This is a genomic window from Candidatus Firestonebacteria bacterium RIFOXYD2_FULL_39_29 (genome assembly GCA_001778375.1).
Classification (GTDB): domain Bacteria; phylum Oederibacteriota; class D2-FULL-39-29; order D2-FULL-39-29; family D2-FULL-39-29; genus D2-FULL-39-29.
In genome coordinates this window covers 1-57,671 of the sequence record MFGV01000034.1, presented here as the reverse complement: position 1 = coordinate 57,671, position 57,671 = coordinate 1, and the positions used below count along the sequence as shown (strand labels likewise).

The 57,671-nt window shown below is 40.4% G+C and carries 39 protein-coding genes, 1 tRNA gene and 1 other annotated feature; of the genes, 38 read left to right on the top strand and 2 right to left on the bottom strand.

The annotated features are described in order from the left end of the window. Window positions 1-92: 92 nt before the first annotated feature. From A2536_04875 to A2536_04780, 20 genes are all read left to right on the top strand, one after another. Window positions 93-521 carry a 50S ribosomal protein L19 gene (locus tag A2536_04875; GenBank protein ID OGF46936.1) on the top strand — a complete coding sequence of 143 codons (429 nt, stop codon included), beginning with the start codon at window positions 93-95 and terminating at the stop codon, window positions 519-521. Beyond that, a complete protein-coding gene (locus tag A2536_04870; GenBank protein OGF46935.1) occupies window positions 436-1,143 on the top strand; it encodes a ribonuclease HII in 708 nt (235 codons plus the stop codon). The genes A2536_04875 and A2536_04870 overlap by 86 nt, the downstream gene beginning before the upstream one ends. Continuing rightward, window positions 1,122-1,475, top strand: a complete 354-nt coding sequence (locus A2536_04865) for a hypothetical protein (protein OGF46934.1) — start codon at window positions 1,122-1,124, stop codon at window positions 1,473-1,475. Before A2536_04870 ends, A2536_04865 begins: the two co-directional genes overlap by 22 nt. Then, the gene (locus tag A2536_04860; GenBank protein OGF46933.1) at window positions 1,472-2,251 is read left to right on the top strand and encodes a hypothetical protein; all 780 of its coding nucleotides are present in this window, start codon (window positions 1,472-1,474) and stop codon (window positions 2,249-2,251) included. Before A2536_04865 ends, A2536_04860 begins: the two co-directional genes overlap by 4 nt. Window positions 2,252-2,256: 5 nt before the next feature. After that, window positions 2,257-3,006: an ABC transporter ATP-binding protein gene (locus tag A2536_04855; GenBank protein OGF46932.1), complete on the top strand. Its 750-nt coding sequence runs from the start codon at window positions 2,257-2,259 to the stop codon at window positions 3,004-3,006. Between the two features lie 155 nt (window positions 3,007-3,161). Continuing rightward, a complete protein-coding gene (locus A2536_04850; GenBank protein OGF46931.1) occupies window positions 3,162-4,064 on the top strand; it encodes a hypothetical protein in 903 nt (300 codons plus the stop codon). A 179-nt stretch (window positions 4,065-4,243) separates the two neighbouring features. Beyond that, on the top strand, window positions 4,244-5,602 hold the full coding sequence (locus A2536_04845; GenBank protein ID OGF46930.1) for a DNA repair protein RadA: 1,359 nt from the start codon (window positions 4,244-4,246) through the stop codon (window positions 5,600-5,602). 295 nt (window positions 5,603-5,897) lie between these two features. Further along, a complete protein-coding gene (locus tag A2536_04840; protein OGF46929.1) occupies window positions 5,898-7,133 on the top strand; it encodes a hypothetical protein in 1,236 nt (411 codons plus the stop codon). A gap of 317 nt (window positions 7,134-7,450) precedes the next feature. Continuing rightward, window positions 7,451-8,563 (top strand): alanine dehydrogenase, encoded by a 1,113-nt coding sequence (locus tag A2536_04835; GenBank protein OGF46928.1) that lies wholly within the window; start codon window positions 7,451-7,453, stop codon window positions 8,561-8,563. A 140-nt stretch (window positions 8,564-8,703) separates the two neighbouring features. Next, window positions 8,704-8,777 (top strand) — tRNA-Gln (locus A2536_04830). 212 nt (window positions 8,778-8,989) lie between these two features. Next, a complete protein-coding gene (locus A2536_04825) occupies window positions 8,990-9,574 on the top strand; it encodes a hypothetical protein (GenBank protein ID OGF46927.1) in 585 nt (194 codons plus the stop codon). Between the two features lie 61 nt (window positions 9,575-9,635). Then, window positions 9,636-10,358: a hypothetical protein gene (locus A2536_04820; GenBank protein ID OGF46926.1), complete on the top strand. Its 723-nt coding sequence runs from the start codon at window positions 9,636-9,638 to the stop codon at window positions 10,356-10,358. Window positions 10,359-10,552: 194 nt separating this feature from the next. Next, window positions 10,553-11,512 (top strand): ABC transporter ATP-binding protein, encoded by a 960-nt coding sequence (locus A2536_04815; GenBank protein ID OGF46938.1) that lies wholly within the window; start codon window positions 10,553-10,555, stop codon window positions 11,510-11,512. Continuing rightward, entirely contained in the window at window positions 11,512-12,270 is a 759-nt protein-coding gene (locus A2536_04810) for a hypothetical protein (protein OGF46925.1), read from the top strand. The genes A2536_04815 and A2536_04810 overlap by 1 nt, the downstream gene beginning before the upstream one ends. 229 nt (window positions 12,271-12,499) lie before the next feature. Then, window positions 12,500-12,895, top strand: a complete 396-nt coding sequence (locus tag A2536_04805) for a hypothetical protein (GenBank protein OGF46924.1) — start codon at window positions 12,500-12,502, stop codon at window positions 12,893-12,895. A gap of 215 nt (window positions 12,896-13,110) precedes the next feature. Beyond that, window positions 13,111-14,115 carry a hypothetical protein gene (locus A2536_04800; GenBank protein ID OGF46923.1) on the top strand — a complete coding sequence of 335 codons (1,005 nt, stop codon included), beginning with the start codon at window positions 13,111-13,113 and terminating at the stop codon, window positions 14,113-14,115. Between the two features lie 10 nt (window positions 14,116-14,125). Beyond that, window positions 14,126-15,019 (top strand): zinc metalloprotease HtpX, encoded by an 894-nt coding sequence (locus A2536_04795; protein ID OGF46922.1) that lies wholly within the window; start codon window positions 14,126-14,128, stop codon window positions 15,017-15,019. After that, the gene (locus A2536_04790; GenBank protein OGF46921.1) at window positions 15,019-15,837 is read left to right on the top strand and encodes a hypothetical protein; all 819 of its coding nucleotides are present in this window, start codon (window positions 15,019-15,021) and stop codon (window positions 15,835-15,837) included. Before A2536_04795 ends, A2536_04790 begins: the two co-directional genes overlap by 1 nt. 2 nt (window positions 15,838-15,839) lie before the next feature. Beyond that, window positions 15,840-16,388, top strand: coding sequence for a hypothetical protein (locus tag A2536_04785; GenBank protein OGF46920.1), 549 nt, complete (start codon window positions 15,840-15,842; stop codon window positions 16,386-16,388). After that, a complete protein-coding gene (locus A2536_04780; GenBank protein OGF46919.1) occupies window positions 16,389-19,481 on the top strand; it encodes a transcription-repair coupling factor in 3,093 nt (1,030 codons plus the stop codon). It abuts the gene before it with no gap. Window positions 19,482-19,572: 91 nt separating this feature from the next. On the opposite strand, the gene A2536_04775 is transcribed toward A2536_04780, so the two are convergent. Both A2536_04775 and A2536_04770 read right to left on the bottom strand, forming a co-directional pair. Continuing rightward, window positions 19,573-20,751: a hypothetical protein gene (locus tag A2536_04775; protein OGF46918.1), complete on the bottom strand. Its 1,179-nt coding sequence runs from the start codon at window positions 20,749-20,751 to the stop codon at window positions 19,573-19,575. A 137-nt stretch (window positions 20,752-20,888) separates the two neighbouring features. Further along, window positions 20,889-22,409, bottom strand: coding sequence for a hypothetical protein (locus A2536_04770; GenBank protein ID OGF46917.1), 1,521 nt, complete (start codon window positions 22,407-22,409; stop codon window positions 20,889-20,891). A gap of 177 nt (window positions 22,410-22,586) precedes the next feature. On the opposite strand from A2536_04770, the gene A2536_04765 reads away from it, so the two are divergent. The 18 genes from A2536_04765 (at window position 22,587) to A2536_04680 (ending at window position 57,209) form a co-directional block, all read left to right on the top strand. Next, entirely contained in the window at window positions 22,587-24,773 is a 2,187-nt protein-coding gene (locus tag A2536_04765) for a hypothetical protein (GenBank protein OGF46916.1), read from the top strand. A gap of 104 nt (window positions 24,774-24,877) precedes the next feature. Beyond that, window positions 24,878-25,042 (top strand) — a binding site (cyclic di-GMP riboswitch class I). A gap of 60 nt (window positions 25,043-25,102) precedes the next feature. Continuing rightward, complete coding sequence (locus tag A2536_04760; GenBank protein OGF46915.1) at window positions 25,103-26,212, top strand: hypothetical protein; 1,110 nt, start codon at window positions 25,103-25,105, stop codon at window positions 26,210-26,212. Between the two features lie 97 nt (window positions 26,213-26,309). Next, entirely contained in the window at window positions 26,310-38,720 is a 12,411-nt protein-coding gene (locus A2536_04755; protein OGF46914.1) for a hypothetical protein, read from the top strand. A 340-nt stretch (window positions 38,721-39,060) separates the two neighbouring features. Then, on the top strand, window positions 39,061-42,957 hold the full coding sequence (locus A2536_04750; protein OGF46913.1) for a hypothetical protein: 3,897 nt from the start codon (window positions 39,061-39,063) through the stop codon (window positions 42,955-42,957). Between the two features lie 352 nt (window positions 42,958-43,309). Continuing rightward, window positions 43,310-45,454, top strand: a complete 2,145-nt coding sequence (locus A2536_04745; GenBank protein ID OGF46912.1) for a hypothetical protein — start codon at window positions 43,310-43,312, stop codon at window positions 45,452-45,454. A gap of 8 nt (window positions 45,455-45,462) precedes the next feature. After that, window positions 45,463-45,654, top strand: a complete 192-nt coding sequence (locus A2536_04740; protein ID OGF46911.1) for a hypothetical protein — start codon at window positions 45,463-45,465, stop codon at window positions 45,652-45,654. A gap of 106 nt (window positions 45,655-45,760) precedes the next feature. Next, the gene (locus tag A2536_04735; GenBank protein ID OGF46910.1) at window positions 45,761-46,750 is read left to right on the top strand and encodes a hypothetical protein; all 990 of its coding nucleotides are present in this window, start codon (window positions 45,761-45,763) and stop codon (window positions 46,748-46,750) included. After that, window positions 46,750-47,409 carry an endonuclease III gene (locus A2536_04730; GenBank protein OGF46909.1) on the top strand — a complete coding sequence of 220 codons (660 nt, stop codon included), beginning with the start codon at window positions 46,750-46,752 and terminating at the stop codon, window positions 47,407-47,409. Before A2536_04735 ends, A2536_04730 begins: the two co-directional genes overlap by 1 nt. A gap of 195 nt (window positions 47,410-47,604) precedes the next feature. Next, complete coding sequence (locus A2536_04725) at window positions 47,605-48,138, top strand: hypothetical protein (protein ID OGF46908.1); 534 nt, start codon at window positions 47,605-47,607, stop codon at window positions 48,136-48,138. Between the two features lie 225 nt (window positions 48,139-48,363). Next, window positions 48,364-49,173 (top strand): TIGR00268 family protein, encoded by an 810-nt coding sequence (locus A2536_04720; protein ID OGF46907.1) that lies wholly within the window; start codon window positions 48,364-48,366, stop codon window positions 49,171-49,173. Continuing rightward, the gene (locus A2536_04715) at window positions 49,170-49,952 is read left to right on the top strand and encodes a hypothetical protein (GenBank protein ID OGF46906.1); all 783 of its coding nucleotides are present in this window, start codon (window positions 49,170-49,172) and stop codon (window positions 49,950-49,952) included. Before A2536_04720 ends, A2536_04715 begins: the two co-directional genes overlap by 4 nt. 38 nt (window positions 49,953-49,990) lie before the next feature. Further along, on the top strand, window positions 49,991-50,473 hold the full coding sequence (locus A2536_04710) for a hypothetical protein (GenBank protein OGF46905.1): 483 nt from the start codon (window positions 49,991-49,993) through the stop codon (window positions 50,471-50,473). A gap of 13 nt (window positions 50,474-50,486) precedes the next feature. Beyond that, window positions 50,487-51,557, top strand: a complete 1,071-nt coding sequence (locus tag A2536_04705) for a type IV pili twitching motility protein PilT (GenBank protein ID OGF46904.1) — start codon at window positions 50,487-50,489, stop codon at window positions 51,555-51,557. 132 nt (window positions 51,558-51,689) lie between these two features. Beyond that, window positions 51,690-52,052: a hypothetical protein gene (locus tag A2536_04700; GenBank protein OGF46903.1), complete on the top strand. Its 363-nt coding sequence runs from the start codon at window positions 51,690-51,692 to the stop codon at window positions 52,050-52,052. Window positions 52,053-52,190: 138 nt separating this feature from the next. Continuing rightward, on the top strand, window positions 52,191-53,156 hold the full coding sequence (locus A2536_04695; GenBank protein ID OGF46937.1) for a 6-phosphofructokinase: 966 nt from the start codon (window positions 52,191-52,193) through the stop codon (window positions 53,154-53,156). A 23-nt stretch (window positions 53,157-53,179) separates the two neighbouring features. Next, window positions 53,180-55,381: a copper-translocating P-type ATPase gene (locus A2536_04690; protein OGF46902.1), complete on the top strand. Its 2,202-nt coding sequence runs from the start codon at window positions 53,180-53,182 to the stop codon at window positions 55,379-55,381. Window positions 55,382-55,552: 171 nt separating this feature from the next. Beyond that, window positions 55,553-55,753, top strand: a complete 201-nt coding sequence (locus A2536_04685) for a hypothetical protein (protein ID OGF46901.1) — start codon at window positions 55,553-55,555, stop codon at window positions 55,751-55,753. Between the two features lie 118 nt (window positions 55,754-55,871). After that, window positions 55,872-57,209: a hypothetical protein gene (locus A2536_04680; protein OGF46900.1), complete on the top strand. Its 1,338-nt coding sequence runs from the start codon at window positions 55,872-55,874 to the stop codon at window positions 57,207-57,209. Window positions 57,210-57,671 lie beyond the last annotated feature (462 nt).

The window sequence follows — 57,671 nt, the reverse complement described above, 5'->3', positions numbered from 1 at the left end:
TGTCCGTAAGCCCTTTGCGAAATCCGCCTAGGCGGAAAAAAAGACCGGATTTACTCAGAGCTAAGAAAAATATTTGAAGGGGGAAGTGTAAAATGAATTGGCAGGAAAAATATAAAAGAAAAGATCATCTGGAATTCAGGGTCGGTGACGAGATAAAACTTGGTGTACGCATTAAAGAAGGCGACAAGGAAAGAATACAGTCCTTTGAAGGTTTAGTCCTCAGTATCAGAGGAGAAGGGCTTAATAAAACTTTTAAAGTGAGAAAGATATCCGGCGGTTTCGGCGTTGAAAGGACCTTCTTATTTCACTCGCATGCGGTTGCAACCGTAAAAGTATTAAAGAGCGGCAGAACCAGAAGGGCAAAGCTTTTTTATCTCAGGGAGAAAGTAGGTAAGGGTTCAAGACTTAAAGAAGATCTTACTCTGACGGCGCTTCCTGCGGAAGAACCTAAGGCAGCTGCTCCTGTTCCTGCTGCGGCAGTGCCTTCTGAAGTTGCTGCGACTGCAGATGCTCCAAAGTGAACAGGATCGTTTAAAACAATTACTAAAAATTGAAAACTCCCTCTTTGAATCGGGAATTCGGATTCTGGCGGGAGTTGATGAAGTAGGCAGGGGGCCGCTGTCCGGTCCCGTAATAGCCGCTGCGGTATCTTTTAGCCGGGAAAGACTGGCAGATCTTTCAATATTTGCCGGTGTAAATGATTCAAAAAAAGTAAAACCAGCCTTAAGGGAAAAGCTTTCCGATATCATAATGTCCAAAGCAGACAGCTATGCTTTTGGAATTGTGGATGAAAAAGAAATTGATAAGATTAATATTTTGCGCGCTTCCTTAAAAGCCATGGAAATGGCCGCAGCTTCCTTGAAAATACTTCCCGAAATACTTTTAATTGACGGACCGTATGAGATAAAATCAAAGCTCCCGCAAAAAGCAATAATAGGCGGGGACGCAAAATCTTTTGTAATTGCCGCCGCTTCCATTATTGCAAAAGTCAAAAGAGATGCTATAATGGTACAATACGACAAGGAATTCCCTATGTACGGGTTTGCCAGACACAAGGGGTATGGAACGGCTGAACATATTGCCGCGATAAGAAAATACGGAAGATGCAGGATACACAGACAATGTTTTGGAAAAAACTTTTAGGAGACAGCGGCGAAACTTTAGCCGCGATATATTTACAAAAAAACGGCTATAAGATAATAGCCCGTAACTATAAATGCTGTTACGGCGAGATAGATATCATCGCAAAAGAAAAAGACATCTGGTGTTTTATAGAGGTAAAAGCGATAGCAAAACCCGTGGCAGAATCGCCCTTTGACACAATAGGCAAGAAAAAGATGGAACATATCGAAAATTCCGCGGCGCAGTATGTGGCGGAGAACAAACTGGGAAATGAAAAGATCAGATTTGATGCGGTCGGCATCCGTGTTGGTTCCGGAAATTATGACATAGAGCTGGTAAAGGGTATATTTTGATAAGGAATATTTTTGAATACATAGGATCCAGAGTTATGGCGTTTCTTTCCGAAGCAGGGAAGATAACCCGGCTTTTCGGACAGGTATTATTTTGGACTTTTAAGAAACCTTCTGAAATAAAAAGTATATTTGAACAGATGGTGATCATCGGTAATAAGTCCCTGGCTGTTGTGACCATTACCTCTCTTTCTACGGGGATGATACTGGCGCTTCAGACAGGAACCGCCATTGAAAGAAAGATCTCCGGAGCGGCAAATATGCTCGGGGGCATTGTTTCGCTCGCGCTTACCAGAGAACTGGCGCCGGTCCTTATCGGCCTTGTTATGGCAGGAAAGATCGGCTCGGCCATAGCGGCAGAGATAGGCACTATGAATGTGACTGAACAGATTGATGCTTTAAAAACCATGGCCACCAATCCTGTAAAATATCTGGCTGTCCCGCGGTTCCTTGCTGCGCTTTTTATGCTGCCGCTTCTTACTATATATGCTGACTTACTGGGAACACTCGGCGGGCTTTTTATAAGTTTAAATATTTTTGACGGAACGACCGGCGGCTATTTTGAAAGCTTGAATATGTATATGCGTCTTGATGATGTTTTTAAAGGTTTATTTAAAACGGTGTTCTTTGGCGGTATTATCGCGGTGGTTGGCTGTCAAAGGGGTTTTGAAACAGAAGGCGGAGCCGAAGGTGTGGGTAAGTCTACAACTTCCTCCGTTGTTATTTCTTCAATGCTGATACTGGTCACTGACTATATATTGACCGCATTCCTCTGGTAGAAAAAATGATAAAGATAAGTAATGTTACAAAATATTTCGGCGCGCAAATGGTCATGAACGGACTTTCTCTGGATATTCCGGATAAAAAAACTATTGTTATTATCGGTAGAAGCGGCTGCGGGAAGAGCGTGCTGCTTAAACATATGATCGGACTCCTTAAACCGGATTCGGGAAAGATCCTTGTCAAAGGCAGGGATATTGCTAAAATGGATAACAAAGAACTGGATGATATCAGGAAAGATTACGGGATGCTTTTTCAGAGTTCGGCTCTCTTTGACTCGCTTACGGTTGCCGAAAATGTCGGCTTTTCTCTTACCCGCTTCTCCAAAAAAAGCTCTTCGGAGATAAGAAAACTGGTAAAGGAAAAATTGGCGCTTGTAGGACTTGAAAATGTAGAAGATAAAAAGCCTGCTGAACTTTCCGGGGGTATGAAAAAAAGGGTAGGGCTTGCCAGAGCTATTGCAATGGATCCGGAAATCATGCTTTATGATGAACCAACGACAGGGCTTGATCCTATTATGTCTGATATTATTAATGAACTTATAGTGGATCTCCAGAAAAAACTTAAGATGACGAGTGTGGTCGTTACGCATGATATGAAGAGTGCATATAATATAGGGGATAAAATAGCCATGATGTATGAAGGTAAAATAATAGAGGTGGGTACCCCGAAAGAGATCCAGCACACAAAAAACGCGGTAGTTAAACAGTTTATTAAGGGGAGTTCGGTCGGACCGATAGAAGTTTTAGGCTGACAACCGGAAGGTTGGAGGCTCAGATGCGCAGAGGCGCGGCAAGAGCAAGCACGATGTACAAAGTACGAAGTTTTACACCAAGGAGCTTTTGATATATTAAATACCACATTAAGGTAGAACGTGATAACGTGGAACGTTTTAACGGAGGTTAGTCTATGTCATTATCAAATGAAGTAAAGGTGGGAATATTTACTGTCGTTGCGGCAGCGATACTTCTTGCCGGTACGGTTTTCATCGGCGGGTTCACGATTTTTGAGAAGGGGTATAAGGTCAATGTCGTTTTCGATTCGGCTCCGGACTTGAAAGCCCGCTCCAAAGTGAAATATGGCGGAGGAGTTAACATCGGCCGGGTTAATAACCTTTCCTTAACCAATGACGGTAAAATAAATGTAGAACTCTTTATTTTTAAAAATACTAAAGGTTTTAAATTCCGGAAGGACTGTTATATCTCCGTCTCTTCAACCGGAGTGATGGGCGAAAAATTTATAAATGTCTCCGGCGGATCAAAAGCGTCGGCTCTTGTTGTTCCGGGTGATGTCCTTTCGGGCCGGAGTTCCTATGGTATTGATGCGGCGCTCGAAAGTATGTCGCAGGCCTCGGCAGAATTAAAAGATGTTCTCGGAGCTTTAAATAAAATCGTAGGAGGGGTTCAAAGTTCTCTTGTCGGGTCTTTGCAGAACGTAAATGATCTTACCAGAGTGACAAAAAGTATTGTGGAAAAGAGCGGACCTGCAATAACAAGATCAGTGGAAAATTTTGAAAAAACCTCGCAAGAACTGGCTCTTGCCACAAAAAATTTACAGGAACTTACCGGGCAGTTAAATATATTAATAAAAGATATTAATAAAGGAGATCTGCCCAAGACCATGGACAATCTAAATAAAGTCTCGCTCAAACTTGATGAGACGGTTTCCAATTTGGATTCTGCCGCAAAAAAGATAGATAAAGGCGACGGAACGCTTTCAGTTCTCATAAATGACAAAAAAATGGCAGAAGACCTTAAAGGTTTCATAAAGGATGTTAAAGATAACCCCTGGAAGATATTGTGGAAAAAATAAGAAAGGCAATGACTAAGTACTAGTGACTAATGACTATTTAAGGAAGGCGGAATGAAGCGTTCCGCCGAATTGAAAACAAATATTTATCAGCGGAATCAGCTTTTGAATCAGCGATATCAACTGCCGGGAATGAAGGTAAACGTAGGCAGGAAAGATAATTCTTATGTCTAAGGAAGAGTATGAAAGCTAAAGTGAAGTTCGTTTGTCAGAATTGCGGGTATGAGTCGGCCAGGTGGCTGGGGAAGTGTTCGGAGTGTAACAGCTGGAACTCTTTTGTGGAAGAGAAGACTGTTACGGAGAAAAGTCAAAAGTATACGTTTGAAGCGGGAAAGACCAGTAAAGTATCAGCTATAACGGATATAGAAGGGCGCGAAGAAGACAGGTATAATACAGGGATTAATGAATTAAATAAAGTTCTGGGCGGCGGGCTGGTGATCGGCTCTCTGGTTCTTATCGGGGGAGAGCCGGGTATCGGAAAGTCCACTTTGGTACTTCAAATGTGTAATGAGTTAAGCAAAAAGTACGGGTCGGTGCTTTATATTTCCGGGGAAGAGTCAATTTCTCAGATTAAGATGAGGGCAAACCGCTTGAAAGCGGTATCCAAAGATATTTTTCTGGTCTCGGAAACAAATATTAAAGTTATCGAAAAACATATATATGAGGCAAAACCTAAAGTTGTAATAATTGACTCGATCCAGACAATATTTAATGAAGATATTCCTTCTGCGCCGGGGAGTGTTTCTCAGGTCCGGGAAAATGCCACAAAGTTGATGTATATCAGTAAAGGCAGCGGAGTTTCTATTTTTCTGGTCGGTCACGTTACCAAGGACGGTTCAATCGCCGGACCGAGAGTTCTCGAACATCTTGTGGATACAGTACTATATTTTGAGGGAGATAAAAACCATAATTTTAGAATTCTCCGTTCTTATAAAAATAGATTTGGGCCTGCTAATGAGATAGCTGTCTTTGAAATGGCAGAAGGCGGACTTAAAGAAGTTGAAAATCCTTCTGCATTATTTCTGGCGGAACGCACCGCTGATGCTTCAGGATCTGTTATAATTTCTGCAATGGAAGGTACCAGACCGTTTCTGGTAGAAATTCAGGCGCTTGTATCTCCTTCATATTTTGGGATGCCTCAAAGAAGAGCAAGCGGCGTGGATTATAACAGGTTCACCCTTTTGGCGGCGGTTTTGGAGAAACGGGGCGGATTTAATCTGGCAAATCAGGATATTTTTGTAAATGTAGCGGGAGGAGTTTCAGTAGATGAACCCGCGGCGGATTTGGGAGTAGTTGTTGCCATAGCTTCAAGCATCAGAGATATTCCTACCGATGCAAAAACAGTATGTTTCGGGGAAGTAGGCCTCGGAGGTGAAATTCGCGCAGTATCCCAGGTGACGGAAAGAATAAAAGAAGCAGCCCGTCTCGGATTTACTAAATGTATTGTACCCCAGTCCAATATGAACGGGCTTGTTATAAAAGACAAGATACAGGTGCAGGGGGCGAGATACATTAGAGACGTTTTGAATACCATATTTTAGAAGTTGACGTCTCTGAGGGTTTGACGATTAGAAGGTTAGAGGGTTGGCAAAAACGGAAGACGGAAGCCGGAGGACAGAAGGCAGTTGAGCAAAGTCTAAATAAACGGACCATAATGCTTTGCGAAATCCGCCTAGGCGGAAGGGCGGCAGGAAAAGTACAAATGACTAACGACAAATGACAATTTAATGTGGGCGGAAAGAAACACTCCGCCAAGATTAAATTAAATGCCACATTAATTTAGAATGTGAGTAACGTGGAACGTTCTAACGGAATTGTTGTAGTAAAGGAGAATCCATGTTAAAAACCATTAATCAAGCAGTCATAAATGACAGACCGTATCTCATAACTTTACTCGGCAAGCTCGTGGAGATTCCTACTATATCCGAGCCGGGGGTGAATTATGGGCGGTTTGTTAAGGTACTGGAAAAAGAGTGCAAAAAAATAGGTTTAAAAACAAAGATCATTAAGGTTACGGATAAGAAATTTATCAACAGCTTAAAAGAGGAGTGCAGGAAGAACCCCAGATATATACTGATGGCCTATTGGAATACGGGGGCTAAGAAAACTCTGCATTTTAACGGGCATTATGATGTGGTTCCTGCATCGCTGGGTTTCTCAAAAAATCCGTTTAAACTTAATATAAAAGGTGATAAGATAATAGCTCGCGGCGCTGCTGATATGAAGTCAGGAATAGTTGCGATGCTTTCCGCTGTACGAGCTTTGAAAATACTTAAAATTAAACCGGCGTGGAATCTTGAATTCTCTTTTGTTCCGGATGAAGAGATAGGCGGTTACTGCGGGTCCGGCTATATCTGCCATAAGAAAATACCCAAGGCGGATGTAGTTATCGAAGGTGATGGCGGCGGAGGCAATAGTTTAACCGTAGCTCACAGAGGTATTGTGGGCTTTCGTGTGACCGTTATCGGTAAAGCAGTGCATGCGGCGTTGCATACTAAAGGAGTTAATGCTTTTCTTAAAGCTGTAAAGATAGTTAATGAACTGGAAATTTTTAGAAATAAAATAGAAAAAAGAAAGTCAAAATATTATGCTAAAGCTCCTATATCTAAAATTGCAACGATGATGATCGGCGGTCTTTCCAGCGGCGGACTAAAGAGTAATTCGGTACCTGACAAATTTACGTTTACCATAGACAGAAGAGTAATACCCGAAGAAAGCATGAAGAAGGCAAGAAAAGAGATAGTCGACCTTATAAATTCTGTTGTGAAAAAAGACGGTACTTTTAAAGTTAAAATAGAGGTTTCAGAAGCAACGCATTCAAGCATAGAAAAAGATGCTCCAATATGTAAATTGCTCGGAAGTATTCTGGAAGAATATTACGGAAGAAAACCTCTGATGCTCATTACCGGAGGAAGACTTGATTCCGCGTTTTTTTCTCAAGTGCTGAAAAAACCGACTCTGGCTTTCGGGGTAAACGGAACAAACTATCATGCGGATGATGAGTACACGACGGGAAAAGATATTATTACGGCGGCGGCTATATACGCCCGATTAATGTGTAAAGGATATTGAAGTCAGAGCTAAGCAAGAACAGTAATGGAAGAAAGTGAAGTAGGTGAAGTAAGAACAGAAAGTTGAGCATCTAAGGAGTAAGAGCACTACCTTAATGTAGAACGTGAGCAACGTGCTAACGTGTAACGTTTTAACGGAATTACTTGTATCAGTGTCCACCTACGGTGAGATCTCGTCCGCTACAATGCTGTGCGAGACCTCGCCAATAGGAGGGCCAAGGACGGAGAATCCTGTAGAAGTTTTGCATGCTCTCCGCCAAAAAGATCGGCGGACAAACATATATTTAAATTAAAGTTGTTTGAAAAGGAGGAAATATTATGATCGTAGGAGTGCCAAAAGAGGTAAAAGAAAATGAGTTTAGGGTGGGAATGGTTCCCTCCGGAGTGGAAGCTCTTGTCAGAGCGGGACATAAAGTAATTGTTGAGAAAAACGCCGGATTTGGAAGCGGCATACTGGATGCTGAATACAAAAAAGCGGGAGCGCAAATAAAAGGTACAAATAAAGAAGTTTACAAGCAGGCGGATATGATCGTTAAAGTGAAAGAACCGATCCGCATGGAATATTCCTTACTTCGAGAAAATCAGATTGTGTTCACATATTTTCATTTTGCAGCGGATTTGGTTCTTACCAAAGCAGTTGTAAAGAGCAAATGTATTGCAATAGCTTACGAGACTGTTGAAGAAGGCGGAACGCTTCCTCTTTTGACTCCTATGAGTGAGATTGCCGGAAGAATGGCGGTGCAGGAAGGCGCAAAATATCTGGAAAAACCGATGATGGGACGCGGTGTACTGCTTGGCGGCGTGCCCGGTGTCGCTCCTTGTGAAGTCGTTGTGATCGGCGGCGGTATAGTCGGGACAAATGCAGCTAAGATGGCGGCGGGACTTGGCGCGAAAGTAACTCTTCTTGATGTTAATTTGGACAGGCTGAGATATCTTGATGATATAATGCCAAAGAATGTAACCTTCCTTATGTCAAACGGCTACAACATAAGAGAACAGGCAAAAAAAGCGGATCTTTTAATCGGCGCAGTTCTTGTGAAAGGTGCAAAAGCCCCGACTCTGGTATCGAAAGAAACTATCAAAGCAATGAAGCACGGCGCAGTTGTGGTGGATGTGGCTATTGATCAGGGCGGCTGTATTGAAACAGTGCGTCCGACATCACACGCCCATCCGACTTTTATCTACGGCGGAGTTGTCCATTATTGCGTGACGAATATGCCCGGTGCTGTGGGAAGAACCTCAACATTCGCGTTAACCAATGCAACCTTCCCGTATGCTCTGAAAATTGCAAACCTCGGTGCCGAAGAATCCATAAAGAAAATGCCCGGACTTGCAAAAGGCTTGAATATGTACAAAGGAAAGATAACCTACAAAGCCGTTGCGGACACGTTCAAGATGCCCTACGTTCCGGTAGAAAACGCGCTAAATTAGAGAGAATAAAAAAAAGGCGGAGCAGAAAAAAGGCTCCGCCTTTTTTGTTTCTATCAAGTAGTGACGATTGAAGTTCAGTTTGCTATTTAGAAACGTGTAATATTTTGCTATAATACCTATGTTCTGCCTCATCTTAAAATTCCGGGGTAGTGTAATGGTAACACAGCGGCCTTTGACGTCGCCCTTCGTGGTTCGAGTCCACGCCCCGGAGCAAAAATATTGAAAAGCAATATTTTTGCAGAGCAATTGAACAATGGAGAAAAGAAAATCGATAAAACAATTGCGGTCAATTCTTTATTTTCTATTACTCAAAATAATATTATTTATTAACAGTAAATTAGAGAGGCAGGCTATGCAAAGCAATCTGTGGTTTTTTAAAGTGTTAATATGCGCTTAAATATTAATATAAATTTTGAAAGGTAAAAAATGAAAATTGCAATTATTATATTATTGCTTTTATCGATGGTCTCTTGTTCCAGCAATACTGGGAAAAAAGATTTAACTGGAAAAATAATACAAAAATACCCAAATGGACAGATAAAAGAGGTTATTTTATATGAAGGTAATAAAGAGATAGCAAGAAACATATATAACGAGAACGGGGAAATTGTAAAAAAAGTTGGCAACGTGCCGGACGGTGTTATAAGAATATATTATGAAAATGGAATAGTTATGTCGGAATTTACTAAAAAAAAGGGCAAAATGAATGGTTTGTTTAAGATGTATTATGATGATGGAAAACTTTTGCTGGAAACAAATTTTATAGACGATAAGTTAGATTTCCAGAAAGAATATAGAAAAGATGGAAAACTTAAGGTGCAATCTGATTTTGAAGATGGTAAGTTAAGGTTATCTACAGTGTATTGGGAAAATGGCGGAATAGAGTCATTAATAACTTTCAAAAATGGGAAAATAACAAAATCGAGATCATACGACAATTCCGGTAAGGAGATTTCAAGCCAGAAATATTCTTATAAAGAAAAACCAGCTACACCGGAAAGTAGAAAATAAGCTGGTTCTTACGATTGCAAGTAGTGAAAATCATCCAGTATGGGGAGCAAATCTAATTATAATGCAAAAAAACAAAGATGCGTTTGGAAGGGCGCTTTATGCGTATTATACAAAGAGGATTAATTTCTTATTGGCGGGCAGGGATGACGGGTTTGTATCTGATGCCGGCGGGGTTAAGGTTTATTTTGATACTTATGCGAAATGGCCTGTAAGGGAAAAGAGGGCGCTGAAACTGATAAAAAAAACGGATAAAGTTCTGGATATCGGGTGCGGGGCAGGAAGACATGCTTTATATCTTCAGAGTAAAGGTATTGATGTAACGGGTATTGATAACTCGCCTTTGGCTGTTAAGGTCTGTAAACTCCGCGGAGTGAAAAGAGCGAAGGTAACAGCAATAGAGGAAATATCCAAAAAGACAGGGGTTTTTAATGTAATGCTTCTTATGTGTAATAATTTTGGGTTGTTTGGGACGGAGAAGAAAGCCAAAAGACTTCTTAAGAAGTTCCATAATATAACTCCTCCGAGAGCTAAAATAATAACGGAGAGTTATGATTCAAATACTGCCTTCTTCAGGGATTACCGTGCTTTTAACAGAAAAAAGGGGAGGCATCCGGGAGCGTTTCGAGTCAAGCTTTTCTACGGTCGTTATGAATCGGACTGGTTCGAATATATTAGAGTTTCTCCGCTGGAGTTAAAGAAGATAGTCAAGGGGACGGGTTGGAAAGTTGGAAAGATATTTCCTACCAGGGATTATTCTTATGTGGCGGTACTTGAAAAATCCTGAAAAAACGTAAGATGATTATTATCATAGGGGTTTTGGCTGGGAAATTGATATAATAGACTCGAAAGTTGAAGAACTAAATTCGATCTTCCGCCTTAGAGATTGGCGGATGCCGAAATATAATAAACACTATGGAAGGCAGATACACGGATAAGAAAGGCGATGACACAGATAAAGGATTTTGTAGTGGGGTATATATGGAAAGTATTAAGATAACGGAACTTGTAAAAAAATATGATAAGGTGACTGCGGTTAATGGGATTAATCTTACCATTGATGAAGGGGAGATCTTCGGGCTTCTCGGGCCTAACGGGGCGGGGAAGACTACTACTTTAATGATGCTGTCAACGCTTTTAAAGCCTACTTCGGGTCTGGCTATTGTTAATGGATATAATGTTGTAACGCATCCGGATGAAGTCAGGGAGTCAATAGGGATGGTTTTTCAGGATCCCAGTTCGGATACTCTGCTTACGGGATACGAGAATTTAAAACTCCATGCGCTTATGTATAATCTTCCCTGGAAAGCTATTGATAAAAAAATAGAAAGCGTATTGGAACTTGTTGATCTGCAGAAAAGGAAATATGATATAGTGAAAAAGTATTCCGGGGGAATGAGAAGACGACTGGAGATAGCAAGAGGACTGCTTCACGAACCAAAGATATTTTTTCTGGATGAACCTACCCTTGGGCTGGATCCGCAGACCAGACAGCATATCTGGGAGTATATTAGGGCACTGGCGAAAAAAATAAAGATGACTATAATTGTTACGACGCATTACATGGAGGAAGCTGAGAAACTTTGCAGCAGGATAGGTATAGTGGATCACGGGAAGATAGTGGCGCTGGATTCTCCGGTAAATCTTATACGCTCGACCGGCGGGGATATGGTTAACCTGAAAGGCAAGAACCTGAATCTGAAAGAGATTGAAAAACTTCCTTTTGTTAAAGGTATAAAAAATGTAGAAGGGAAATATTTAATTTCCGTGGAAAATGCGGGAAAGAATTTGCAGCAGTTACTTTCTCTTTCGGGCGAAGTTGAATTTGTAGAAGTACACTCTCCGGACTTAAACGATGTCTTTTTATTTTATACCGGAAGAGAAATGCGGGAAGCAGGAGAGGAAGTAAGCTTTATGCAAGATGCGATGAGGACATCCTGATGGATATTAGAAAAACATTAAAAGGTCTGTATGCGCTCTGGTTTCGGGAGTTTCGTGTTTTTACCCGGGAGAAAAGCAGGGTTTTTTCTTCTGTAGCACTCCCTCTCTTCTGGTACTTTATTTTTGGAAGCGGCGTAGGTTCAATGACGACCAATGTCGCTGATTATCAGCATTTTATTTTTCCGGGCTTTTTGGCAATGACGATAATCTTTACCGGTCTATTTGCCGGAGCCTATATTGTCTGGGATAAAAAAATAGATTTTTTAAAGGAAGTTCTGATAACCCCGCTTTCAAGGACTACGGTATTTTTTGGCAAAGCAATGGGAAGCATGACGGATGCGCTTATTCAGTCCTATTTTCTGCTGCTTGTAGGAGTTCTATTTCTGGGAGTTCCGTTTACGGCTTCAAGTGTTATTCTTTCCATGATAATGCTTTTTGTGTTTGCTAACGGACTTATCAGTTTGGGGTTAATCATCGGTTCTTTTATGGAAAGCCCGGAAGGTTATGGCTTGATTTCAAGCTTTGTAATTTACCCTATTTTCCTTCTTTCCGGCGCGCTATATCCTTTAGATAATTTACCCGGCTGGATGCAAATACTGACGCGGCTGGATCCTGCAACCTACGCAGTAGACGGTTTAAGAGCCGTAATCCTGGGAAAATCCACTATGGCGTATCTTCCTAATCTGTTGGTTGTGTTGGGTTTTGATGTTTTAATGATGTTTGTAGGCACCTGGGCATTTAAGAGAATGAAATTGTAGCAAGCACTAAGAACTAAATTCGAAATTCTAAACAAAATCAAAGAAATCATATTTATTGGAAGAACTAGATCAATAATCGATTTTTGGAATATAGCTATAATAAAGGTTATCACATTATCAGGGGTATATAAATAATAACTCAATAATGTGGAACGTTAGCAACCTTTTAACGTGTAACGTTTGAACTTTTTATTGATTGACTTTTATTCTATATAGGATATAATTTACTATGAAACAAAAAGGGTTTACGTTGATTGAATTAATGATTGTTGTTGCCATTATTGGGATACTTGCGGCTGTTGCCGTTCCTAGATTTGCGCAGATGGTAGAAGTAAGCCGGGAAGGGGCCACAAAAGGTAACCTGAGCGCTCTTCGCTCGTCGGTCAGTATTTACTATTCGGAAAAAGAAGGAGTCTGGCCGGTGGATTTGAATAACTTTACAAGTTACATGGCTGTTATTCCTCCGGCAAGAGCAAAACCTCTTGGAGACAGCGCTGTGGTATCGATTGTAAGCACATCTCCCGCGTCTCCCGGAATAGGTTGGGCTTATTTGCAAAACGGCGGGTTACTGTGGGGAAATAGCATAGCTACAGATGTTAAGGGTACTTCTTTTACAAGTTATTAAAGACAGCAAAAAAAGCAAGTAAAGCAAATACAGTAAGAAAAGTGAGAAAATAAATTCTTGTATCAGTGTCCACCTGTGGTCGTCCGCTACAATGCTGTGCGAAACCTCGCCAATAGGCGGGCCAAGGGCGGAGAATCCGAAAGAGTTGTAATCTCAACAAAAGATCCGCCTTATATAGCTGGCGGAAGAGGAATCATTTTAGGGGGGAACAAAAAATGAAAAAAATGTCAAAAAGTTTTGTTTTTATAGCGGTACTTTGTGCTTTTTCTTTTGCGGAAACCAGAGCGGTGATTAGTGATATGGAGGGAGATGTTTTCGTTAAAAAAGTAAAAAATGCAGAGCTTACGGTCGCTGATGTTGATATGGAGCTTAATGACGGTGACATTATTATTACAAAAAAGGACGGGAAGGCGGAGATTATATTTGACGAAAGCAATTCCATGATCACTCTGCTGGAAAATACCCAGCTTGTCCTTGCAAAAATGGAAAGCACTTCGAAAGAACAAAATACTTTTCTAGAATTGATTGCAGGCGGGATTGTAAATATAATAAATAAAGCTGAAGGTGTAAAAAAAAGTTTTGAAGTGAAAACACCAAATGCGGTTGCGGCGGTAAAAGGTACTCAGTTTGGCGTAGAAGCTTTCGAAAAAGAAAGTAACTTTGGTGTTTTTGAAGGAGAAGTGGTTGTGAGCGGAGTTGATGCCTCCGGCGTGCTTTTGGAGAAGGCTAATGTAACAGAGAATAATGAATGCCGTATTTCTCTGAATCAACGGAATTATAAGCAAGAAAAAATAAAAAGCAGAATGCAAAAAGTGTTTGGAGATATTCACAGGAGATCCCTTGCCAATGGTTCTCTTTACGCAAAATTAAAGAAAAGCGGGGATTTTGAAAAGATAAAAGCAGCAAGAAGAGTAATGATGCTTGCCGGAGCAAAAGAATACATGAGAAAAAATCCTGAATGGAGAAAAAATCTGTCTCCGGAACAGCTTGCCAGGATTAATTTTATGTTAAAGAGCGAGAAATCCTCCGAGAACATTCAGAGCCTTAAGGAAACCATTAAGAGATATCCGTTCCTTATTGAAAAATACAGACGTATACAAATGGAAAACTTTCGAAAAATTGGGGATTTGAAGGAAAGAGGTCTTTCAAAAGATTTTCTGGAGAAAAGACAGAGAATGCAAAAGCAGCACAGACCCCAATCCCGTCCTTTAAAAAAGTAGAGAAAGACAGATGCTTTATGAAGAAATATCCTCCAATAAATACAAAACGGCATTTCTAGTAATACTTTTTGTAATTTTAGTACTGTTTCTTGGTTATGTTTTTGGCGAGGTTTCCGGATTTGGTCATTTTGGGTTTTTACTTGCCGCAATGATTTCGTTTATTATGGCCTGGGGAAGCTATTATTATAGTGATCAAATAGTGCTTTCGATATCTCACGCTGTTCCCGCGGATCCAAAGGACCACGCTTATTTAATTAATACTGTAGAAGGTCTTTGTCTTGCGGCAGGGCTTCCGAGGCCTAAAGTCTACGTAATATATGATACCGCCCCGAACGCTTTTGCCACAGGAAGGGATCCTTCTCATGCCGCGGTGGTTTTTACGACGGGAATAATAGAAAAACTGAACCGGCAGGAGTTGGAAGGTGTTATAGCTCATGAATTGTCGCATGTGAAAAACTATGACATACTTATATCCACCGTTTCCGTGGTGATGGTCGGAACGGTGACTTTACTTTCGGATTGGATGCTTCGCAATGTCAGGTGGTCAAAGCTTGGAGGAAGAGGGCGGGGATCCGGCGGATATCTCGGTCTTGCTCTGCTTTTAGCATCTATTATTCTGGCTATTTTATCCCCTTTCATTGCTCAATTAATGCATTTTGCAATTTCCAGAAGGCGTGAATTTCAGGCGGATGCTTCTGCGGCGCTTTTAACCAGGTATCCTCCGGGGCTGGCGAGCGCCCTCGAAAAAATATCCAAAGATACCGAACCGCTGGAAGTTGCCAACAAAGCCACCGCCCATCTTTTTATTGCCAACCCTTTTAAAAATATAGGCGGTATGACAAGTAAGCTTTTTGATACTCACCCGCCTATTGAAGAAAGAATAAAAATCCTGAAGGCAATGTAATGAGTTTAACCGCTGTCTTTCTTGCTGCTGCTTTAACGCTCTCGGGGATTGAATACAGGCAAAATACCGAGGGAATAATTCTCCCTCCGTTAACCGGGAGAATAACAGGGGAACTTGAAGCAAAAACAGGAATAAGAATACGGTTTATAATAGATAAAAATATAGAATTTTCTCCCGGGTATTTTAAAGAAGCGTTAAAAACGGGAAACCCGGACAACGATATCATTATATTTGTAGATGTGAAAAAAAACAAATTATACAAGTATCAAGGAAAGAACACTTCCGGTATAATTAGCCCGGATAAATTAAAATACATTATTGAAAATGAAATAAGCGGAACGAATCCGTTGTTTTTTAATGAAAGAATGGATTCCCTGGCAGCTGTTTTTGCTTCTCTTGTTTCCGAAAAAAAGAATATACATTTGAAAAGTTTAGAAGGTATATACGTTAAGCCCGTTAATTCATTCCTCTATCGCATAACCGCTGCCCCTCCATTCAGCTTTGCGGTAAAAGCTTTTTATTATAATATATTTCTCTTTATTTCAATATTTCCGGTTATATCCTGGTTTATTTTTGTCAAAGCTGTTGAAATTCTGTTTGGCGAAACTGCGGCAGAGCAGGGCTCAAAAGTTTGGAAGGTATTTTTATTTGCAACCTTTTGTGTTATAATTACCAGAGTATTGCTGGATTATAACAGGCTTATTGGAACTATTTCTGCTGTTCTTGTGCTGTTTATGCCGTTTGTGGCTATTTGCACTGCAATTTTTAAGGACGAAATAAGAAATTTTACGTTTAAATTTTTCGGATGGGAGGATTAAATATGATTATAATAGTTTTGCTGGTTGTCTTGGTAATTGCAGGTCTTGTGTTTGCTTCGGTGTATAACCGGCTGGTAGTCTTAAGAAACAGGTGTGAGAACGGATGGGCGCAGGTGGATGTTCAACTTAAAAAAAGAGCCGATTTGGTCCCGAATCTGGTGGAAACAGTCAAAGGATATGCTGCGCATGAAAAAGGCGTCTTTGAGGCCGTAACCAAAGCAAGAGCTTCAATTATGAATGCCGGTTCAGTGGCTGATATGCAAACCGCGCAAAATGGTCTGACTTCCGCGCTAAAAAGTTTATTTGCGGTAGTGGAAGCCTATCCGCAGCTTAAAGCTGATTCCCAGTTTATAATGCTTCAGGAACAGCTTGACGGAATTGAAAGCAAAATTGCCTATGCCCGTCAGTTTTATAATGATACTGTCATGAGTTACTTAAACGCCATGCAGATGTTTCCCACTAATATTATAGCCGGTATGTTTAATTTTAAAACAAAGGAATATTTCCAGATCGCGGAAACAGAGAAGGAACCGGTAAAAGTTAAATTCTAAATGGATGACAACAAGCTAAAAGGTTTGCTTCTAAAGAGCGAAGCATATCTTGAGCTTCTAAAAAAAATAACGGAAAATGACCTTACAAAAATCAGCGGAATAAAAAGTTCCGCTGATGCTTTTTTTACGTACTCATTAAATAAAGATACTTCCCGCCCTGTCATTCTGGTCCTTCCTGATAATGATTCTGCGCTTCGGGTTTATTATGACTTGCAGACTTTTATAGAAGAGGGGGTGTTTATTTTTCCCGCGGTGGAAGAGCTGGAGGGTGTAAGGCTTCCGGCATCGAATGAAATTACAGAGCAGAGAATAACAGGAATAAAAGAACTGCTTCATGGGAAGTTTAAAGCTGCAGTTTTTACCGGAGCCTCGTTTTTACAGTCCGTACCCGAAAGAAAAGCATTTGAGGGGTCAATATTTAAATTAGGGAAAGGTGAAGAAATAAAGCTGGTGGAACTGGTAGAAAACCTTATCAGGTCAGGTTTCACCATGGAGGCTTTTGTTGAAAAAAAAGGTGAAGTGTCGGTTCGAGGCGGAATCCTTGATGTTTTTCCGTTCACAGAAGAACATCCGGTAAGAGTAGATTTCTTGGGAGATACAATAGAGACAATAAAGATCTTTGATCTTGTAACGCAAAAATCCATAAAGGAACAGGAGAAAGTAATAATATACCCTGCCGGTGAAAGTGGTTTTCCGGAAGGCGAGTTACTCAAATATCTCCCTCCGGATTCAATTATTTACATGGAAGAGCAGATCTTCGAAGATACAAAAATACCACGGGTGAAGGGGTTTTCATGCATTTTCAATGTTCATTTCAACAAGGCAGATATAGTTTTTAATGTAAAAAGTAATCCTTCCTCAAACGGTGACGTAAGTCTTGCAATTTCCGGGCTGGAAAAACTAAAAGAAAACGGGACGGAGGTGTTCCTGTTATTTAACAGCTTGGGAGAAAAAGAAAGATTTGCCGAGATACTTTTAGACAGCAAGAGCTCTTTTACCGGAGTATATCTTGACGGTTCCTTGCAGACAGGTTTCAATTTTACCGATGCCGGGGTTTGCTTTATCACCGATAATGAAATCTTTGGCCGGTATGCAAACGTAAGACCGGCGGCCAGAAGGAGAAAACGCTTTTTTAAGGACGGAACCCCGGTTAAAAGTGTATTTGAAATTAACACCGGTGAAATAGTTGTACATGAAAATTACGGTATTGCGAAGTTCTTGGGACTGCACAGTATAAATGTAGCCGGCGCAAAAAAAGATTTTGTAACACTGGAATATTTAAACAATGACAAACTCTATGTGCCGGTCGAAGATATAAATAAAATCCAAAAGTACGTGGGTTTTGAAGAGAAACCCGTGCTTTCCAATCTGGGAACTTCTCAATGGGAAAAGGCTAAAGAAAAAGCAAAGGAAGATGTAAAAAAGATGGCAACGGATCTTCTGGAGCTTTACGCGGTAAGAGAAACTTTAAAAGGTTACAGTTTTTCCAGGGATACAGAATGGCAGAAGGAATTCGAAGGTTCCTTCATGTATGAGGAAACAAAAGATCAGCTTCGTTCCGTTAAGGAAGTAAAAGATGACATGGAAAAAGGAAGGCCGATAGACAGGCTGGTCTGCGGAGATGTCGGTTTCGGCAAGACTGAAGTAGCGCTTCGAGCTGCTTTTAAATGCGCTATGGACGGGAAACAAACGGCGTTTGTCTGTCCTACAACTATTCTTGCCGAGCAGCATTACAATACTTTTAAAGAAAGAATGGCGGATTACCCAGTGAGTATCGGAATGCTTTCAAGGTTTGGCAGTAAGAAAGAACATACAAAGACAATAGCTAAATTAAAAACAGGCGGAGTGGATATAGTAATCGGGACGCACCGGCTGCTGCAGGATGATATTTGTTTTAAGGACCTTGGAATGATAATACTGGATGACGAACAAAAATTTGGGGTGGCGCAGAAAGAAAAGTTAAAAAAAATAAAACAAAGCGTTTATTGTCTTAGTCTGTCTGCAACTCCGATCCCGCGGACTCTTTATCTTTCGCTTTCCGGGATAAGAGAAATAAGTAATATTAATACCCCTCCGGCGGGCAGAATGCCTATACAGACCTATATTATTGAATATAACGAAAAACTTATTAAGGGAGCGATATTAAAGGAGCTAAAACGGGGCGGAGAAGTTTACTATGTCTACAACCAGGTTAAAACTATAAAACGGGCGGCTGCCAGGCTGGCGAGGCTGGTACCTGAGGCAAAAATAGCCGTGGCTCACGGACAGCTTCCCGGGCCGGAACTTGAAAAAATAATGAGGGATTTCTACAAGAAAAAATATAATGTGCTGGTCTGCTCTACTATAATTGAAGCCGGATTGGATAATCCTTCCGCAAATACTATAATAATAGAAAATGCGGATGATCTCGGGTTGTCCCAGCTTTATCAGCTCAGGGGAAGGGTGGGGAGAAGCAGAGTACAGGCCTACGCCTATTTTACCTATCCTGTAAAAAGAGCTCTTTCCGAGACAGCTATGAAAAGGCTTAATGCAATAGAAGAGTGCGATGAACTGTCCATGGGTTATTCTATCGCCATGAAGGATCTTGAGATACGCGGGGCCGGAAATATTTTAGGGAGAGAACAGCACGGGCAGATAGGTAAGGTGGGACTGGAATTATACATGAAACTCTTAAAGGAAGCGGTTAACTCGGCAAAGGGGCTTCCGGAAATAATGGCAGAAGAAAATATAGAGATAGATATAAAGATCAACGCCTATCTGCCGGAGTATTATGTAAAGGACTCGTTCCTTAAAATAAATATCTATAAAGATATGATGGGCGCGGAGACTCCGGAAGAGACGGAAAAAATAAAAGAAGAACTGCTCGACAGGTTCGGAAAACTTCCGCTTGAGACAGAAAATTTGCTTAAGATAGTTAAAATAAGGATAGCGGCAAAAATATTGGATATAACCTCTATCAGGGAGGAAGGCAATAGTATTCATTTTGAGATGAAAAAAGACGGGCGAGGTTCTTTTAAAACCTCACCCTCCGATAAACTGAACGATGCGTTAAATTACTTTACAAAGTTTGCTGATATCAGATCCCTCAAGTAAAACCTACAACGATTTAATCTCTTCGAAAGATCCGCCCTATATCACTGGCGGAAATGGAATCGAAACCCGAAATTCCTTTTTAAATTTCGGGTTAAAAACTCATAGAAACGCCGGCTGAGGCGCCGAATATCTTAAAGTTATATTTTACGTAATCCTGGTATTTCATATTGGAATCCGCCGCCATATAAGATAGGCCCGCAACTAAATTAAAATTCTTGTCTATCGGATACTTTAGGGAGATTCCTATTGCATTTTCCAGATCACTTTGATTATCCGAGGTATAAGCTCCGCTGCTGTCTCTTGCTTTTCTCAGTTTATAGTTCCTGAAAAGTATCTGGTAGAAAAGGGCAGCGTTTAAGTCACCGATAAGATTAAATGAATAATAAGGTTTAAAAGCCAGACTTCCAAAAGCATAGTATTCGCCGGTGAATACCAGGTTAGTACTGTCATAAATACTGCCGTTTGAGGCGTAGAGAGAATAATCAATGTCCAATCCCGCCATAGTTCCCTGCGAAACAGGCATTTGCGCCGAAAGAGTGACATAATGCGCGGTATCAAGCCGGATAGTGTCAGAAATCTCGCCGTTCGAGGTTCTGGTATAAGCATCCAGATAATTCTTGCAGACCAGATTGTAAGTCAACTCGGCAAAAACAGGAGCAATTACGGTCTTATAGTCAACCGTAAAAGCCACCGCATTAAAATCCTTCGGTTTAAATTCTTTGCCATCGGTGATGGTTACACTTGCAGCGCCCAGCGAAGTGTAGTTAGGATATTTTCTTTGATAGTATTTTGCCCCGAACATTAAAGGGAGGGGTTTGTCGTTAAAGAAAAAGTTGTAAGATACCGAGCCGGAAACTCCAATGTCATACAGATCGTAGAGTCCTTTTCCGAACGGCTCGTCCTTCGTCTCCATATTAAAATTGTATTTGGTGTCAAAGGACACCTTACCTTCCAGTTCTTTGCTGAATTTGTGTTTGTAAGCAACTGACCCGAGGTTGTTCATTCTCTTTAAAAAAAGTGTTTCTTCTTCAATAACCCTTTCGCTCAGGGAAACATTTATATTGAAGACGGGGAGGATATAGTCGGTTTCGGAAAGTTTCATTGCAGGCATAAAAAAAATCCAGCCTGAACCGGCATATCCGCCGCTGCTTTCTAAGACCGAAGAATAAGCCATCCGGATATCGGCGTCGAAGAGAGGGATGAGCTTGAACTCCGCTTTGGCGGTGGAAACCAGGAGCAATACAGCTAAAACAGCAGATAACTTTTTCATTGAAATCCTCCGGTAAAAAATAAATTACAAACTACAAATGACAAATTACAATATAAGGTGTTATATGTAAACTTCCTAATATTGTAATTCGTGATTTGTACTTCTTATTTCTATGCCAACTTACAATTTACTTTGTATTAAAATAGGTGGCTGAATATTTCAGGAATTATTAAAAGATCAATAGAGCGCGTGTTAAATTCCGTAGCTTTGTAGATAATCTCCCAGTTAAGATTGGGCTTGCTTAAAGTTTCCGCATATTTGTCAAGAGTCAGAGGCTGTACGATGCCGGCATCATCTACATAATACCGGTAGGTTTCAAGAAAAGTATTATCTGCAAAGGTTGTTTTGATCAGGAAAGCATTGTCCGAAGTAATGCTCGGCGTTACCGTGTAGGGCAATGCCGGATCCGTTGACGTAACCGTTGTAGTAACGGCGCCCAAAGGATTATTATCGGTATAGGTTTCCACAAAACCGGCGGAATAATCATGCGACCATTTCTGATTATTGTTTATTTTAAAAGTCTCATTAAACGGCTGTTCAAACGCTGAACTGGCGCTGTTCCAGCTCGGATCAGAAAGGCCCACTTCGTTTAGAATCACATCTCCGTGGGGATTTCTTATAGCCGCAGTTTCTGTTCTCAACCAGTAATCAGGAGTGTTGTTTTTCAGGGTTATCCCATTAACACTGTCTCTTATCGCAGTTTTAACATCCATGTATTTTTCAGGAAGATCTTTGTTAAAGGTATCATTTATCTCAAAAGAAGAAATACCCGCATCCGGTCCGCCTTCTCTTTTTGTAATATTAAGCAGCTGGAGCATGTTTGGCAATGGACGAAGTACATAGTTATCGGTCCTGACTCTAAAACCGTGCATGTCTACTGCGGTCTTGCCCAGCTGAATATCAGAAATTCTTTCTAAGAGGTCCTGTTTATCTTCCAGATTGGACCTGTCTTTTAAATCCGCAAGGTCGCTCCTTAATTCCTTCATTTCTTTTGTTTCTTTTTCTATATCTACACCGGCAAGGTTTGCCGCCGGCGCGCCGAGGGCCGGAGCCCCTCTTTGGGAAACTTCGAAATTCTCTCTCGCGCCCAAAATTTCGGCAGGGTCCATCTGTCTCGGATTTTCCATTAACCCGTCTCTGAAAGCTGCTCTTTCATTTTCTCTGACAAATATTTGTTTTTCGTTAAGCAGTTCGGAGATCGCTACGATACCTTCCAGAACCTGAAGTTCGGTAGCTTCTGCGGTTGTTCCCATTATAAATTCGGTTCCCTTAACGGCGGCAATGATCTTTGGAGAAGCAACATCAAAAGAGCCGCCTTCGTTTAATTTTGTAACTTTAGCTTTGACTCCGCCGAAAAGCAGCTTGAGCGAGGAGTTCTGTTTTTGCACGGTGCATTGAATCCTAAAAAGATCCAGGAGAGAGTTCTCTTTAATCCTTATAGTTGTCCCCTCCGCAAAAAGGAGTTCGACTTTACCGTTCTTCGTCCTTATCTTATCGCTTGTGTTAAGCTCCTGGTTTAGGGCGGCGGCTTTCCAATCAGCGCCGGAAATAGAACAATCCACTTCACCCGAAAGCGCAGATATCTTAAGCATCGAATCTGCGGAAAGTGAACCGAGAAAAACAAAAAGAATTGAAAATACCGTTGTTAGTTTCTTCATAGTGCCTCCGTATAAACTAATAATATTCATAACGAATTATAACATAAAATACAGGTTTTTCAACTTCAAATTGGGTGAATAACCGCACAAAAATAGTGTAAAATCCAATACATTGCATATATTGGAAATTCCAAGTATACACCGTGTCTGTAATTTTGTTATACTATGAATACAAATATGATGAAAAAAGTGCAAGCAAAAAGTAATTTAAGATCCGGAGTGCCCGGTTTTGATAAAATGTTCAATAAAAACCTGGTAAAAGGCAGTATTATACTATTGGCAGGACAATCCGGGACCGGAAAGACATTGTTTGGGCTTCAATTTTTAAAGGCAGGGTTGGAAGAGAATGAAAAATGTATTTATGTCTCCTTGACGGAAGACCCTTTCCGCACGCTTAAATATTTCAAAGATCTTGATATTAACTGGAATAAATACATAGAGAATAAAAAGTTGATCTTGATACGGTCTCATATTTCAAAAATAAGCGGGCTCTTAAGGGAATTAAACAAAATTTTTAGGAAAAATGATAATTGCAGGCTTGTAATAGACGGCTTTCCTGAGATACCTGATACTTGCAGGAATAATAAAATTAAAGTTTGTGCAGAACTTATAATCAATGAAATCAAAAAATTTAATATATCATCCGTATTAACTTCAAATATTCATTACGATCAAAAGGATTATGGTATCAGCAATCTTTTTTTGCCTCCTCTTTCGGATATCGTTGTTCTGGTGGAGCAGGATAAAGCCGAAGATAATTCCATAAGAATGATCAGAGTGTTAAAGGCAAAAGGAATGCTGTATGATCCCAGGGCAAGAGAATTGAATATTAATGAGTCGGGCATAAAAATAAAAACCAGAATAAATAATAATAAAAATATAATTTTGCGTGAATCAAAGTTATCGAAAGTTACAGTTTCAATGTCGCTCATGAATATTTTTAAAGAGGCAATAAAAGAATTTAATGATGTTTATTCGGATGTGAAGATACTAACAACTCCTTTTATTGATCTGGAAAAATCCGAAAATGATATTTTTAATGAAAAAGCTGATGTGGATATTGTAACCATTGGTATAAATCAGGTGCAAAAATACGTTAAAAAAGATCTGCTTATGCCTTTGGAAGGACTAGCAAACAAATCTATTTATTTTGATAAAGCAGTTGAAGCCTGCAGTTATAAGGACGTATTGTACGGTGTTCCGGATGACATTTCCTCTACTTGCCTGTTTTACAGAAAAGACCTGCTGCAAAAATATCAATGTGAAGTTCCTCGTTGCTGGAAAGAGGTTGTTGAAACTTCAAAGTATATCATGGGGAAAGAAAATGATCCGGCACTTAAAGGTTTATTGTTCTATGCTGATGATTCAAAATCTCTTTTTGAATCATTCATGATATTTGTCTGGGCTAATGGCGGCAATATATATGATAAAAATGGAAAAATATCGGTCTCGAACGAAAAAATCATAGAGGCATTAACATTTATGCAGGATTTAATATGGAAGCATGAAATAGTAAATAAAGAGCTACCGTTGCTTGGCCGGGGGAAAGTAAACACGGCCTTCAGGGAAGGAAAATCAATATTTATGATAGGGCAGGCGAGTCTTTTCCGTGATATTGTTTTAAAAAATAAAATATGGATTGCCGGTGTTCCTTCTATGAGTGAATCAAAAAGTGGAGCAGGCTCATTATCCGGCAGGGTATTTGTTGTCCGTAAAAATGCAAAGTACCCGGTTTCCGCGCAAAAAGTTTTAAAGTTTATTGCAGATAAAAAAACAGCACACCAATTTGAAATCAAAGGCGGATATCCGTTTCCTTCAATAGTTGAATTCTGGTCAGACAGTAAAATATTGCGGCAAAAACCCTATTACAGTGAAGCAGCAAATATATTGAGAGATGTGAAATGTCTTCCGCTTGAAATAGAAAATGTGGAATTAGTATCTCTGCTTGTAAAAAACAGAATATTTCCGGTTATGAGGATGAAAAAAACACCCAAGGACGCGTTAAATTTACTGGAAAAAGATCTGAAAAAAATCAAAAAACATAAAGTATATGAAAAAATAACAGAAAATATTATGCAGTATGTCGATTGGAATTTTAATAAGGATTTAACATTAAATGATATATCTAAAAACATGAAATTGAGTGTTAATTATATAGAAAAAATATTCAAGTATGAGACCGGAATGACAGTAATAGAATATATAGTCAAAAAAAGGATTGAAAAAGCAAAAGACTTGTTAAAGGATGTAAGATACAATATTGGTGAAGTGGCTGTAAAGGTCGGATATCCCGATATTACATATTTTGGTAAATTATTCAAAAAGCATACAGACAAAACCCCTTCCGAATATAGATTATATTAATAGTCAGAAAAATAACTAATATATAACAAATATGACTATTATAATAGTGTTTTCTCCTATTGCCTAAAATACGAAATTTGAATATACTTATCATAATAATTATGAAACCGAAAGGGTAAACCCATCGTAAGGTGGGGGCGCAAAACCAAAGGTCCGGCACATGCTTTAAGAGAATGCTGAAAGTAAGGCTAACGAGATTGGGTAGAAAAGTTCACACTTATAGCAGAAAAACTTAAGTAAATCATGTGACGGATAGCCGGGTTGCCGACTCGCTTAGGAGTGATTAATTGCCTGAACGGGCCTCTTTTAGAAAGAAGCAAGGAGGAACGATGCGTGCTTGGTGCTGTAAACGCAAGCTAAATAAAAATAACTCGAGATCTTGTAGCTGCCTGATTTCCTCCAAGAACTGGCGGGCAAGACATCAGGATGGCTCGATTCCCTCCATAGAGATTGGCGGGCTCAAGAATCGAGCAACTACTGTTATTTTTCTTGTTTTTTTCCTATCAACCCCACTTCTTTCCGGCACCGGAACAGAAAGCTTACAATTCCTAAAAATAAAACCTTCAGCTAGAGTAGCAAGTATTGGAGACGGGTATGCAGGATTAGCTGATGATTCTAATGCTTCGTTTTATAACCCCGCAGGTCTGGCCAGATTAACAACTCCGGAAATATCCCTCATGCATTTGGCATACATAGGTGAAACCGGCTACGAGTACGCTGCAGGCGTGATCCCTGCCGGAAAAAATATGACACTTGGAGCTTATGTGATTTATCTTAACTATGGGAGTATAACCAAAACAACTGAAGATACTTCGGGAGTATATTCCGGAACAGCTGGAGCTTTTAACCCGAATAATATAGCAGGCGGTCTTTCGATTGGATATAAATTAGGAGAAAGTTTAAATGTTGGAGCCGGTTTGAAATATGCTTCAGAGGATATCGACGGAAGCAGTGTAAACGGGATAATGGGAGATGTCGGAATATTATATAGAATAGAGGGAGTAGGTATCGGAGCATCACTAAGCAATATCGGAGGAAACGTCGGATCAGATGTCTCTCCGATGCTGGCAAGATTAGGATTGTCCGCGAAACTTTCAATAATGAGCGATGATGACCTGACAGTAGCCTTAGGCGGAAGTTATATATTAGCAAGTTCAAAAACAGTAGAAAGTTTCGGCGCTGAGTATTGCTATGATAATTTTGTAAGCGTCCGCGGAAGCTATGGGATTGGCTATGACGTAAATAATGTAAACGTAGGAGCCGGAGTAAAACAAAACCTGGACGGAATGATCTGCAGTCTTGATTACAACTTCAGTTTATTCGGAGATTTGGGAAGTGCGCATAGAGTGTCAGTGGCAGTGAAGTTCGGAGAAGAAACGAAACAAAGCAAGAAAAGCAGTGGAAGCAGAAGAAGCAAAAGCAGTAAGTACAGGAAATAAAGAGAAAGCTTGAGCAACGACCGGTAGTTTGGTCGGTGCAAAATCTGCCATGCTTTAGGGCGGAAACACAATAGATAAACAAAAAAAGGAAAAGAGTATGCTTAAAAAAATAGAACAACTTTTTAAATCAACAAGATTGCCTTCTCTTCTTTTCCTATTCTTGCTTCCTTTGCTTTGTTACTCGGATGATTGGTTAAACCCGCTTCACGATGTAACTCACACCGGGAAAAGCTCGGATATAATAGTTCCACCGTTTGATTTAAAGATTAAATACAGAGAGACAGTAACAACAAATAATTACTGTGGATCAATTGTTACGATAACCGGTTTTGGCTACCCTGTATGTAAAGGTAATAATCTTTCAATAATGTGGGGATGGGGCAACGGAATCTGCGGTTATGAATTAAATACAATGAGAAGGCTCTGGTATAACCCAGACGGGACGTGGGGATCCGATACTTATCCGTGCATAGGCGGGGAAAACAATCAGTATGTATTTGCCGGCTTAGGTCACGGGGGATGGTATCAATGGGATATTCAGACAGGAGGTCTTGCAAGAAGCTGGCAGCATATGCCTGTTCACAGAGGCAGCAGTGTTTTCTATAACGGATTTTTTTACGGCATATACGGTCTTGATGACGGGAATTCTCAAGCTATCACCTGCGGGGCTCCTTATCCGGTTGAAGATTATTCCACTTCTCAGGGACTTTATAAATGGATAAGGGACGCTGCACAGGAGGCCTACAGTACACAACCGTTTAAATTGGAGGCTCCTTTTTCCGGTTATTTTAATGTTCCGAATGCGTATATTTGTATTCCTTGTGTTGCCGAGGATACCGTATATTACTCATGGTACGGACATCTTCACGCGGTTGACAGAGAGACCGGAAACAGCAAATTTGAAGTTGGCAAACCCGATCAATTTATGCCTTCGTTTTGTTATGAGAACGGAAAGATTTATTGCACAGGAACAGAAGGTGGAAATACTTACAGAGGCAGTATAAATTATCAGGGTATATTGTATTGTTTGGACGCAAAAACAGGTAATGAAATATGGCGTTATAACTACGCAGAAGGATTGAAGTTATATGACTATAGTATTCCTTTTGTTAATTGTGTATATCCGGCCATCAATCTTGTACATTCGGTGTCATCACAGCCTATAGTAGCTGACGGCGTAGTGTATTTTGGCAGTAAAGACGGGTACTTTTTTGCAGTAAATGCAGCTACGGGAGAGTTGAAATGGAAAACGAGAACGGAAGGGAAATTTAGTTATGTTCAGACCTCGTGTATTTCCGGAAATACCGTATATTTTACTACCTGGAACAAAGGAGTGCTGTATGCGTGCAATAAAGATACCGGAGAGATAGTCTGGAGATTCTATAATCCCGATAATGTAGATTTTGGGCCTGTCATAATTGCGAATAATAAATTAATAGTTACCGGAAAATACGGATATGTATATATTTTTGAAGAGGCGAGTATAAATGCCGGTTTAATACAGTCGCCAAAAGTAACATTGCCAACCATTGTTAAAAGAGGAGAAAGTTTTAATATAAAATGCAAAGCATCGCCTTCAGTATCCGGATGGACGGCCGGTTTAAAAAAATTAAACACCACGGTTAATCTTACTGTAACCGCAAGTTATGATACGAGCAAGGCATTATGGAATATAACGGCAGCTGTTCCGGGAAGCGCGTATGAAGATATGTACGATTTATATGTGAGTTATTCCGGCGGTAATGATACTTCGGTAAATTCCGTCAAGGTTATAAAAGAGATAAAAAGCGACTATTATTTTATACATATATCTGCGCCGACGCACGGAATGGGAAAAAGTGATTTAAATACAATGCTTGACAACATAAAGCTGATTAATCCTGAGTTTGTAATAATAACAGGAAATATTTTAGGATCAAGCAGTGAGAGTAACTTTCAGTATTTGACTGAAACATTAAGAAAATATAATGTGCCTGTGTATATGGTGCCTGGAGATACGGATTGTTCCGGTCCTGCTGATTCAAACAGTCATAAATTATGGGAAAGCAGCATAGGTGCGAGGTATTTTAGTTTCAGCTACGGTGATCATAAGTATGTCGGTGTTGATACAACTGACGATAGCGGAAAAATTGGAAGTAAACAGATGGACTTTGTGAATAGTGAACTGCAAGGCGGATATAGTTTCAAAGGAATATTTTACAACAGGGATGATAATAATCAGATACCGGTGATATGTGATAATTTAGGCGTAAATGCCGCGTTAAGTTTTGCCGCTAATGCCAATACGAGTACAGGTGTTACCCCGACAATTTATTTAAAAACAACAAGCTCATGCCAGATATCCGGAAATACAAATAGCGGATATCTTAGAATTATTAAGGTTTCCAATAACAGAATGCCGTCGTATAATTTAAATTACTTATATTATTTTGGCGCATACAAGCCTGTAGTGGAAAGTATTTTATCGCCTTTGTATGACGGGACATCTTCTCCTGAAGGAGAAGCGAAGGCAAAGACCGCGAAGTTTTTAAATCATACTGTGGATATTTTAAATAATTGCAGATTAGATTTTGTGCTGCCGGTTTCAGGGTCATATATAACGCATCCCGGGGAGATATTAAGTATAATAAACAGGGGTGACGGATATTATAATGTTTCTGTTAAATATTCTTCGGATAAAGGAGTAGATTGGTCGAACCCATATATAATGTTCGTAAATGCCGGAATTTCCGGAACTTCTACAGTCGTGTATTGCAGTGATATTACATTAAAGAATGAATTATCCATGTATTCTGTTGAGAGTCTTTCGGATACTCCTATGCGCGAGTATGTCAAAGCCGGAAGAACGTATTTAAGGATATTTACAGCGGATGGTATCTGGCCTTCGTTTAAAATAAATCAGAAAGGAAGCATGGATTTTCTTGCCGGAGATACAGAGAAGCTTGATAGTACAGGGCTGGTTTACAGGGGATATTATGATGTTGTAAAAGATAACGGGAAAGAATACATAGACGGGGATGCCAAAACGGATGTACTGTCAGCGGGAAAGATTATATCTCCTGAAATAGGTAATATTATCAGGATAAAAACAGAAACACCGACACCATATATGAAATATTGCACATATCCTTCCGGCGGGACGGGAATTTCTGTTATGGGAGAAGCTGTAGTAAATGAACAAGTGGATTATTATTCGGCTTATATTAAAACTGTTTATGTGGAGCGTAAAACACTGCCTTTAGGAGATTGGCAGTCAGTATATGTAGGAACAAACAATTGTACTTGGAAGGATACGACAGCGGTATCAGGTACAACCTACAGGTATAGAATGGCCTTAGCCGATGCATTAGGCACAATGAGTCAATATACCGATGAATATGAAGCAACAATGGGAGGTCCTGCTATTTCAGGTACTTCCGCGGTGACTACAACAAATACAGCCGTAATATCCTGGACAACAAATATAGCAAGTACAAGCCAGGTGGAATACGCTGTTTATTGCCCGACAGGTTACTATTCAGTTAATAATACTTATGGAGATGTATCAAGATGGTCGGATCTGTTTGTATCTCCGGAGTACAGTACTCCGGTAACTACCCATTTGGTGACCTTAACCGGATTAAATCTTTCAACGAAATACGGGTACCGTGTAATCTCAAAAGACGCGTCCGGATATGTAAATAGTTATGGAAGCAAGAAGTATCCGTTTTTATATTTTACAACAGCCGGGAATTCAACTACCGCTGTAGGAATGGAGGGAGATACCAGCCCGTCTTGTGTATTTCCGGGAGATATAAGCAAAATTACAATATACGGACTGGATGGTACAGGAAAAAGAACATCATTTCCCTGGAATTCGGTTATGACTTACGAGGTGACTGCCGGCGGCGGAGCAGTAGATCCTTCATCTACGACAAATTCATATTTCACGCAATTAATAACAGGACCAAATGAAGGAGTAAATACAATAAGAGTCATAAAAACATCAGGAACAAAACTTACATGTTTAGTAAATGTAACGGCTGCTGTTCCTGACCATTATAAATTTGTAACGCCTTTGACCGTAAAAGCGGGCGCGATGGCAAATATTACAATTACCGCGTACAGTGATGTTGCTGAGACGGTAATATTGCCCGTAGTGAGCACTAATATAAAAATAGGTTTAAAAGCAATGATGGGGGATGTTCCGACAAATCCCGCCGGTGCGGAATTACTCAGCCCGAGTATAGGGCTCAGTAACGGAACAATGACAGATCTTTTCGGATATACAAAAGTCGAGACCGCGGGGATCAGAATTAAAGCGGTGGATATAAAAGGAAAAACAGGATTAAGCGATGTAATAACTGTAATAGCGGATGATACAAAACCTTCAAAAGTAGAAGGTACGCCTTCCAAGGAACAGGCCGCCGCGGGGGAGGTAGTTACAATAAGAGGGAAGGTGCTTGATATATATGGTAACCAAATAAAAACAAGCGGGACGGTAATAACTTTTGCAGTTACACAAGGAACCGGAACTTTAAGTTTGAGTACGGCGGTAACGAATACAAACGGGGAAGCAGCTGTTACACTTACCATAAACGCGAACGAAGTAAATTCTGTTCAGGTTAGCAGCGGTAGTTTAATAAAGAGTAATGTTATTGTAAGAGCAAATACCATTTCCAGCATAGGCTTAACACCTGAAACGATAAGTTTAAAAGCGGGAACAAGATGCAATATTTTAATTGAGCCGAAAGACGGAAGTAATAATCCTGTGGCGGGTCTGAAATTAAATGTAAAAATCACAGCCGGAGGAGGAAATTTAGGATTGGATTTTGTGGTGACCGATGAAACAGGAAAAGCAAGCGTTAGTTATGTTGGTAATACGGTTTTGGTGTTAAATACAATCAAAGTGGAAACAACAGATACTCTTGTGTTTGCGCAAACTGATATAACAACAATAGCCGGAGACACAGATCATTATACTGTCAGTGTTCCTTCACCGGTAAATATTAATACGAATTTCACGGCTGCAATTACGGCAAAAGACAGATATGAAAATACTTCGGCCGCGAACAGCAGTATTAATATAGCTCCTGTCATGTATGATTCCGTATCTTCACCGGCTGCAGGATCATTAAGTGTTGTTTCGGGAACATTGTCATCCGGAACGATAACAATTACGAATGAAACTTATAATAAAGCGGAGAAAATAAAAATACGCGTAACTGACAATAATAATGTTATAAGTTACAGCGATACCGCGGATGTGAGAGCCGGAACTGTTTCAACGATTGAAACAGTATTCAGAAAACCCTGGACATTCGGGACTGCGAATATAATATTGAAAGACTGTTCGACAAGTATCGCGACTGGAGCATCTTTAGAATTAATGTCATTTTTAAAGGACGCGAGCGGGAATCCGGTGGGCAGCACTAATGTGACATACACTAAAAATATCGGTACACTTTCAAGCACGGTATTGACAACAGACAGCATGGGATTAGCCAGAAATACTTATACAAGCGCAGCGGGAACCGGAAATATAACATTAAGCAGCGGAGTGTGCAGCAGTACCGTCTCAATAACCGGATTGGCTCCCGCGCAGATTACAGAGCCATCTAACCCGGTAATAACAAACCTGAGCAGTTCTACCAATGAGTTTTATCCGCAGTTAAAAGACGGTTCCGGCAATCCCATCTCTTATGGAACAGTTAATTATACTAAACTAAGCGGTACGGGAACCATAGCAACTTATAATCCGGCTCCATTAAATAAGACTTCGACTTCTACAACAACTTTATCATCATATATTACTGATAACAATGGGAAGTTGCATCTTGGACTTTCCGATATGAGCTATGGATCAACAACTGTGGTTTCATTGTCTGCCGGTTCCGGCACTATAACACATATCTTAACAATTACAAGATTAGGGTATAGTTTGGTTAACACAACAGCGCAGCCCGCGGGTTTATGCGGTCAAAGTTTACAGTTAAGTGCGAGAGTAACAAATTCTTCAGGTCAGGGTGTAAACGGGCAGACTGTTAATTTTACGGTAGCCGGCGGCGGAGGAGGTTTAGACAACTCCAGTGCCGTAACTGATAGTTCCGGAACTGTAACGGTGAATTTAACATTAGGAGCTAATGAAGGATCCAATATAGTAAATGCGGAATTTCAGGGAATTGTTACTTCTGTATTTTTAACAGGAGTAAAAATAGGAAATATTACGCTTACCTGTGATGATTCGATAATGCCGAATACAGCAGCTGTTTTAAAAGCAAAGATATTTGATCTTTTAGGAAACCCTGTACTTTTTTCAGGTTTTACGATTAACTTTTCAAAAGTGTCCGGGGGAGGTTCTTTAAGCGCGAGTAACGCGGCGACAACTTCAACGGGAGAAGCAACGATTCAATATACCGCGGGAGGAACTCCGGGAGCAGTAGCTTTAAGCGCGTCAGCCGCGGGAGTTACGGGAACTGCCGGTTTAAATGTAGTCAGCGCGGGAAGCCTTGAATTAAGCGCATATCCGGTAATATTGTTGAATAATTCCGGAAGTTCGGATATTACCGCAATTTTGAGAGACAGCAGCGGGTATCCTGTTAAAGGAGGCACAGTTTCATTTAGCGTAGTAAGCGGGACAGGCAGTTTTAGTTCTGCATCAGGTATATCAGATGCATTTGGAGTTGTAACAACAAGGTATCAAAGTGTTACCGCTTCGGGAAATAATACAATCAGGGCAGCTTGTTCTTCCGTAACTAAAGATATTACAATACAGAGTATAAGTTCCCTGCCTGCAGGGGCAAAATTAAAATTAGTTGCGCCTTCATCTCTGCAAACAACAACTTCTACTTCGCTTAACATTCTGGAAAAAGATATATACGCCCGGGTAACGGACGGAACCGGTGCCGCGATAGGCGTGGCAACTACTCCGGTAACGTTTATTGCGGGTTCCGGAACCAGTTTTAAAAAATACGCCTCCTCGACCTGGTCATCCGTTACAACGATAACTTCGGCAACGGATGTTTTGGGAAAAGCGGATTTTACCGGTGCCGGGGCTACGTATCTTTATTTTTATCCTGTAATAGGGCAGAATACAATTACAGCCGTCTCCGGAGGATTGATTTCAGGTACTGTAAATATTCTGGGAACTTCAACGAGCCCTTATATACTTCAATTAGCTTCAGATCCTTCCAGTGTAAAATTAAACAGCAGCAGTATAATAACCGCGAAGCTGACCTCGGGTTCGGTTGCTGTTAAGGATAAACCGGTTAACTTCAGTCTGGGCGGAGCAGGTTCTTTATCGTCGACATTGGCAACAACGGATATTAATGGAGAGGCAAGAGTTGTTTTATACTCTTTTAACAGTGCTGATATAAATTATGTTGTTAATGCAAATAGCACGGACAATTTAAACGCTTCAGTATATTCCCAGTTAACGGTGCCGACGGGAAAATCTACTGTGGAAAGTTTTATGCTGGAGACAGCATCTTCATCTTTGATAAATCAGCCGTTTGTCGTGAAAATAAAAGCGTTGGATATAAACGGGGCGCCCGCGGTATTATCCGGCTCGGTTCCGGTAACATTGAGCGCGGTATTAGCCGGTGATGAAGTAACTCCGGGGAGCGGGAGTTTAAGTCAGACAACGGCAGTTATAACAAATAACGCGGACAGCTCGGTAACGATATCAATAACATACACTGCGGCGGAAAATATTAAAATAAAAATCAGCGGAGCCGGAAAGAATAGCTTAAGCGGTAAAATCTCATTTACCCTGTCGGCATCAAGCATGACGCTTACAACTCTTCCGAAATCATGCCTGGCGGGTCAGATGGTTGTTGTGGAAGGAATAGTAAAGGATGCCGGGGGCCGGGGTGTTTATAACAACAACGTAACTTTAACATCAACGGCAGGAACATTGAATATTTTGAATTGCACAAGTGATTCTGACGGTAAATTCAGCGCATTATTGACATCTCCAAGCAGTGTAACAACAACTGTAGTTTCAGCGGCATCAAGCGCAATAGCTGCGACCACAATTTTAACAACTACATCAGCAAGCGGTATTGCGTCTTATGAAGTAACCGCCCCTGCTATAGCTGACATTGGAGGGTTTTCATTATACATAAGAGCGAGGGATAGCAGTGGAAATACAGTGCAATGCTCACCTACGGTTGGGCTGACTGTAATTACAGGAACAGGCACACTGGGGATAATAAATGTAAGAATAATAGATGGTACAATGACATTTACCAATACGTACAGCAAGGTGGAAAATCCTGTGGCAATAAGAGTAATAGATGGTAATAATAAGCTGGGAACATCGGGTGTCATAAATATGGCAAACAGCATGCCCATTGTCACAATTATAACCCCGTCCCCCGCAACAAACCTTCAAATAAATACAATAACAATAACGGGGCAAAACTTCTACGCCGGTACTTCCAGTTCCTGTGTCACTGCAGTAAAAATCAGATTGGGGACAGACACCGGCTTATCCGGCTGGACATGTATTTCTGACAGCGTAATAAACAGCGCGGTAGTTCCGTTAAAAACGAAAGCCGGAACGTATGATGTGATAGTTGCCTCAACCCAGGGAAGCAATACAAATTCAACAGGGAAGTTAATATTAACAACAACAGCGCCGGCTATAACAACAATAACCCCGAACACAGGGACATATAGCCAGAGCGTAACATTATCGATAGCCGGTTCCGGATTCTTTGGCGGGACAAACAGCTCTGATGTGAGTAGTATAAAGGCAGAAACAACAACTATAACAACCGCATATAGTGTAGCTTCAGATACAAGTATAACCGGAGTAATAATACCGGGCACATTGTTAGCCGGAACATATAATGTTGTAGCAGCAACCGGAGGAGGAAACAGCGCAGGTGTTCCATATATAGTAACAGCTCCTTTGCCTGTAGTATCAACTATTACTACAAATACAGGAAATAATAATGTAAATAATACAATAAAGATAACAGGAAGCGGATTCTTCGGCGGAGCCGGAAGTAATTGCGTAACTATGATCCAGTTAACAGGAACTTCAACATTAACAATAACGAATACATACAGCGTAATAAGTGATACGGAGATACAAAATTCAATTATTCCGTCAGGTTTCGCAGGCGGGACGTATGATGTAAAAGTAACGACTTTAGCCGGAATAAGTTTAACAAGTGCGAATAGCAAATATACATTAGTAGGAGTAACAGCGCCTGTAATAGCAACGATAACTCCAAACACTACAGGATATAGTCAGAGTGTAACTGTGACAATAACCGGAAGCAGTTTCTACGGAGGGAAATCCTCATCGGATGTGACGGCAATTAAACTGTATACCAGCCCTACGACTACAACAATAACAGGATATAGCGTACTAAGCGATACAGCGATAAACAGTATTGTAATCCCGAATACAATAAACGCCGGAACGTATCAGATGAAAGTAACAAGCAGTATGGGAGAAGGAAGCGGAGTAGATTTTGTAGTAAATCCGCCTGCCCCTGTAGTAACAACTGTGGTTTCAAACAGCGGATACAGGCATCTGACAAACACAATAGGAATATATGGCAGCGGATTCTTTGGCGGGTTAGGATCAAACAAGGTAACAATGCTTCAGATGACGGGAGCGTCAACGGTAACAATAACAAACGCGTACAGCGTGGTAAGCGATACGGAGATACAGAATGCGGTAATAAATGCAGGAATAACAGCGGGAACATATGATGTAAGAGTCACAACAGACGGAGGAACAAATACAACCAGTGCAATAAAATATGTTGCATTGGCAGATACCACAGCGCCTACAATCGTAACGGCAGTGGTAAATACCGCCGCAGTAAATATAACATTCAGCGAGGACGTGTCGTTATCGACGGCAACAATAAAAGGGAATTACAAAGTAGCGTCACCCACGGGAGGAGCCGCTACAGACCTGACGAGCGCGACATTAACGTATGCGAATAATGTAGCGACAATAACCGGAGTTTCATATACGCAAGGGAATACATTTGCGGTAACAGTAACGGGAGTACAGGATCTTGCAGGAAATGCAATAGTAAGCGGCAATGTGGTAGCCGGAACAGTAACGATAGTGGATGTAACTGCGCCTACCGGCTGTAGTATTGTAGTGAATGGAAATGCAGTATATACAAACAGCACAAATGTAACCCTGACATTGTCTGGAACAGACAGCGGATCAGGAATGGGACAGATGCAGTTTAGTAATACCGGATTGGCCGGAAGCTGGTCAACACCTGAAGTATATGGAGCAATAAAAGTGTGGACGCTGGCAACTGTGGACGGTAGTAAGACAGTCTATGCAAAGTTTAGTGATAACGCAGGGAACTGGTCAACAGCGGTAACGGATACGATAATATTGGATGGAACCGCGCCGACAAGCTGCAGTATAAATGTTAACTCCGGAGATTCCTATACAACAAGTACAAGCGTGACATTAACGTTGTCGGCATCAGACGGGACCGGAAGCGGGTTGGTAAGCATGCAGATAAGCAATAACGGAAGCAGCTGGACTGATTATGCGTATGCGACAAGCCAGACATGGACGTTAATAGCGGGAGACGGAAGTAAGACTGTTTCTGTAAGATTTAAAGATAACGCAGGAAATTGGAGTTCGACTGCGACGGATAGTATAACACTAGATACAGCATTGCCTACAAGCTGCAGTGTAAGTATAAACGGAGGGGCGCAGTATGTGAAAAGTACGGCAGTGACATTAACATTGGCGGCAACAGCTACAGGAAGCGGTCTTGCAAGTATGAAGATAAGTAATGATGATAGCACTTGGAGCGTGTATGCATATGATACAAGTAAAGCTTGGAGCTTAAACGGAGTAACAGAGGGAAGTAAAACGGTGTATGCAAGGTTCAGCAATAATGCAGGCAACTGGACAACGACTTCAGTAACAAATGTAATAACCTTGGATACGATTGCGCCGTCAGGGACAATAATAATAAATGGAGGAGATTCTTATACCTCAGTGCCGGTGGTAAATTTAACATTAACAGCTGATGATGGAACCGGGAGCGGATTAGCGAATATGCAGTTTAGTAATACGGGATCGGCCGGAGACTGGTCTTCCGCGGAGAGTCTTAGCTCAAATAAATCCTGGCCTTTGTCATCCGGAGACGGAGAGCAAACAGTATATGTAAGATATACGGATAATGCGGGGAACAGCATGGATATAACGGATACTATAACATATGATTCAACAGGACCTGAGGGAAGTTTAATTATAAACGGCGGAGCTTCACATACAAGAAGTGCGGTTGTAACATTGGATATTTCGGCGACAGATGCTTTGAGCGGAATGAATCAAATGCAGTATAGTGAAGGCGGCACTGTCTGGTCCGGTCTGGAGGCGTATGCTGCCGGAAGCAAAGTAATAACCCTGAATAGTCAAAATGAGAATAAATTAATAAATGTCAGATATTTCGATAATGTAGGAAATACAAGTACGTGTGTACAGACAATTAAACTTGTAACAGTTAACAGACTTGTTGTACAGGCAGAAAGCGAGGCTATAGTCGGAACAACGATCAATATAAGTATTGCTGCCTATACCGATAGTACGCCGGTGACGGGATATTTGGATAAGATTAAATTTGTCTCAACAGATACAGCTTCAAGCGCGATAAATGATTATCAGTTTACCGAAACAGATTCAGGAAAAGTTACAATAAACGTTTCACTTGGTACTATAGGAAGGCAGGGCTTTAGGGTCATTGATAAAGATTTTGGCGATATTACCGGCGAGGTAACGGTGAAAGTATATCAGGCGGCGAGCGTTGATGGAACAAGCGGGACAATAATAACTAATGCTGACGGAACAAGAGTGGAAATACCGGGAGGAGCATTTAGCGGAAGTAAAAATGTGGGGTTTACAATTACCGAAAATCCTCCAAGCGCGGGAACGAGTTATAAATACAGGGATACAGTAAAGCCGATAAGCAGGGATTTTGGAGAACTCGATACAAGCACTAATCCGTGGACCTTTAAGCCTATGATCTTTGAGTGTGCAGTACCTGTGTCAATACCCTACACATCGGCTGAAATAGGCGATATAAACGAAAATAACTTGAGAATGTTTTATTATAATGAAACAACCGGCAAATATATATTGGTAGAAGGTAAGCAGGAGGTAAAGGGCGGGAAAGTAACCGCGCAGGTAAATCATTTTAGCACTTATAGAGTACTTGGGACATATGTCAGCAGTAATTTAAACAATGTGATAGCTTATCCGAATCCGTATAGCCCTAATGGCGGAGCTGACGGTAAATTAAAGTTAATCAACCTGCCCATAGATTGTACTGCGACAATATATAATATAGCCGGAGAGAAGATAAAGGAGATAAAAGAATCAGACGAAGGAAACTTGGGTTGGATGGATTGGGACGGAAAAAATGAAAGTAATGAACCGGTAGGCAGGGGTGTATATTTGTATGTGGTTATTGCGCCGGATGGTTCAAAAAAAATAGGTAAGGTAGGTTTGATAAAACCATAAAATCATACACTCTATTAAATAAAGGAAATATAAACCAATAAATAGCAATATAATCATATGAATAGCGGTCTGGTCGGATTGACAGAATATTATAATGTGTTATACTTTAGCAAGAGGAGCAAGAAAATGATAAAAGCAATAAAAATCATGATTTTTGTTGGGTTTGTCATTTTCTGTGATATTTATAGACAATCACTTGAAATTCAACGAGCGTGAGCTCGAGGGATGGATAAAATTCCAATATCGTGTATAATAGTAGGCATGGAATATAAGGTTAAGCCATTGTGTTTATCAAATATAATAGATGCTAAACTACATAAAAAATTCGCCGGAGGTTATTATGTATAAAAGTTTTTCGTTAAGATGTATGATTTCATTTTTGGTATGTGTTGGAGTTGCCTGTGTTGAGGCTAAATGTCCGGTTCCGGGAACGATTCCGGATGTTAATAAGATTAAAATCCCTGTTATAGAAAGACACTCTCCGGTAAAATCAAAAGAGCTGAAATTAACGGTGGACGGGGGAAATATCGGCGGTGTGAGAAAAAACTGGCCGGTAAGATTTGCCGTGCCTATACCAAGAGGAGAACTAAAAAGTGCAGAAAATATTTCATTAAAAACGGCCGAAGGCAAGCCGGTCTCTGTATGCGGGAAACCAACCTGTTACTGGCCTGAAGGGGAAGTAAAGTGGCTCCTTCTTGAGTTCCTATCCAATATTCCGGAATCAGGGCAGGCGGGTTACGTATTAACTTACGGAACGGATGTTAAACCCTTGAAAAGCAGTAATCTTAAAGTTGAAGAGGGTAAAGACAGTATATCGGTGTCAACAGGGGCTATTTCGTTTTCAGTTGGCAAGAAAGCGGAATTTCTGTCGGATATAAAGAAGGGTGCGACTGCTGTTACGCCAAAAGGGAAAGGCCTGGGATGTTTCTTGAATTATTCGCTATCTTCGGTAGTATCTCCTGAAGCAATGTCAGCAGATACAAGGATGAATGTTTTGCTGAGTGAAAGCGAGCCGTCAAAAGAAATACTGGGCGCTGATTTCTCGGTGGATTCGGTTAAAGTTGTAGAAAAAAATACTATTCAGGTAACAGTTGCAGTGGAAGGTAATTTCAAAACAAAAACGGTAATACATCCGGTTAAAATGTTTATTACGGCTTATGCGGATTCTCCGTTAGTGAAAATAAATCATTCTCTGATTTATGCGGGATATTCAATAAAAGATCATATAAGAAGTTACGGGCTCGATCTTCCTTTGGCAGGTTCCGAAGGAAAATCAAAAATGTCTTTTGGTATGGAAGACGGCAAACCGGTTGAAGGAATTTCTTTTGTCCAAAAAGACGATCAAAATTATATCCTTGATTCAAAACCTGCAGCAGGAAGATCTGAGGGCTGGGCTAAAACAGGAAATGTTGCAGCTGCGGTTAAAGATCTTTGGAAAACATACCCGGTTGCATTCAGTGTTGCCGGCGCAAATAATGACTTAAGGTTAAAAACGGCTTTATTTGGACCGGAAGAGGGAGCGTTTTTGGACTTAAGATATAGAACGGGTGATATATCCGCTGAATTATCGGCTCTTCGACCGTGTACAAAGGGAGCCCCGGGATATTTTGTGAGTAAATTAACCGGTAATTATGACGGTGACGGGTCCTGTGATGCCAGGGGTATTCAAAAAACCCATACAGTGATTTATAATTTTGATGTTACCAAAGAAGGTTCTCCTGATACCGGTACATTTGGAAAGGCAACGGATAAAATGCCTTTAATATTTTGCGATCCGGAATACTTCGCCTCAACCGGAGTTTACGGAATATTTCCTTCATATGAAGCGGCTCCTGAGTTCCAAAATATTAAAAATGCGGCAAGTGTTGTTTTTGACTGGGCATTTGTTACCCGGGATGTTAACAGATGGTACGGATTCATTGATTTTGGTGATATTAACGCATCCGCTAATAAGCCGGAGGGTGATACACTGCCTCATATATTTTCAGGAGGTGTCGGCTGGTGCAGCGGTAATCATTACGGTCAGGCATTCTTGTCTCATGCTTTCATGACCAATACGAGAAAATATTTTGATTTTGCCAGTACTTTTCTTCAGCATAAAGTTGATATTGATTTTGAACACATTGGCGGAGGGAAAATAGAACAAACTGATTATGGTGTTTTTACAAGGCATAATCAGGTTCACTGGAGAGGCGGCGGAGAACCCAGACAAGCGCCTATTACGGATATAATCTATTATTATTGGGCGACGGGTGATCTTGTGATTGGGGACGGACTTAAAATGGCAATTGATTGGATAAACAAGCCTGCTTATGGAAGATCCGCCATTTTAGATAAGAGCAAAATAAATATAAGCTGTAAATGCGGACCCATGAATTGGCCGGCGTTTTTAATGTGGGAAACAACGGGAGATCCAAAGTATATATGGTTTGTCAAGCCTTTTGCAAAAGCTCTGGAAGAACTTCTGGATGCCGGGATCGGAGTGAATTATGGAGCGGGATCGGTTGATATCGGTACTGACGGCAAACTGAATATTTCTAAATATGGAGAGGGAGGTCTTCCTACAAGTTATTTCTTAACTTACGATGCGTATTGTCCTCTTATCGAATACGCTAATCTTACAGGAGATAAAGATGTAGTCAGAGCTCTTTTAAAAACGGCATATGTCTTGAAAAATGCAAATGCGCTTGATTTTAGGCAATATTATGACACTGCCGACTGGTTTCTTGATTATGTTTATGGACTAACAGGAGACCGCGCGTTTTATAATTCTTTAGAACAGTATCGTTTTAATAAATTTGCAAAATTTAAAGGTATTCCAAAAGAAAGTTATACGGTCCAAAGTCTGATAGATACTATGGGCGGGGTGAGGTACGGGCTTTTTGTTCCGGATACTAATAATATGGGTCTGGTAATTACCGCGCTGAAACCGATCAGGTTTGCAATGCACGGATATCTGACCGGTAAAAGATATCCGACAGCTGTTGCAGGAAAAGATGTGGTTGTGAGCGTAATGAGCGGAAAAGATTATGCCGGTGTGAAGCTTGACGGGACAAAATCAACGGTAACCGGCGCAAATATTGTTGAGTATGAATGGACGGAAGAAGAAAAGGGTAAAGTAAAAGTATTATCGAATAAAGCAGCGGATACCATACAATTTAAGGAAGGCTTGCATTCTGTAATGCTTCGAATAAAGGATAGTAATGGTATTGAGGCCGCGGAAAAAATACAAATAACGGTTAATCCCGGAGGGGTTTTTAAATTTAATTTCGCGCCTGCCAATGTCGAATCCCCTTTGGGATATATTGTTTCCAATGAAGTGTATAGCGAAACAGCCGGCTTTGGCTGGGAAAATAAGGTTACGGTTACAAGGGGCTCCGGTTATATGAGGCCGCTTGATAATAACACCGTTGCAGTTCCTAATAAAACAAGAAATGCTTTCAAGATCAAAACTTCTGACGGTCTGTACAGGGTTTCTCTCGGAGTCGGTCATGTCTGGGGGGAAAGCGGAAACCAGCATTTGGAGTTTGAAGGCGGCAAGAAAAAGATTGATTTGACTTTGGAAAAAAATACAACTGTAAGTTTCGTTGATATACCCGTTGAGGTAAAAGGCGGTGAATTTAAGATGGAGGTAGGGGGAAAAGGGGAAGGAACAACTCATGTTGCCTACCTTTGTCTGGTGCAAAATGACAAACCCTTGGAGGAGATTAAATTTGACTCGGAAATGATAGACATTAAATCCGATTTTACATTGGCAAGGATAGCTCCGGGGGTGGATGGAAAACTTCCAAAACCTTTCAGTCCCGGTCTGAAACTTTGGAAAGAATCTGTAAAGCTTCTGAAAATACCGGTGATTGCTTCGGGTCAGCTTCCGACTATAGAAACTGACCTTGCGGAAATTCCTCCAAATTCCAAAAGAGAGATTTCTATTGATGTTGATGCTAAAAAAGTTCCCAGCTATTATAATCGCGTTTGGATAGATCTGGGGGTCTGTGCTCTTAAAGGAACAACCGGGCCGGTTTCAATAATTGTGGAAGGAAAGGAAGTATTCAGGTCTGAAGGCCTGCCTGAAAAGACAATTATGCGGATAAGAAACATAGGATATGATCTTAACTCCATGAAAAATAATGTTACTTTCTCTGTTAGTAACGGTGACGCATCAAAATCAATAGGAGTTGGTTTTATCCGTGTGGATGTAAGTTCAGGAGCATTATATATTCGCAAATTTATTTGGTGAATAATTTAAAGTAAAAATTTGAAAACTCTGAATCTATTTGTAAGGGGCTGCCAATAGAGTTGTTGGCAGCCTTTTTTATCCGGAAATTTTATGACGGTTATTTTTTTGATTTTGTAGTTGCCAGATTCATCGGGCGCCTTAAAAACGCTCAATAAATTGAGCAACTACAAGAAAAATCACGCACTTTTCCCTTCATGAGGAATTTCTGTTTTTTATCATAGTTCTCATTTAGGCTTGTCTTCCTGTAAAAAACATTGTCTATTCTTATTGTATTTTAAATGCTTTTACTGTAATATGTTTTCAGGTTAACAATAAAGGTCAGTCTTTTTACTGTTGAAAAAAAAGGCTCTAAATGGAGAATCTTCAGATACTTAAAGAGTTCGTAATTATTCTTGCCGTTTCGATTCCGGTGGCTTTTATCTTTCAAAAAATAAAATTTCCGTCAATTGTCGGCTTTATTATTGCAGGAGTTCTTATCGGGCCCGGAGGATTTAAATTAATCTCTGATATCGGAAGCGTTAATATGCTGGCCGAGATAGGGGTTATCCTCCTTTTATTTTCCATTGGTCTGGAATTTTCCCTTTCCAAGCTTGTTTCTATCGGGAAGCTTCTATTAGTGGGGGGCACGCTTCAGGTATTTTTAACTGCAGGAGTAGTCGGAACAGTAGTTTACTTTTTTACAGGAAATCTTTCCCTGGCGCTCCTTTCCGGATTTCTTGTTTCTTTAAGCAGTACCGCAATAGTTCTGAAGAGTTTTGCCGACAGAAATGAAGAGGACTCGCCCTATGGAAACATTTCCCTCGGTATTCTATTATTCCAGGATCTCTTTGTTATACCTCTTATGGTGGCAGTTCCCTTTTTAAAAGACATGGAAAATTTTCAACCGTTGCTTCTTGTTAAGGCGTTGTTTTTTGCCGTTCTCGGCCTAGCCGCCGTCTATTTTGCAGGAAGCTTTGTCCTGAATAGAATAATGCATTATATAGTAAGGTTGAAGAACCGGGAACTATTTACTCTTACCGTAGTAGCGGTTTGTCTGGGGACGGCTTATCTTGCTTATAGCATGGGAGGGCTTTCTCTTTCTATAGGCGCTTTTATTGCAGGTCTTATACTTTCAAAATCGGATTACAGCCATCAGGTTATCTCAGATATAATTCCGTTTAAGGATTGTTTTAATAGTGTCTTTTTCGTCTCAATCGGAATGTTACTCAGTACTCAATTCTTGCTTGGAAATCTTTTTGGTATCTTTGGCGGGGCGCTTCTTATAACAGTCTTAAAAGTAGCGGTAATAATTCCTGTTGTTCTCTACTTTAAGTATCCGCTTAGAATCGCGGTTATTGTAGGGCTTTGCCTTTCGCAGATAGGCGAGTTCTCTTTCATTCTTGGAAAATTTGGCAATGAATTAAATATTATGTCAACGCAGGATTATGAATATTTTATTGCGGTAGCAGTGGTCAGCATGATTATGTCTCCGTTCTTGATCATGGCCGCCCCGTCTGCCGGTTTATTTTTACAAAAAATATTCAAGCTTCCGGTAAAAGCAGACGGGAATTCGGCAAAAAAAGATACCTACAAGAACCATGTCGTAATTATCGGGTTTGGACTAAACGGAAGAAATCTTTCCCGGGTGCTTCATGAAACGGGAATAAAACACGTAATTGTTGATCTTGATGCGGAAAAAATAGCGGAAGCAAAAGCAGACGGAGACTCGGTGGTTTTTGGGGATTTTACAAAAAAAGAAGTATTGGAAAGCGCGGGAATCAAAGAGGCCAAGGTTGCTGTCGTTGCAATATCAGATCCGGCAGCGACTGAACACGGGATATGGCTTATCAAAGAGATAAACCCTGCGGTCTATACGATAGTCCGTACCAGATCAAATGAAGATGTTGCAGAGCTCGCTAAACTTGGAGCAGATGAGGTAATTCCCGAAGAATTTGAAACTTCCATAGAGATATTTTCCAGAGTTCTTTCCAGATTCCATGTACCAAGGAATGTAATAGAGCAGGAAACGAGTATTATCAGAAAAGGTAATTACGGAATGTTGCGTTCTTCATCGCTTCTTCCGGTTAAACTCACAAATATAAATGATATCCTGAATGTTACCATAGATATATTTTCCAGAGTACTCTCAGGGCTGCATGTACCAAAAAAACTTATAGAAAAGGAAATTAACATAATAAAAAAAGGTAATTTTGGTATGGCCCGTACTGCTTCGCTTCCTCCCGTAAAACTGATGGATTTAAATGATATTTTAAACCTTACCCTTACTGAAACCGTTCTTATAAAAAGCGGTTCAAAAGCCGTCGGCAAAACCTTGATAGAAATAAATCTAAGGGCGGAAACAGGCACAACTGTAATAGCCGTTGTCCGTGCCGGAGAAGCCGTGACAAATCCCAAAAGCGAATTTGTCCTCGCCGAAAATGATGTGCTGGTAATACTGGGCAGCCATGCCGAATTGGATAAAGCTCTGCAGTTTATAGCAGGAATGGAAGGAGTATAGATGCGCAGATGCTCAGAGGCTCGGAGGCGCAGCAAGAAATGATAGATGCGCAGATGAGCGGATGCTCGGAAGCACGGCAAGAGAGGGAAAGTAGATGCTCAGAGGCTCGGATGCGCGGAAGCGCAGCAAGAAAGGGAAAGGATAAGATGCTTAGAGGCGCAATAGCTTGGCAAAAGAAGAGAAGGTGGGAATGTATATAAGTATCATATTTATTAGCTTTATCTGTGTCATCTCATCGCATTTATCTGTGCCATCAGGCCAAATTGGCCTTGATTTTTGGTCTTACCTGTTGGATAATACTAATTAATGGATATTAAAAGGCAGTTCTTTACTTTAATAATTGTGGTTATAGGCGTTTTCCTTTTAGGGACGCTTGGTTATGAGTTAATCGAAGGATGGGGTTTCCTTGATTCGATTTACATGACGACCATAACCCTTGCTACTATCGGATACGGGGAAACTCATCCGCTCTCGGATACAGGAAGAGTTTTTACTATTTTTTTGATAATCGGCGGGATCAGCGTATTTTCTTACGGACTTTTAACGATAACTACCATGATAGCGGAAGGTGAACTTCAGAGATTGCTGCGGAGGGGTCGTATGGATAAAGAAATAGTAAAATTAAAAGAGCACTACATTGTCTGCGGGTCCGGTGAACTGGGGGAACATATTATCGGGGAACTTTTGCAGACAAAAAGGCAGTTTGTGGTTGTTGATAAGGAAATATCTAACATTAATAAATTCGAAAAAAAGGACCTTCTATATATAGTCGGAGATGCGGCAGATGACAAAGTCCTTATTGAGGCCGGTATTTTGAAAGCAAAAGGAATATTCTGCTGTCTGCCTTTTGATAAGGATAATTTATTTGTAGTTCTTACCGCAAGAGAATTAAATAAAGATATAAGGATTGTTACAAAATGCGTGGAAGACCTGTCAGAACAGAAATTTAAACGTGCGGGTGTGGATAAAACAGTCTCTACAAACAGAATAGGAGGGCTTCGCATGGCTTCCGAAATGATAAGGCCTACAGCGGCTTCCTTTTTGGATGTGATGCTTCGCGATAAAAAAGGGGTCCGGTTTGAAGAGATCTCAGTGAAAGAAAATTCTAAAATAGCGGGTAAAACAATCGCAGAGTCCGGTATTCATCAGGAAACCGGTGCCAGTGTTGTTGCTATAAAAAGTGTCGGGTCTGACTTTTTGTATAATCCGACAGGTTCGACCGTAATAAATAAAAATGATACCCTGGTGGTTTTAGGTACTGTAGAGCAGATTAAGATAATGGCAGATCTGGTTTAATGGTAACTAACGAAAATATTGATATTGTTATAAAAATACTGAAAAAAGAAATAAAGAAATATAAAGAACCCATTGTCGGAGTAATCGCAAAAGCTACTAAAGACCCTTTTAAAGTTCTGATTTCTACAATGATATCTCTTCGAACAAAAGATGATGTGACCACGGAGGCTTCAAAAAGACTCTTTCTACTGGCGGGAAGCCCTGCCGAAATGATAAAATTAACAGACAGGGCTATAGAAAAAGCCATTTATCCTGCGGGTTTTTACAGGGTTAAAGCAAAAGCAATAAAGAAAACTGCAGGAATGCTCCTTGAAAATTTCGGCGGAAAAGTTCCGGATACGCTGGAAGAACTTCTTACTCTAAGTGGAGTCGGAAGAAAGACTTCCAATCTTGTTATGATCCTAGGATTTAATAAGTATGGCATCTGCGTGGATATCCATGTGCATAGGATTACGAACAGATGGGGCTATGTAAAAACGAAAAATCCGGAAAAGACTGAATTTGCTCTGCGGAAAAAGCTTCCTAAAAAACACTGGAAAATTATAAATGACCTGCTAGTGACTTACGGACAAAACCTGTGTCATCCGGTATCCCCCAAATGCACCAGGTGTAAAATAGCCGGGTATTGTGGTAGAATAGGTGTAACAACGAAGAGATAGTCCATAAAGGTTTGTAAAAGTAAAAGCTCGTAGTATAATTGACAATGCGATATAAAGAAGAACTAAAGTAATAAAAAAGATTAAGTATTAATGTGTATTTGATTAAAATAATAACTCCATAGTGTAAGACGTTATAGACATTATGGACTTTTACAGACTGTTATGGACTATACTTTTTCCAAGGAGGAAAAAAAGATGTTAAAGAAAGCTGTAATGTTGTCGGTGGTTTGTTGTGTTGCGTTCTTTTCTTTTGGCTGCGCGAAGAAGCTGTCAAAAGATGAGATGATTGAACGCGGAAAGTATCTGGTAAATGCATGCGGTGTTCTTGCCCATCATACCCCGATGGGTAAAGACGGTAAACCGGATCTTAATAAATTTATGGCAGGCAGTGAAACCCCTTATAAAGGCGCCTGGGGTGTTTCTTATGCCAAGAACCTTACCCCGGATAACGATACCGGTATAGGGATGATGACCGACGAAGAAGTAATAAATATGATAAAAGATGAGGGCATAAACGGAAAAGCACCTCTTTGTTATGATTACTATAGAGGCTTAACCGACGAGGACCTGAAAAGTCTGGTTTCCTATCTCCGGACGCTGACACCGATCACGAATAAAATACCTGCGGATACAAAACCCGGAGAAGTCAAAACCCCGGAGAAAAAAGCAGAACCGAAAAAAGCAGTTACAAAAAAAGCTGCCACAAAAAAGACAACAAAAAAGAAGTAAAAAAGGAAAACCCCTCTTTGCATGGAAGTGTAAGGAGGGGTTTTATTTTTACCAACTAGCCAATAACAAATAATGACTGAGTACTATTGACTAATGACTATTTATTGTTGGCGAAAAAACATTTCGCCTCATGTTTTTTTAATAATATTGCGGCATTCGTTTGCCGCTTTCATTAAATAGTCACTAGTAAGTAGTCATTAGTCAATAATAAAGGTATAATAAATTATGAGTAAACTCGGAAAACTTCAGATAATCCTGAAAACCATGAAAAGGGTTCTTATTGCTTATTCAGGAGGGGCGGACAGCACTTTGCTGTTAAAAATAGCCGCGGACACTCTGGGGAAGAAGAATGTTCTTGCCGTAATTGCAGCTTCCGAGACTTATCCTGCTTCAGAGATTGATTCTGCCGTTAAAATAGCGAAAATAATAAAAGTAAATTTATCCGTAATTAAAACAGAAGAACTTAAAGATCAGCGTTTCTTGAAAAACCCCGCAGAAAGATGTTATTACTGTAAACTTGAACTCTTCGGAAAACTTAAAAAAATTGCCCGTAAAAACGGGTATAGATTTGTTCTTGACGGGGCAAATTATGATGATAGGCTGGATTTCAGGCCGGGGGCAAAGGCAGGAAGAGCGCTGGGAATTAAAAGCCCTTTAAAAGAGGCTGGGTTTACGAAAATAGAAATCAGAAAACTCTCAAAAATACTTAAACTCCCTACCTGGAATAAGCCTTCCATGGCTTGTCTGGCTTCCAGGGTCCCTTACGGGATGAGAATTAATAATAAAATATTGGATCAGATAGGAAAGGCAGAGGAATATCTCAAGAAAGAATATTTTAAACAGGTGAGAGTCCGGCATCACGGTAATATGGCCAGAATAGAAGTAATGCCAAAAGATTTTAAACTCTTTTTAAAACCCGGTGTAACCGAAAAAATTGCGGAAAAACTTAAAAAAATCGGTTATACTTATATTACCTTGGACATTGAGGGTTTTCGAAGCGGAAGTATGAATCTTGTTTTGAAGGGTAGAAAGTGAAAAATAAATGGGGCGGGTATTTGGCTCTTGGAATAATTACGGGGTTTTTAAGCGGTCTTTGCGGTATCGGCGGCGGGGTTATTATGATCCCTGCCATGATTTTTATCTTCGGGCTTTCGGCGCATACAGCGGCGGCTACATCTCTTGCCGTGATAATGCCGACGGCGCTTTTTGGAAGCATAAGAAATGCATTTTCGTCAACTATGACTCCTGATTGGGGAGCGTTTTTGCTTATTTCGGCCGGTGCCGTGCCGTTTGCCTATTTTGGCGCGCATTTGATGCACAAAGTGCCTCAGGAAAAACTAAAAATAATTCTTGGAATAGTACTGCTCCTGGTTTCTATAAAAATGATTTTTTTTGCAACCGGTAATAATTATAACGGAGGCGGAGTACAGGAAAGTGTTGTCAGGGCTGCCAGTTTTATATTGCTTGGCGCTTTTACCGGTTTTCTAAGCGGGTTGCTGGGAATCGGAGGGGGGATTGTTATGATACCCATAATGCTGTATATCTTCGGGATGAAGGCGCAGGTGGTGACAGCTACTTCACTTGCTGTAATGATCCCGGCTTCAATAAGCGGAACGGTAAAGAATTTTAAGAATGGGCATACAAACTGGTCTGCGGCTTTGATTATTGCGGCAGGCTCGCTCGGAGGCGTCTTACTGGGAGCTTCGGCAGCTGAAAGGGTTGATCAGGTTACCCTGCAGCGTATTATCGGAACATTGTTTATTTTTGTTTCAATGCAGATGATCTTAAAAAAAGTAAAAATAATAAAAACTTAATTAACGCGGGAAATAATCTGTTTTGCAGGGGGTACTATATGGAAGAGACAGGAAAAACATGCGGTATGTTGAGCAGCCAGCCGCCGATTGTGGATGTCTTTATAGATCATCCTAATTTTACGCAGTTTTCGGAAGAAGAGCTGAAAACTTTTATTGCCTGCTGTAAGGAAAAAATTGTTACTGAAGGTGAAATACTGTTTTCCGAAGGTGAACCCGGACTTTCCATGTATATAGTGAAAAAAGGCGGTATAAAAATATTAAAAATGGGGTTTCTGGGAGAAACAGTAATCGCTCAGGTGAACCCCGGAGAGTTTGTGGGTGAGATGGCAGTTATTGACTGCAGTCCCAGGTCCGCGACGGTAAAAGCGATCGCGCATACGGAACTTCTGGAGTTATCCAAAGAACATTATAATACTCTTAAAAAAGAATCTCCAAAGGTTGCCATTAAATTAATGGACCTGTTACTCAGGCTTCTTAGTCTGCGTTTAAGAAGCACTACTTCCAAATTGATAAAAAAGTAAAGGCGGTGAAGACATGCATATAAACGATATATTAAAAGAAATGGTCAATAAGAATGCTTCTGATTTGCATATAAAATCCGGAAGTGTTCCTACTTACAGAATAAACGGCGTGTATGTGGATTCTGAATTTCCTGTCCTCAATTCTCAAGCCGTGCGTGATCTGATTAATCAGATGACGGATGATACGTTAAGACAGAAGTTTGATGAAGATAGAGAGCTGGATTTTGCCTATGCGGTGGAGGATCTTGCCCGGTTCCGTGTTAATGTATATCTTCAGACGGGTAACCTGGCAAGTGTAATAAGAGTAATCCCTCTCAGGGTAATGACTATTGACGAACTTGGTTTGCCGCAGATTTTGAAAAAAATATCCGAAAAGACAAGAGGCCTTGTACTGGTTACCGGACCGACCGGCTCAGGAAAATCCACAACTATAGCTGCGATGATAGACTACATTAATTCTACAAGACGATGTCATATTGTTACAATTGAAGATCCTGTAGAATTTTTGCATAAAGATAAAAGCGCCAAGGTGGACCAGCGTGAAGTCGGGCGGGACACCCTCTCCTTTACCAATGCTCTAAAAAGAGTATTGAGGCAGGATCCTAATGTAATTCTTATAGGAGAAATAAGGGATCTTGAAACCATTGCAACCGCGATAACCGCGGCGGAAACCGGCCATCTGGTTTTTGCGACCCTCCATACAGGTTCTGTAGCTCAAACAATAGACAGGATTGTGGATGTCTTTCCTCCTGAACAACAGCAGCAGATCAGAAGCCAGCTTTCCCTGACTCTTGAAGCTATAATTTGCCAGGTTCTTCTTCCTAAAGCAGATAACAAGGGCAGGGCTGTAGCTCTTGAGATAATGCTTTCAAATCATGCGATACGTAACATGATACGCGAAAATGAATTGGCGCAGGTACCTTCTTCCATGCTTACCGGAAAAGCGGAAGGCATGCAAATAATGGATAATGTGTTGAAAGATCTTGTAAATGCAGGAACTATTACCTACGAGGCGGCTCTTACAAAAGCGCATCACCCGGATAATTTCAGAGGCCTCCTGCTTCATGATCTGGGAAAAAAATAAATACTAAGTCTATAATAGTCTATAAAGGTCCATAAAAGTCTATAAAAGTAAGATCTTGTGGAAAATTTAAAAAGTTAGTTAAAGTAAATATTGTCTGGATTATGGTTGCGTTTACAAGGGGAGACGAGGAGTATGAAGGCAGAGAGATTTGAGGATTTAAATATTTACAAGGAAGCGAGAGTATTGGCAAAAGATATTTATGAGATTTCCAGATTGCCTGGTTTTGAAAAAGACTTTTATCTGGTTGGTCAAATTAGAAGATCCGCAGTTTCGATAATGTCTAATATTGCTGAAGGTTTTGAAAGAAAGGGAGATAAAGAGTTTTCGCAATTTTTATTTATTGCAAAAGGATCCTGTGGAGAATTAAGAGCACAAATGGATATTATTATGGATCAGGGTTATGTTAAGGATGCGCCGTATAAAAGCATACGAAATAAATCTGAAAAGCTAAACAGCATGATAAGTAATTTAATAAAATATTTAAGAGTCAAATAATATTTCAAGATTTTACGTTTATAGACGTATTTAAAAGACGCTGGATCCCGTGTCTGAGCACGGGATGACAACTTCGTTGTCACTTTTATGGACAGCTGACTACGATAAATATATCTGAGGGAGGAATATTTTATGACCATAAAAACGATCGGTGTCTTAACAACGGGCGGGGATGCTTCAGGGATGAATGCGGCTATCCGGGCTGTTGTCAGGACGGCTATTTTTAACGGGCTAAAGGTTTACGGGATTAAAAGAGGGTACAAAGGTTTAATAGACGGCGAAATTGAAGAGATGGGTGCTACCTCTGTTTCCGGTATTATTAATTGCGGTGGCACAATTCTTAAGACTATCCGCTGTCCGGAGTTTCGTAATAAAATAAATCAGAAGAAGGCTGTGGAAAATTTAAAGTGCTACGGTATTGACGGGCTTGTGATAATTGGCGGTAACGGTTCACTCGCCGGCGGCGCGGCACTATATTACGGATGGAAAGTTCCGGTTGTAAACATTCCGGCGTCCATAGATAATGATCTATGTTATACCGACTATACGGTCGGTTTTGATACGGCCGTCAATACGGCACTTGAAGCTATTGATAAAATAAGGGATACCGCGACCTCTCATGACCGGGTCTTTGTTGTGGAAGTCATGGGTCGGGATAACGGGCTTATCGCGCTGGAAGTAGCTCTTGGATCAGGTGCGGAAGCCGTACTCATTCCCGAGATAAAACCCGACCTCGATAAAGTCTGTCAACTGCTTGACAAGGGTCATAAAAGGGGAAAGCACAGCAGTATTATAATTGTTGCAGAGGGCGTTATGTCGGGGTACGAAGCAGCAAAACAGATAAGGAAGAAGACGAAAGGTCTTGAAGTCAGGGTAAGTGTTCTCGGTTATATGCAAAGAGGCGGCTCGCCGACTGCATTTTCAAGAGCTATAGCGGCAAGGCTCGGGCAAAAAGCTGTAGAATTATTGCTTAAAGAAAAATACGGCAAGATGGTCGGTGTAATCGGCAATAAGGTGGTTTCCACGGATATTAAGAAAGTTTTAAGAACGAAAAAGACTATAGACATTTCTGATTACCGGCTTGTAGGGGTACTGTCTTCGTAAAAGTTTCTTCCTCCGGAGGAAATATGGCATATCGAAAAGTTGTATTTAATATAATAGGGCTTCACTGCGCTTCCTGCGTGGGAAGAGTTGAGAAAGAGCTTTATAAGCTGGAAGGTGTTAAAAGAGCGGAAGTTAATCTTGCTCTGAATAATGCTGCCGTGGATTATGATCCGGAAAAAGTTTCTTTTCTCCGGCTGCGAAAAGCGGTAGAGGGTGCGGGCTTTGGGGTTACGACTTCTCCTGAAACTATGGAGAAGATTGAGCAAGTCGAGTATTCAAAACTCCGTAACCGCTTTGTAATAGGAGCAATATTTTCTATTATAATATTTCTTTTTTCAATGTTTGATTTTATTCCTGAAGTCCTGTCTTTAGATAAATATACACTTAATATTATTTTATTTTTTCTGACCTTGCCTGTCCTGCTTTGGTCCGGAAGTCGTTTTTTTACGGGAGCGTTTTCAGCCTTTAAACCTCCAAAGAGTTTTGCTGATATGAATACCCTTGTGGCTGTAGGAACACTAAGTGCTTTTCTTTACAGCAGTATTGCTACTTTTTTCCCGGGTTTATTTCTAAAATCAGGGCTTGAACCTGTGGTTTACTACGATACCGCTGCCGTCATTATCACACTGGTTCTTACCGGGAAACTCTTAGAAGCAAAATCAAAAAAACGGGCTCTTGAAAGTCTTAAAGGGCTTCTAAACCTTCAGCCGAAGAAGGCCTTGCTTTTAAAAGGCAAGAAAGAAATCGCAGTAAATATAGAGTATGTAAAGGCCGGAGATACACTGATGGTCAAGCCGGGTGAAAGAATTCCGGTGGACGGGGTTGTGCTGGCAGGAGGATCCTCTGTGGATGAATCAATGCTTTCCGGAGAGAGCTTTCCTGTAGATAAAAATAAAGGAGACAGTCTTATCGGCGGCACCATAAATAAAAACGGTTTTATAAAAATGAAAGCAACAAAAGTCGGTAAAGATACGGTGCTTTTTCAGATCGTTACCCTGGTGGAAAATGCCGCCGGTTCAAAAGCAGATATTCAAAACCTTGTGGATAAAATAGCAAATGTTTTTGTCCCTGTGGTTATAATCCTCGCCGTTCTTACTTTTATTGTTTGGTTTATTTTAGGGAATAAAGTGATGGCAGGTGTCGGCTTTATGTCCGTTCTTCTGGTGGCTTGTCCCTGCGCGCTTGGTCTGGCTACTCCGATCGGTATTATTGTCGGGGTCGGGAGTGCCGCAAGAAAAGGGATCCTTATAAAAAATGCGGACAGTCTGGAACGATGCGAGAAAATAAACGTTGTGGTATTTGACAAAACTGCAACTTTGACCGAAGGTGTGTTTGAAGTAACTGATATAACTCCGGTAATAGGTGTTACGCCGGAGAGACTCCTTACCCTGGCCGCCTCGTTGGAAAAAAAGAGCGAACACCCGATAGCCGCGGGTATCATAGAAAAAGCAAAACATGAAGGGATAATTCTTTTCGAAACACATAAATTTAAAGCGCTTTCCGGATTTGGTATTAAAGGAGAGATTGCAAAAAAAGAATATCTTGCCGGCAAATATGAATTTGTGAAGAAAAAAGAAAACTCCTTCAGAATAAAATTACTTATAGAACAATATGAAAAAGAAGGAAAAGCAGTTGTTTGTATCGCCGATAAGAAAACAATCCTCGGAGTGATTACTCTTTCTGATACCGTTAAGGAAAATGTAAAAGCAGTTATTACGCAAATAAAGCAGATGAATATCCGTCCGCTCCTTGCTACAGGTGATAACGAAGAAACTGCAAAACAGGTTGCCGGAGCTGTCGGTATAGAAGAGTATAAATCCAAAGTGCTTCCCTCAGGAAAGCTTATGATTATCAAGAAGCTGCAAAAAGAAGGAAATAAAGTAGCAATGGTGGGCGACGGCATAAATGACGCTCCCGCTCTTATGCAGTCTGACCTGGGTGTTTCACTAAGTACCGGAACAGATATTGCCATGGAATCCTCCGATGCAGTATTAGTAAAGGGAGACCTTTCAAAATTCTTAGACCTTATAAAACTATCCAAGCGAACAATGAGTATAATCCGCCAAAATCTCTTCTGGGCTTTCATATATAACATCATCGGCATCCCCATAGCCGCCGGAGTATTATATCCTCATTACACTTTAAATCCAATGCTTGCTTCGCTTTTTATGGCGATGAGCTCGGTATCTGTGGTGACAAATTCGCTGAGGATAAGGGGAAAATAATAATAAGTTAATAAGGTTCATAAGCAAAGCTTTTCTCGATAGGAATAAATATATATCTGTCAATACCAATTGACAGAGCGAGATAAAGTTTGTAAGGTTTGTAAAGTGAAAGAAAGTTAAATTCATGTTGCTCACGGGTTAATGCTTTCAGGACATACTCACGGAGGGCAGATGTCGTTCCTCGGCTATGCACCTCTTATTCCTTCAAATTATGGTCAGAAGTACAGGACTGGAGTTATCAAAAAAAAGAAAACCACGCTTATAGTCTCAAATGGTGTAGGTTTGATAAGACCCGCTGTAAGATTCTTAGCCCGCCCTCAGGTAATTGTTATAAATTTAAAAAAGTGTTTTGCGAGAGTAAAACGCAACTAAACTAGAAAGTCGGAAATAAATTGTTCCTAAAATCTCAATCTTGTAATCCTCAATCATTGCCCTCCGGTCATCTTTTTGTTATAATATCTTCATAATTTAATTCTCAAGGGGGAATTATATGACTTTTGAAGAGTTGGAAATTCTTATAAAAGAAGGCGAAGGTCTTACCGTAGAATTTAAGGAAAAATATACTCCAAAGATTGCTGAAGATATTGTTGCTTTTGCAAACTCAAAAGGCGGAAAGATCTTGCTGGGAGTTTCGGATAATGGAAAAATTACCGGTGAAAGTCTCACCGGCGGGTTAAAAGCAGAATTGTTGAGTTTAGCGCGGAATTGTCATGATTCAATAAAGATATTGTTCAAACAAGTGGAAGCTGTTATAGTTGTCGAAGTTCCGGAAGGTGAGAGTAAACCTTATCAGTGCTCCTCCGGTTATTTCAAAAGATATGATGCTGTGACGCAAAAAATGCTGCCCTCCGAAGTTAAATCTATGTTTAGAAATAATTTAGATGTTTCGTATGAGAACATTTTAGGAATAGATTTTGAAGTACAAGCTATCTCTTTTGAAAAAGTGAGAGCTTTTATAAGGGAAGCAAATTATTCGATAAAAATAACAAGAAAGAATATTTTTGAAGTATTAAAAAGCTTGAATCTGACAGGCAAGAATAAAATAACAAACGCCGGAATAATGCTGTTTGGAAAAGAAGTATCCTCTATGATTCTTCAATGCCAGATTACTCTGGTTGCGTATAAAGACCTTGAAGGGATTGATGTTTATGACAGACAAGACATTAGAGACGATTTGTGGACACAATACAATGAAGCTGTCATATTTCTCAAGAAGCATTTAAACAAAGGGAGTATTATCAAGGGTGTAAACAGGTATGATTCTTATGAAATACCTCTTGAAGCAATAAGAGAAGCACTTACAAATGCGATTATACACAGGGATTATTCAATATCAGGCACTCAAATTACCGTAGCCGTTTACCCTGATAGGGTTGAAATCAGTAATCCCGGAAGTTTACCCGAAGGTATGAGTAAAATAAACTTTGGTAAACTCTCAGTACGTAGAAATGAGATATTGGCCGATTTGTTTTCCAGGATGAATAAAGGCGAAAAACTTGGAAGAGGCATTATGAAAATTAAAAGCTGGATAAAAGCAAAAGGTTTAAAAGTAAAATTTGAATCGAGCATGTTCTTTACAACGGTGTTTTCCAGACCGGTTAGTAGCGGCAGAGTAATGAGCAATATTAGTGAGGGATTAAATGAGGGATTAAAGTCACTTTACTCTGAAATAATAGCAAACCCCGGAATTAAAGCAAAACAACTTAGTGCTTTGCTCAAGGAAAGACCAATAAAGACGCTGGAACGTCAAATAAAAACGCTTACTGAAAAGAAATTTATTGAACGGCAGGGAAGTAAAAAAACCGGGGGATATAGAGCAAGGAAATAGGTGAAAATCAAAAAGCATGCCGGAAAAATGTTTACTTCGGCAGAAGCTGCTTTCGCAGTACTTAAATAGTTTTTTAAGGACAGCTTAACTTGTTTAGGTGCTTGCATTCTTCAGTTTTTCATTGCTATTGGCAGGTAAGATCTTCCCGTTCTTAACCTCCAGGCTTAAATCATCAATGATAGACTTCCCTTTTGCAAAAGCAAGCGATATCTTTTTAAGGTTTATTTTTGCCATATAATAATGTATTATACACAAAAGAAGAGAAAGTTGCGTGTTCTCCTCCTGTATAGGAAAAGCATGTTCCTCACATTGCCAACGTGTAATACTGTTAAGATAGATTATATTATTAGCTATTAAGAATCAGAATTAGTAATTCAGACTGTGTCGCAATTAAATTACTAACATGATATAATATGGCATATTCACTCCAAAGGAGCAAGCCATGTATCGCACTGGTGACAG

Bases quoted from the DNA above. Each gene is read 5' to 3' on its own strand.
- A2536_04845 (OGF46930.1), top strand. From the start codon at position 4,244: ATGAAAGCTAAAGTGAAGTTCGTTTGTCAGAATTGCGGGTATGAGTCG.
- A2536_04865 (OGF46934.1), top strand. From the start codon at position 1,122: ATGTTTTGGAAAAAACTTTTAGGAGACAGCGGCGAAACTTTAGCCGCG.
- A2536_04710 (OGF46905.1), top strand. From the start codon at position 49,991: ATGGAAGAGACAGGAAAAACATGCGGTATGTTGAGCAGCCAGCCGCCG.
- A2536_04745 (OGF46912.1), top strand. From the start codon at position 43,310: ATGGAGAATCTTCAGATACTTAAAGAGTTCGTAATTATTCTTGCCGTT.
- A2536_04820 (OGF46926.1), top strand. From the start codon at position 9,636: ATGCAAAAAAACAAAGATGCGTTTGGAAGGGCGCTTTATGCGTATTAT.
- A2536_04705 (OGF46904.1), top strand. From the start codon at position 50,487: ATGCATATAAACGATATATTAAAAGAAATGGTCAATAAGAATGCTTCT.
- A2536_04785 (OGF46920.1), top strand. From the start codon at position 15,840: ATGATTATAATAGTTTTGCTGGTTGTCTTGGTAATTGCAGGTCTTGTG.
- A2536_04815 (OGF46938.1), top strand. From the start codon at position 10,553: ATGGAAAGTATTAAGATAACGGAACTTGTAAAAAAATATGATAAGGTG.
- A2536_04795 (OGF46922.1), top strand. From the start codon at position 14,126: ATGCTTTATGAAGAAATATCCTCCAATAAATACAAAACGGCATTTCTA.
- A2536_04755 (OGF46914.1), top strand. From the start codon at position 26,310: ATGCTTAAAAAAATAGAACAACTTTTTAAATCAACAAGATTGCCTTCT.
- A2536_04810 (OGF46925.1), top strand. From the start codon at position 11,512: ATGGATATTAGAAAAACATTAAAAGGTCTGTATGCGCTCTGGTTTCGG.
- A2536_04800 (OGF46923.1), top strand. From the start codon at position 13,111: ATGAAAAAAATGTCAAAAAGTTTTGTTTTTATAGCGGTACTTTGTGCT.
- A2536_04850 (OGF46931.1), top strand. From the start codon at position 3,162: ATGTCATTATCAAATGAAGTAAAGGTGGGAATATTTACTGTCGTTGCG.
- A2536_04680 (OGF46900.1), top strand. From the start codon at position 55,872: ATGACTTTTGAAGAGTTGGAAATTCTTATAAAAGAAGGCGAAGGTCTT.
- A2536_04840 (OGF46929.1), top strand. From the start codon at position 5,898: ATGTTAAAAACCATTAATCAAGCAGTCATAAATGACAGACCGTATCTC.
- A2536_04690 (OGF46902.1), top strand. From the start codon at position 53,180: ATGGCATATCGAAAAGTTGTATTTAATATAATAGGGCTTCACTGCGCT.
- A2536_04720 (OGF46907.1), top strand. From the start codon at position 48,364: ATGAGTAAACTCGGAAAACTTCAGATAATCCTGAAAACCATGAAAAGG.
- A2536_04835 (OGF46928.1), top strand. From the start codon at position 7,451: ATGATCGTAGGAGTGCCAAAAGAGGTAAAAGAAAATGAGTTTAGGGTG.
- A2536_04735 (OGF46910.1), top strand. From the start codon at position 45,761: ATGGATATTAAAAGGCAGTTCTTTACTTTAATAATTGTGGTTATAGGC.
- A2536_04740 (OGF46911.1), top strand. From the start codon at position 45,463: ATGCTCAGAGGCTCGGAGGCGCAGCAAGAAATGATAGATGCGCAGATG.
- A2536_04750 (OGF46913.1), top strand. From the start codon at position 39,061: ATGTATAAAAGTTTTTCGTTAAGATGTATGATTTCATTTTTGGTATGT.
- A2536_04700 (OGF46903.1), top strand. From the start codon at position 51,690: ATGAAGGCAGAGAGATTTGAGGATTTAAATATTTACAAGGAAGCGAGA.
- A2536_04855 (OGF46932.1), top strand. From the start codon at position 2,257: ATGATAAAGATAAGTAATGTTACAAAATATTTCGGCGCGCAAATGGTC.
- A2536_04760 (OGF46915.1), top strand. From the start codon at position 25,103: ATGCGTGCTTGGTGCTGTAAACGCAAGCTAAATAAAAATAACTCGAGA.
- A2536_04770 (OGF46917.1), bottom strand. From the start codon at position 22,409: ATGAAGAAACTAACAACGGTATTTTCAATTCTTTTTGTTTTTCTCGGT.
- A2536_04780 (OGF46919.1), top strand. From the start codon at position 16,389: ATGGATGACAACAAGCTAAAAGGTTTGCTTCTAAAGAGCGAAGCATAT.
- A2536_04790 (OGF46921.1), top strand. From the start codon at position 15,019: ATGAGTTTAACCGCTGTCTTTCTTGCTGCTGCTTTAACGCTCTCGGGG.
- A2536_04685 (OGF46901.1), top strand. From the start codon at position 55,553: ATGTCGTTCCTCGGCTATGCACCTCTTATTCCTTCAAATTATGGTCAG.
- A2536_04775 (OGF46918.1), bottom strand. From the start codon at position 20,751: ATGAAAAAGTTATCTGCTGTTTTAGCTGTATTGCTCCTGGTTTCCACC.
- A2536_04725 (OGF46908.1), top strand. From the start codon at position 47,605: ATGTTAAAGAAAGCTGTAATGTTGTCGGTGGTTTGTTGTGTTGCGTTC.
- A2536_04805 (OGF46924.1), top strand. From the start codon at position 12,500: ATGAAACAAAAAGGGTTTACGTTGATTGAATTAATGATTGTTGTTGCC.
- A2536_04765 (OGF46916.1), top strand. From the start codon at position 22,587: ATGATGAAAAAAGTGCAAGCAAAAAGTAATTTAAGATCCGGAGTGCCC.
- A2536_04730 (OGF46909.1), top strand. From the start codon at position 46,750: ATGGTAACTAACGAAAATATTGATATTGTTATAAAAATACTGAAAAAA.
- A2536_04875 (OGF46936.1), top strand. From the start codon at position 93: ATGAATTGGCAGGAAAAATATAAAAGAAAAGATCATCTGGAATTCAGG.
- A2536_04825 (OGF46927.1), top strand. From the start codon at position 8,990: ATGAAAATTGCAATTATTATATTATTGCTTTTATCGATGGTCTCTTGT.